We start from the raw sequence: 56,383 nt of genomic DNA, 5'->3' as shown, positions 1-56,383 counted from the left end.
GAACTCAGCAGTGAAACGATGCATCGCCGATGGTAGTGTGGGGTTTCCCCATGTGAGAGTAGGTCATCGTCAAGATTAAATTCCGAAACCCCTGTTTGCTTACGCAAACAGGGGTTTTGTTTGTGTGCGAGGAAAATAGGGCTCAAGAGTTGCTTACGGCGACCATCGAAAAGCTTCAGTCCGCTCGCATCGAGAGCCTGCACTTGCATGCGGTACAAAATCGATAGCCATAAAAAAACCACCTATCTGGTGGTTTTTTTATGGCTGAATTCAGCTCAGTCGCCGCGGTATTCACAACCGCTTGTACAGGTCTCATGAATACGAATGGCTGAGAGTTCTGGTAGCAAAGGCTTCAGCTGATCCCAAATCCATTTTGCCAAGACTTCGCTGGTTGGATTTTCAAGGCCCGGAATGTCGTTCAAATAGTTGTGATCGAGACGCTCATAGAGAGGCTTGAAGATCGCTTTGATTTCGGAAAAGTCACGAATCCAACCGGTATGAGGGTCGACTTTTCCCGCCAAATAGATGGCCACGCGAAATGAATGCCCATGCAGACGTCCGCACTTATGGCCCTCAGGAACGTGGGGCAGGCGGTGTGCGGATTCGAAGGTGAACTCTTTGAAAATTTCCACAGTGTATTCGACTCTAGAAAGTGGCTATCGCCAGGGCGATAAAAGCAGGCGAGCAGTTTAGCAGCAATGGTTTGTCCTATGCGCTAAAACAAACCGCAGGCCAGTACGCTGTAAGCTGCTTGCTTGAACGCCTGATGGATGATGGCACCTGGCCAGATAAATTCAGCTTCAATTAAGTTGAGCTGTTTATCTTTGTAGTCGTGCAAAGCATTTATTTCTAAGGAGGCCTGATATGAAAGCCGTCACAGCACTGCTCACTGTCGCAGCTCTTACGTTTACCGCAGGTATCGCCCTGGCTCGGGATTTAGGCCCGGGTGAGGCGTTGAAGTTAAGAGATGCGGGTACTATTCAGTCATTCGAAAAGCTTGATGCTGACGCGTTGGCTAAACACCCTGGCTCAGCGATTACCGATACCGGGCTTGAAGAGGAATACGGCAAGCATGTCTATCAGGTCGAACTGCGTGACCTGCAGGGCGTTGATTGGGATGTGGAAGTGGACGCCGCCAGCGGCCAGGTTCTCAAGGACCATCAGGACACGTAATGAAAGTAAGCGAGCATCCTTACAGGTTTTTCGCATTGCTCCTGGCTCTGTTCTGCTCTGAGCTGTGCGCGCGGGACCTGGATCAGGACGAAGCGCTGAAATTACGCCAGCAAGGAGTGATCCAGCCGCTCGATCAACTGATAGGGCTAGCTCTGGGGCGTTACCCAGGCTCAAAGCTGTTGGAGGCTGAGCTTGAGGAGAAACACGGCGTATACCTCTATGACATAGAGTTGCTGACTGTGGAAGGTGTGGTTCGGGAGTTGAAGTTCGACGCTCGCGACAGTCGATTATTAAAGGACAAGGAAGATGATTGATGCGGCTGTTACTGGTTGAAGACCATGTGCCGCTGGCAGATGAACTGGTCGCCGGGCTTAAACGCCAGGGCTATGCAGTAGACTGGCTTGCCGATGGACGTGACGCGGTGTATCAGGGGGGCAGTGAACCCTATGATTTGATTATCCTGGACCTGGGGCTTCCCGGTTTGCCGGGTCTCGACGTACTTCAGCAATGGCGTGCCAGTGGTTTGGCTACCCCGGTCTTGATTCTGACCGCCCGAGGCTCATGGGCTGAGCGCATTGAAGGGCTCAAGGCGGGTGCCGATGACTACCTGAGCAAACCTTTTCACCCTGAAGAGCTACAGCTGCGAATTCAAGCATTGCTGCGGCGGTCACATGGCCTGGCCAATAAGCCCAGGCTAGAGGCAGCGGGTTTGCATCTGGATGAGGGCCGTCAATGCGTGGCCCAGGGCAGCGTTGAAATTCAGCTGACCGCAGCTGAATTTCGTTTGCTGCGCTACTTCATGCTGCATCCCGAGCAGATATTGTCCAAAAGCCATTTGGCCGAGCATCTCTACGACGGTGAAAGCGAACGCGACTCAAATGTGATCGAAGTTCATGTCAATCACCTGCGGCGCAAACTTGGCCGCACGGTGATCGAGACGCGTCGTGGTCAAGGCTATCGCTTCGGTGAGGAAGTCGAGTGAGGTCCATACAGGCTCGTCTCAGTCTGGGATTGATCAGTGTGCTGCTTATCATAGGGCTGGTATTGGCTCAGACCAGCTTGTGGTTGTTTGAGCTGGGATTGCAGCGCTACCTGGAATCAGGGCTGCGCAATGAAAGCCAGAACCTGTTGGTAGCACTTGCGCGGGGTCCAGAAGGCCTTCAGCTGGATGAGCGTCACCTGACACCTGCCTACCAGCAGCCTTATTCGGGCCATTATTTCCAGGTCGACTTTCCGGGAGGGCATTGGCGCTCCCGCTCGCTGTGGGATATTGAGTTCCCCACCCCGGAAACGCCGGGTCTGCACACCAATTTCGAGCTGGGACAAAGCGGTCAGTCATTGCTGGTTCTGCGTGCGGACTACCGTCGATTCGGACAGGTGATTTCCATTACCGTGGCTCAAGACTACACGCCGGTGGAAGCCAGCTTTCAGCGTGTGCAGCAAATTGGCCTGGGTTTGGGGGGTGCGGCGTTGATTTTGATCCTCGTCCTGCAGCGCCTCACAGTATGTCGTGCGCTGAGGCCACTGGAGAATGCGCGAGAGCAGATCGCCCAGTTGCAGCAGGGGCTGCGCTCACAGCTTGATGATCAAGTGCCGGTCGAGCTTGAGCCGTTGGTTGCGCAGATCAACCACTTACTCGCTCATACCGAGGACAGCCTCAAGCGTTCACGCAATGCTCTCGGCAACATGGGGCATGCATTGAAAACGCCTCTCGCGGTGCTGGTGAGTCTGGCTGCCAGTGAAACGCTTGATGCTTACCCAGCCTTGCGCAGTACGTTGCGCGAACAACTGGAGCAGATTCAACAGCGCCTGACCCGTGAATTGAACCGTGCACGCCTGTCTGGAGACGCCTTGCCCGGTGCGCAGTTCGATTGTGACGCCGAGTTGCCGGGGCTGTTCGCAACACTGGGTATGATCCATGGCGATCACTTGGAAATGAGCTGGGTGGTTACGCCCGGCCTGCGTTTGCCATGGGACAGGGAGGATCTTCTTGAATTGATGGGCAATCTGCTGGACAACGCCTGCAAGTGGGCCGACAGCGTGGTGCGTCTGAGTATTACGCACCGGTCGAAGAGTTATTGTTTGCTGATCGATGATGACGGCCCTGGTATTCCTGAGACTCGTCGCGACGAGGTGCTCGGCCGTGGGTCACGGCTGGATGAACAGGTCAACGGCCACGGCTTGGGACTAGGTATCGTGCGTGACATTGTCGATGCATGGGGCGGTCAGCTGAAGTTGCTGTCCAGCCCTCTGGGCGGGCTTCAGGTACACATTGATCTTCCCGAGCGAACGATGCTCGATCACTCGGGTACCACCGTTAATTTCCATTGAATGGAACGCTGACTGAGCGACATGGAGATATCTTTCCAGCGGATAGAGCGGGAGATTTTATCGCTATCTGCGATTCACATTTTTTCTTCATCCCGACAATAAAAGACGCTTTTGGCTACAAAGCTGACGGACGCTTCTCAACTTTTTAGGGTTGGGGCCGCTAACCAATAAAACGTTGCGACCTAAACATTGGAATACCAATAAGAGTGGAAACTTATGCGTCTTAATTTGAAGACCAAAGTACTGTCATTGGCAGTCCTGCCGGTGTTGATTTTTGCTCTGGTAATCAGCGCTACCACGGTGTTGATGTTGCAGGGACAGGCAAAAAAGGAGGTCGAGGACACCCGACAGCGTCTGCTCAACGAAACCAAAGCCACACTGCAAAGCTACGTCGCCGTCGCGCTGGGTACCATCAAGCCTTTGTATGACGCGGCGGCCCCTGGGGACGTGGCCGTGCGAGCGCAGGTGGTGAAAATGCTTTCCACTATTACCTATGGCAAGGACGGTTACTTCTTCGGCTACGACTCGGAAGCGGTACGTCTGTTTAAGGGAAGCAGCCCGGAAGACATTGGTAAAAGCTTCAAAGACGCCCGCGATCCCAATGGGGTCTATGTCAACCGCGAACTGGTCGCGGTCGGCAAGGCAGCCACCCATTACGTACAATACTCGTCGTCGTTGCCCGGCAACTCTCAAGTATTGATTCCCAAGCTCGCTTACACCGAATACCTGCCCAAGTGGGATATGGTCATTGGTACCGCCGTCAATCTGGATGGGATCGAAGCTCAGGTCATGGAGGTCAAGAAGAACGTTGATGCGCGCCTGGAGGAGATATTGCTGAGCATCATCGGCGTTGCTATGCTGCTGCTGGTGTTGATTGCCATTGTTGGGGCGGTCCTGGCGGGCACCATTGTGCGTCCATTGAGTTTGATGAAAGCCAATCTAGACGATATTGCCGCTGGCGAAGGCGATCTGACTCGTCGCCTGGTGGTCACTAGCGGGGATGAGTTAGGCGATCTGGCCAGCTCATTTAACCGCTTCGTCGACAAAATTCATGGGATGGTCCGTCAAATTACCGAAATGACCACGCAACTGACAGGATTGGTCAGCGAAGTATCCGACCAGGCCCATCGCTCTGAGCAAGCGATGGAGCGTCAGCGTAACGAAACCGATCAAGTAGCTACCGCGATCAACGAAATGTCCGCAGCGGCTCATGAGGTGGCTAAAAGTGCACAAGGCGCCGCAGTAGCTGCCCAACAGACCGACGTGGAAGGCCAGGCGGCCAAGCGTGTGGTGGATGGCAGTATCAAGCAGATCCATGCGTTGGTTGATGACATCCGTAGCAGCGGCACGTCCTTGGACAGCCTACAGAATGATGTGTCTTCGATTGTGAGTGTGCTCGGAGTGATTCGCTCGATTGCTGATCAGACCAATTTGCTGGCGCTAAACGCGGCGATTGAGGCCGCGAGGGCTGGGGAGGCCGGACGAGGCTTTGCCGTGGTAGCAGATGAGGTGCGTGCGTTGGCCAGCCGGACCCAGCAGAGTACCCAAGAGATTCAGGGCATGATCGATCGTCTGCAATTGGGCACGCAGGGCGCCGTAGACTCCATGCGTCGCTCCAGTGAGGCGGGCGATGGTACGTCGGCGCGAGCCAATGAAGCAGGTGTCTCGCTGGACACGATTGCGGCGCTGATCGGTACGATTAACTCAATGAACGCGCAGATTGCCAGCGCCGCCGAAGAGCAGACCGCAGTGGCTGAAGAGATCAACCGCAGCGTGCATCAGATAGCCCAATCGGTGGACAGTGTCGCCGACCAAACCCAGCAAAGCGCACAGACTTCGCGCAGTCTGGCAGACCTGGGTCAACGCTTGGGCAAACTGGTTGGGCAGTTCCGCATCTGACCTGCTCGGGATAAGGCCGCAACGGCCTTATCCCGCTTTCGCGATACCCCATGACCTGGTTGATCGAACGGCGGCTTACATCCTGCTCAGCGGCATGATTTGGCAAGGCGTTCGGGGTGTTCGGGTTTGTCATCGCGCCAGTGGTGGCCGCTGGGGTTTGTTTGTCGGGCCAAGTGGGCCATGCGTTTGCCTGGCTAGATTTCTCGCAAAAAAAAACCCTGCGTGAGCAGGGTTTTTTGTACTTCAACGTATCAGCTGACCAGTTGCAGGCCTGCGTGTTGCACCATGTCCAGCAATGGTTGTGGGTAGACACCCAGAACGAAGGCCAGGACTGCAATCACCAGCAGCATCACACCGCCGGCACGTTGTGCCCAGTTGAATGGAGCATCGTGACGGTGCAGCTTGGGCTCGACCAGGTACAGTGTGACCATCACTCGCAGGTAATAGAACACGCCAATGGCGCTGCCGATGACTAGCGAACCCAACAACCACCACAGGTGCGACTCGACGCCCGTGGTGATGATGTAGAACTTACCGATGAAGCCGGCCGTCAGCGGGATACCCGCCAGCGATAGCATCATCAAGGTCATCACTGCAGTCAGGTACGGACGACGCCAGAACAGGCCACGGTATTCGAACAGAGCGTCTGCGTCACGACCGCTGTAAGGCGAGGACATCAGGGTGACGACACCGAAAGCGCCGAGTGTGGTGATCACGTAGGTCACCAGGTACACGCCGATCGCCTCGACTGCGATGCCATTGCTGGCAACCAGTGCGATCATCAGGTAGCCGAAGTGGGCGATAGACGAATAACCGAGCAGACGCTTGAGGTTGGTCTGAGTCAGCGCCAGCAGGTTGCCGATCAGAATCGAAGCGACTGCAATGACCGCCAGCACATCGTGGAGCACGCCACTGCTGGCCGCCGGGGATATCTGGAACAGTCGCACCAGGACAGCGAACACTGCAACTTTACTCGCGGTGGCCAGGAAAGCCGCCACCGGTGCAGGGGCACCCTCGTAAACGTCCGGGGTCCACAGGTGGAATGGCACCAGTGACAGCTTGAATGCCAGGCCCACCAACATCATGCCCAGGCCCAATGTCGCAATCGGACTAGGCAGGCCGGTCGCCGCAAGGGCCAAACCGATACCGCTGAAGCTCAAGCTGCCAGCTTCGGCATACAGAAGCGCCATACCGAACAACAGGAATGCAGACCCTGCGGCCGACAGCACCATGTACTTGATGCCGCCTTCGAGTGAGCGCTTGTTGAAAAAGGCGTAAGCCACCAGACCGTAGACCGGCACCGACAGCAGTTCCAGACCGATGAACAGGCCTGCCAGGTGTTGCGCGCTGACCAATACCAGACCACCGGCAGACGCCAGCAGAATCAGCAGGTAAAGCTCTTCGCGGTTACCGGGGTAGCCCGAAGCCTTCTCGCCGAGATAGGCGTGCGCCAAGGTCACGCACGCCAAGGTCGAGGCCAGAATCAGCGCCATGTACAAGCAGGCGAAATTATCGATTTTCAGCAGAGGTGTCACCACCAGTGGCGCAACTTTAAGCGCCGGGTAGATCGACAGGAGTGCCAGGTTGAGTCCGGCCACGGTGAGCAGGAATGTTTGCGAATGATTGCGACGCCAAGCGATACCCAGCATCACCACGACAATCGTGGCGCTGGTAATCAGCAGCGGCGCAAGCGCAATAAAGTGTTGAATCGTCAGGTCCATAATGCTCTACCGGGCCGAAGCAAGTTGAGTGAAGGCGGTGCCGAGCCATTGCTGCACGCCATGCATCGTAGCGGCAGAGGTATCGAGGAACGGTTGCGGGTAAATGCCGATCCAGACCAGCAGTGCCGCCAGCCCCAGCACCATGATCAATTCACGTGCATCCATCCCGGCCAGAACTGCATCCGACTTGGAAGGGCCGAAGTAGGCGCGGTGGATCATGATCAACGAGTAGACCGAGCCGAGTACCAGGCCAGACGTTGCAATCGCGGTGATCCAGGGCGCGCTGACAAAAGTGCCCATCAGAATCAGGAACTCGCCAACGAAGTTACCGGTGCCAGGCAAGCCGAGGGACGCGGCCGCGAAGAACAGGCTGATCGCTGGCAGGTAAGCGATGCGTGACCACAACCCTCCCATTTCGCGCATATCACGGGTGTGCATGCGTTCGTACAATTGGCCGCTGAGGATGAACAGTGCGGCTGCCGAGATGCCGTGAGCGAGCATCTGAATCACGGCACCCTGCAGGGCTTGCTGGCTACCGGAGTAGATACCGATCAACACGAACCCCATGTGCGAGACGCTGGAGAACGCGACCAGGCGCTTGATATCGGTCTGGGCGAACGCGAGGAACGCACCGTAGAAGATACCGATCAGGCCCAGGGTCATGGCAATGGGCGCGAACTCTGCCGATGCGTTGGGGAACAGCGGCAGGGCGAAGCGTAGCAAGCCATAAGCAGCTGTTTTCAGCAGGATACCGGCCAAATCGACGGAGCCTGCGGTCGGTGCTTGAGCGTGAGCGTCCGGCAGCCAGGAGTGGAACGGCACGACTGGCAGCTTCACCGCGAAGGCGATGAAAAAGCCCAGCATCAGAATGTATTCAGTGCCGGGTGCCAGCTTCGTCTTGAGCAGCTCGGTGTAGTCGAAGGTGATCACACCGGTGGTGTTGAAGTTGACCAGCACCAGACCCAGGATCGCCACCAACATGATCAGGCCGCTGGCTTGAGTGAAGATGAAGAACTTGGTCGCCGCGTAGATCCGGGTCTTCTTGCCGTCCGATGAACTATGACCCCAGAGCGCGATGAGGAAGTACATCGGCACCAGCATCACTTCCCAGAAGAAGAAGAACATGAACAGGTCGATGGCGAGGAACACGCCAACCACGCCGCCCAGGATCCACATCAGGTTGAGGTGGAAGAAGCCAACGTTACGCTGGATCTCTTTCCACGAACACAACACCGACAGCACGCCGAGCAGGCCGGTCAGCAACACCATCAGCAGCGACAGGCCGTCTAGGGCCAGGTGCACACTGATGCCGAAGCGTTCGATCCACTGATGCTTGAATTCGACAACCCATGTGGGGTCGACGCCAGGCGCCGGAGCAAAGTGGAAGTCTCCATGGGTCCACAGCCAGAGGCCGAGGGCAAGTTCCAGAGACATGGTCAACAGCGCAATCCAGCGTGGCAGGGTAGAGCTGAAGCGCTCACCCAGCCAGCACAGCAGGCCGCCGATAAAGGGGATCAGGATTAGCCAAGGCAGAATCATGACGGGCTCAATTCCTTTCGCAAATTCGCAAGGTTCATGTCAGACCGCAACCAGCACGATGGCGCCTAGCACCAATACAGCGCCTGCAGCCATTGAGGCAGCGTACCAACGCAGTTGGCCGGTCTCGGTGCGGCTCAGGGCGTTATGACTGCCCTTGACCAGACGCGGGATCAAACCAATGGTGTGGTCGAGTGGGTCTTTGCGCAGCACATGGCTGATCATCAGATAAGGTTTGACGAACAGCTTGTCGTACAGCCAGTCGAAGCCCCATGCCGCGAACCACCAGGTCGTAAGGAACCGCCCCGGAGCGCTGTTGGCGACAGCAGTAGCAAAGCGACGCTTGCCGAGAAACAGCATGGCCGCGAGCAGGATACCGGCCATGGCAATGGCCCCCGAGGCGATTTCCAGACTGTGCTTGGCTTCACCACCGGCATGGCCGACGCTCTGCGGCAAGACACCGGCCAAGGGTGGGGTGATCAGTGCGCCGATAAAGGTCGACAGAATGATCAGCACCGACAGCGGCAGCCAGTGAGCAATACCGTGACCGGCGTGCGCTTCGGTCTTCGCTTCACCGTGGAAGGTGATGAAGATCAGGCGGAAGGTATACAGGGACGTCATGAACGCGCCGACCAGGCCTGCATACAGCAGCGCATGGTTACCGCTGGCGAAGGCTTCCCAAAGAATCTCATCCTTGGAGTAGAAACCGGCGGTCAGCAGTGGCAGGGCAGACAACGCAGCGCCACCGACGATGAAGCTGGCGTAGGCCAGTGGCAGTTTTTTCCACAGACCGCCCATCTTGAAGATGTTCTGCTCGTGGTGGCAGGCAACGATCACCGCACCGGACGCGAGGAACAGCAGCGCCTTGAAGAAGGCGTGAGTCATCAAGTGGAAAATCGCGCCTTCCCAGGCACCCACACCCAGCGCCAGGAACATGTAGCCGATCTGGCTCATCGTCGAGTAGGCAAGGATACGTTTGATGTCGGTTTGCACCAATGCCGCGAAACCTGCCAACACCAGCGTTACGCCACCGACGATACCGACCAGATGCAGGACATCGGGTGCCAGTTCGAACAGACCGTGGGTCCGTGCGATCAGGTAGACACCGGCGGTCACCATGGTCGCGGCGTGGATCAATGCCGACACAGGCGTTGGGCCCGCCATTGCATCTGCCAGCCAGGTTTGCAGCGGCAGTTGCGCGGATTTACCGACCGCACCACCGAGCAGCATCAAGGTTGCCAGCACAATCCAGAAATCACCGGCACTGAAATGCTCCGGTGCACGCACCAGAAGCTCCTGGATATTTAGCGTACCCAGTTGCTGGAACAGGATGAACAGGCCAATGGCCATGAACACGTCGCCGATGCGGGTGACGACAAAGGCCTTGAGCGCGGCGTTACCGTTGTTGCGGTTGCTGTAGTAGAAACCGATCAACAGATAGCTGCACAGGCCCACGCCTTCCCAACCCAGGTACAGGAACAACAGGTTATCGCCGAGGATCAGGAACAGCATGCTGGCGATGAACAGGTTGGTGTAGGCGAAGAAGCGCGAGTAACCGGCCTCACCGCGCATGTACCAGGAAGCGAACAGGTGGATCAGGAAGCCTACACCCACCACCACACCCATCATGGTCACGGACAGACCATCAAGGTACAGGGCGAAGTTCGGTTCGAAGCCGTCCACTGACATCCAGCGCCACAGCAGTTGGGTGTAGTGACCACCCTCAGGCGGTGCGACGTTGAATTGCCAGATGATCCAGGCTGTCACGATGGCCGACAGTCCGATGGAGCCAACGCCGATCAGCGCGGCAAGGTTTTCCGAGATGCGTCCACGGGAGAACGCGAGCAACAGGAAACCGATCAGGGGGAATACGAAAGTCAGAAAGAGAAGGTTCATCCGCGCATCTCGCTGGCAGCGTCGATATCGAGAGTGTGGAAGCGGCGATACAGCTGCATCAGGATCGCCAGGCCGATACTGGCCTCGGCGGCTGCAAGGCTGATCACCAGGATGAACATGATTTGTCCATCCGGCTGCGCCCAACGGCTACCGGCAACGACGAACGCCAGAGCAGACGCGTTCATCATGATCTCCAGGCTCATCAGCACGAAGAGGATGTTGCGCCGTACCATCAGGCCGACCAGACCGAGGCAGAACAGGATGCCGGCGACCGCCAGACCGTGTTCAAGAGGGATTGCATTCATGGCTTTACTCCTTCGCCTCGTTGCGGCCGAGATGGAATGCCGTTACCGCTGCTGCGAGGAGCAGCATCGAGGCAAGTTCCACCACCAGCAGATAAGGACCAAACAGGCTGATACCTACCGCTTTGGCATCCACCGTGGTGTGACCGATGGCAGCGCCGCTCGGATTGGCGAACAGCACGTAGAGCAGCTCGGCGAGCAGCACTACGCCCAGCGCCATCGGGCCGATCCAGATACCGGGTTTGAGCCAGGTACGTTCTTGCTGCACCGAGGCAGGGCCCAGATTCAACATCATCACCACAAACACGAACAGGACCATGATGGCGCCTGCGTAAGCGATGACTTCCAGTACGCCGGCAAAGGGAGCACCGAGGCTGAAAAAGGTCATGGCGACGGCGATCAACGAAATGATCAGGTAGAGCAGGGCGTGCACCGGGTTCGTGTTGGTGATCACCCGAAGGGTGGACACAACAGCGATGCCGGATGCGAAATAGAAAGCGAATTCCATCTTTCTTCCTTAAGGCAGCAAGCTCTTCACATTGATCGGTTCGGCTTCATTCTGCGCGGAGCCTTTAGGCTTACCGGCGATGGCCATACCGGCAACGCGATAGAAGTTGTAATCAGGGTTTTTACCAGGGCCGGAGATCAGCAGATCTTCCTTCTCGTAAACCAGATCCTGACGTTTGAACTCGGCCATTTCGAAATCCGGTGTCAGCTGGATCGCGGTGGTCGGGCAGGCTTCCTCGCAGAGGCCACAGAAAATGCAGCGCGAGAAGTTGATGCGGAAAAACTCCGGGTACCAACGACCGTCGTCGGTTTCGGCTTTCTGCAACGAGATGCAGCCAACCGGGCAGGCCACGGCGCACAGGTTGCAGGCTACGCAACGCTCTTCACCGTCAGGGTCGCGGGTCAGGACAATACGGCCGCGGTAGCGCGGCGGCAGGTACACCGGCTCTTCCGGGTACTGCAGCGTGTCGCGCTTGCGAAATGCATGGGAGAACACCATCACCAGGCTGCGAAGCTGGGTGTAGGTGCCATGCACGATGTCAAACAGATACTTGAGCATGGGTCTTTATCCTCACTGAGCCGCGACAGCGGGCGTGTTCAACAACACGATCGCAGCGGTCACCAGCAAATTGATCAGGGTCAGCGGCAGGCAGAATTTCCAGCTGAAATCCATCACCTGGTCATACCGTGGACGCGGGATAGAGGCGCGCAACAGAATGAAGAGCATGATGAAGAACGCGGTCTTCAGGGCGAACCAGAAGAACGACAGCGAAGGCAGGATGTCGAACGGGCCATGCCAGCCGCCGAAGAACAAGGTCACCAGCAGCGCCGAGATCAGCACGATACCGATGTACTCGCCGACGAAGAACATGCCCCACTTCATGCCGGCATATTCGATGTGGTAACCATCGGCCAACTCTTGTTCTGCTTCCGGTTGGTCGAATGGGTGACGGTGAGTCACCGCAACGCCTGCGATAAAGAACGTACAAAAGCCGAAGAACTGCGGAATGATGAACCACAGATTCTGTGCCTGGTACTCGACGATATCGCGCATGTTGAACGAGCCAACCTGCACCACGATGCCCATCAGCGCCAGGCCCATGAACACTTCATAGGACACGGTCTGAGCTGAAGCCCGCAGACTGCCGAGCAGGGCGAACTTGTTGTTGCTCGACCAGCCGGCGAACAGCACCGCATAGACCGACAAGCCGGCCATGGCGAAGAAGAACAGCAAGCCGATGTTCAGATCCGCCACGCCCCAGGTCGGGGTGATCGGGATGATTGCGAACGCAATCAGCAAGGCGCTCATGGCCACGACCGGTGCCAGGGTGAAAATCACCTTGTCGGCGAACGGTGGTGTCCAGTCTTCCTTGAAGAACATCTTGATCATGTCGGCAGCGATCTGGAAAGCACCGAAAGGGCCAACCCGGTTCGGACCATAACGGTCCTGCCAAAGGGCGAGCAAACGACGCTCGACCCAGCTCAGCAGCGCGCCGCAGACCACGACGGCCAGCAGAATCACAATGGCTTTGACGACCGAGATGATCGAGTCGATCACTTCAGGGGTAAACCAGGTCATAGCGCTGCCTCCTGCAGACCATCAACGGTTTTGCCGAACACCGCAGGCGGGATTCCAGTCAGACCGGCAGGCAGGGCCACGAGACCGGCGCCCAACTCTTCATTGATCCGCAGCGGCAGACGCAGGGTATGACCGGCAACACTCAGATTGAGCATGGCGCCATCATTGACACCCAGACGATCCGCTTCGGATTTGGCCAGCGCCACGTAGGCTTCTGGAATGCGTTCCTGAACCGGTGCGGCTTTGGACGATGTTTCGTCGCTGCCGAACAGGTGATAGAACGGCACTACTTGCCATGTACCGCGAGCCGGGGAAAATGCGCCCGGTATGCTGGCGAACCAGGACAGACCATCACCCTTGCTTTCGATCAAGCGAGTTCCCGGATCACCTGCACGCAGGTGACCGCCGACTTCGTCTTGGAACTTGTTCCAGGCTTGTGGCGAGTTCCAGCCCGGCGACCAGGCGAAAGGCACCTGCTGACGAGGTTCTGCCGAACCCGAATAACCTTCCATGGAGAAGGAGAACGCGGTGTCGTTGTCTTGTGAAGTACGCGGTTCATGCACGCTGATGTTGGCGCGCATGGCCGTGCGGCCGCTGTAACGCAATGGTTCACGCGCCAGTTTCAAACCTTTGATCCGGAACGCCGCAGACGGTGCCGCGTTGACGATCCCGGCCAATTGCGCGGTGCTGGCTGCGCAGGCTTCGGTGACGTGATCGAGCAACGTCCAGTCCACTGCCTTGTTCAGCAGGGTGCTGCGCAGGGCGTGCAACCAGCGCCAGCCTTCGTGGACCAGAATGCTGGCGTCCAGATAAGTCGGGTCATACACCTGGAAGAAGCGCTGGGCGCGACCTTCCTGACTGACCAGGGTACCGTCGCCTTCAGCAAAGCTGGCGGCCGGCAGTACCAGATCAGCGCGATCGCTGGTCGGGGTTTTCTGATGGTCAGCGACGATCACGACTTTCGCAGCGTTGAACGCAGCATCGACCGTGGCAGCGTCGACGCGGTGGTACAGATCGTTTTCCAACACCACGATGGCGTCAGCTTTGCCGGAAATCACAGCCTGCAACGCGTCGTCGAGGGAATCACCGCCGAACATTGCCAGGCCCATGCTGTTGGCTTCCGGGACGATCAGGCTGATTGAGCCTTGCTTGTCGCGCAGCTTCAATGCCTTGGCGATGTTGGCTGCGGCCTCGATCAGTGCGGTCGAGCCCAGGGAGCTGCCAGAGATGATCAGCGGACGTTTGGCTGCGAGCAGGGCAGCGGCGATGCGCTGGGCCAGTTCGAGGGCTTGGGTGTCCAGGCCTTCGACTGCGGGCGCGCTGGCGTCCAGGGCGTGGGCGACGGCAAAGCCGATTCGCGCCAGGTCGTCGGGGGCTGCGTGAACGCACTCTTCGGCGATGTCATCGAGACGGGTCTCGGCGAGGCTCGCGATGAACAGCGGGTTCAATTCATGCTGACCGATGTTCTTCACTGCGGCATCGAGCCACGGCTGGACTTTCATCGCCGCAGCCATGTCTTCGGCCTTGCCCTTGACGGCTTGACGCAGGCCCAGGGCCATACGTGCTGCAGTTTGGGTCAGGTCTTCGCCGAGGACGAAAATCGCATCGTGATCTTCAATGTCACGCATTGTCGGGGTCGGCAGCGGGCTCTCATTGAGCACCTTGACGATCAGACGCAGGCGTTCCAGCTCACCGGCTTCGATACCCGAGTAGAAGTGCTCGGCACCGACTAGTTCGCGCAGGGCGAAGTTGCTTTCCAGGCTGGCGCGGGGTGAGCCGATACCGACGATGTTACGGCCGCGGAGCAAATCTGCAGCCTTGTCCAACGCAGCGTCGAGGCTCAGTTTGACGTGGCCATCAGCCAACAGTGGCTGGCGTGGACGGTCTTCACGGTTGACGTAGCCATAACCGAAACGACCACGGTCACACAGGAAGTACTGGTTGACCGAACCGTTGTAGCGGTTTTCGATACGACGGATCTCACCGTAGCGCTCGCCAGGGCTGATGTTGCAGCCGCTGGAGCAACCATGGCAGATGCTTGGCGAAAACTGCATGTCCCACTTGCGGTTGTAGCGCTCGGAGTGAGTCTTGTCGGTGAACACACCGGTCGGGCAGACTTCGGTGAGGTTACCGGAGAACTCGCTTTCCAGTGCGCCATCTTCGACCCGGCCGAAGTACACGTTGTCGTGGGCGCCGAATACACCCAGGTCAGTGCCGCCAGCGTAGTCTTTATAGAAGCGCACGCAACGGTAGCAGGCGATGCAGCGGTTCATCTCGTGAGCGATGAACGGGCCGAGTTCCTGGTTCTGGTGAGTCCGTTTGGTGAAGCGATAACGACGCTCGTTGTGACCGGTCATTACGGTCATGTCTTGCAGGTGGCAATGACCGCCTTCTTCGCAGACCGGGCAGTCGTGCGGGTGGTTGGTCATCAGCCATTCGACGACGCTGGCGCGGAAGACCTTGGCCTCCTCGTCGTCGATGGAAATCCAGCTGCCGTCAGTGGCGGGGGTCATGCAGGACATGACGATACGACCACGTTTGTCGTTCTCGTCACTGTACTGCTTGACTGCGCATTGGCGACAAGCGCCAACACTGCCAAGGGCGGGGTGCCAGCAGAAATAAGGAATATCGAGGCCCAGCGACAGACATGCCTGTAACAGGTTGTCTGCGCCATCGACCTCGAGCGCTTTGCCGTCTACGTGGATAGTGGCCATGGTTCAAAGTTCTTCGTTGGCCCGTTGTCAGCGGGCGTGGCTAATGGAATCTCGGTGCTACCCGTATCAAACAGCCTGTAAGGCGTCATCGGGTATGAGGTCGGCGGCTTTATGGGCTACCGACCTTTTCTGTCTTGTTATGCGCCAACCACAATCGGGCGTTGGGCCAGGGTCGCGTTGGCATCACGCTGTGGCGCGATACCCGCCTCGAATTCCGGCCGGAAGTATTTGATTGCGCTGCCCAGAGGTTCCACTGCGCCCGGTGCGTGGGCACAGAAGGTCTTGCCAGGGCCGAGGAAGTTGACCAACCCCAACAGCGTTTCGATATCGCCCGGTTGGCCTTCGCCGTGTTCGATAGCGCGCAGGATCTTCACGCTCCACGGCAGGCCGTCGCGGCAGGGGGTGCAGAATCCACAGGACTCCTGGGCGAAGAATTCTTCCATGTTGCGCAGCAGGGAAACCATGTTGACGCTGTCGTCGACGGCCATGGCCAGACCCGTACCCATCCGCGTGCCGACCTTGGCAATGCCACCGGCGTACATTTGGGCGTCGAGGTGCTCAGGGAGCAGGAAGCCAGTACCGGCGCCACCTGGCTGCCAGCACTTGAGCTTGAAGCCATCGCGCATGCCGCCTGCGTAGTCTTCGAACAACTCGCGTGCGGGCAGGCCGAAAGGCAGTTCCCACAGGCCAGGGTTCTTAACCTTGCCGGAGAAGCCCATCAGCTTGGTGCCTTGGTCTTCGCTGCCCGCACGGGCCAGGGATTTGTACCAGTCGTTGCCGTTGCCGACGATGGCTGGCACGTTGCACAAAGTCTCGACGTTATTGACACACGTCGGCTTGCCCCAGACGCCGACAGCGGCCGGGAAGGGCGGTTTGGAGCGTGGGTTGGCGCGGCGGCCTTCCAGGGAATTGATCAGTGCGGTTTCTTCGCCGCAGATATAACGCCCGGCGCCGGTGTGGACGATCAGTTCGAAATCAAAACCGGTGCCCAGAATGTTCTTGCCCAACAAACCGGCCGCTTCTGCTTCTTTCACGGCGCGTCTGAGGTTCTTGGCCGCAGTGGTGTACTCGCCGCGCAGGAAGATGTAGCCACGATAGGCTTTCAACGCCCGGGCGCTGATCAGCATGCCCTCGACCAGCAAATGGGGCAGTTGCTCCATCAGCATCCGGTCTTTCCAGGTGTTGGGCTCCATTTCATCCGCGTTGCACAGCAGGTAGCGGATGTTCATGGACTCATCTTTGGGCATCAGGCCCCACTTCACCCCCGTGGGAAAGCCTGCGCCGCCCCGACCCTTGAGGCCGGAGTCCTTGACTGCCTGAACGATTTCGTCAGGCGACTGCTCGGCGAAAGCCTTGCGTGCGGCGGCGTAACCGTTTTTGGTTTGATATTCATCAAGCCAGACCGGTTCGCCGTCATCGCGCAAGCGCCAGGTCAGCGGGTGAGTTTCTGCCGTACGCGCGATGCGGTTGGCGGGGCCGAAAGACGTGATGGTCATAGGTAACCCTCCAGCATTTTGGCTACGCCAGCAGGCTGCACGTCGCCGAAAGTATCGTCATCGATCATCACGGCCGGAGCCTTGTCACAGTTGCCCAAACAGCAGACGGGCAGCAAGGTGAAGCGGTTGTCAGCGGTGGTCTGACCCAAGCCGATACCCAGTGAAGTCTGGATTTCGCTGAGCACTGACTCGTGGCCACCGATGAAGCAAACCATGCTGTTGCAGACGCGAATGATGTGACGGCCGACAGGCTGACGGAAGATCTGGCTATAGAACGTCGCCACCCCTTCAACGTCGCTGGCCGGAATGCCAAGGATTTCGCCAATAGCATAAACAGCGCCATCAGGCACCCAGCCGCGTTCCTTCTGGACGATCTTCAGTGCTTCGATAGACGCCGCGCGCGGGTCTTCGTAGTGATGCATCTCGTGCTCGATGGCCGAGCGCTCTGTTTCGCTCAATGCGAAACGGTCTGTCTGGATAAGCGTGCTGTTCATGCTTAGCGGTCCACGTCGGCCATAACGAAATCGATACTACCCAGGTACGCAATCAAGTCCGCGACCATGCTGCCTTTGATCACCGAAGGGATCTGTTGCAGATGCGGGAAGCTTGGGGTGCGAATCCGGGTACGGTAGCTCATGGTGCCGCCGTCGCTCGTCAGGTAATAGCTGTTGATACCCTTGGTCGCTTCGATCATCTGGAAGGATTCGTTGGCCGGCATGACCGGGCCCCACGAAACTTGCAGGAAGTGCGTGATCAGGGTTTCGATGTGCTGCAAGGTGCGTTCTTTCGGCGGCGGCGTGGTCAGCGGGTGATCCGCCTTGTACGGCCCTTCCGGCATGTTGCGCATGCACTGGTCGATGATCCGGATACTCTGGCGCATCTCTTCGACACGCACGATGCAGCGGTCATAGGCATCGCCATTGACGGCCAGCGGTATTTCGAACTCGAAGTTTTCGTAGCCCGAGTAAGGGCGTGCCTTGCGCAGGTCGAAGTCCAGACCGGTGGAACGCAAGCCGGCGCCAGTGACGCCCCATTCCAGCGCTTCCTTGGTGTTGTATGCCGCAACGCCGATGGTCCGGCCGCGCAGGATGCTGTTGTCCAAAGCGGCTTTCTGGTATTCGTCCAGGCGCTTGGGCAGCCATTCAACGAAGTCTTTGACCAGTTTTTCCCAGCCGCGTGGCAGGTCGTGAGCGACACCACCAATGCGGTACCAGGCCGGGTGCAGACGGAAGCCGGTGATGGCTTCGATCACGGTATAAGCGCGCTGGCGGTCGGTGAAGGTGAAGAACACCGGGGTCATTGCGCCCACATCCTGAATGTATGTCCCCAGGAATAGCAGGTGGCTGGTGATACGGAAGAACTCGGCCATCATGATGCGGATGGTGTCGACTTTTTCCGGCACCTTGATACCGGCCAGCTTCTCGACCGCAAGGACATACGGCAGGTTGTTCATCACGCCGCCGAGGTAGTCGATACGGTCGGTGTACGGAATGAAACTGTGCCATGACTGACGCTCGGCCATCTTCTCGGCGCCACGGTGGTGGTAACCGACGTCCGGAACGCAGTCGACGATCTCTTCACCGTCGAGTTGCAGGATGATGCGGAATGCGCCGTGAGCCGAAGGGTGGTTCGGGCCGAGGTTGAGGAACATATAGTCCTCATTCGCGCCCGAACGCTTCATGCCCCAGTCTTCAGGGCGGAAACGTGCGGCTTCCTCTTCGAGCTGTTGTTTGGCCAGAGTCAGGCTGAACGGATCGAATTCGGTAGCGCGAGCCGGGAAGTCCTTGCGCAGCGGATGACCTTCCCAAGTCGGCGGCATCATGATCCGGGTCAGGTGCGGGTGGCCGGCAAAGTCGATGCCGAACATGTCCCACACTTCACGCTCGTACCAGTTGGCGTTAGGCCAGATGCCGGTGATGGTCGGCAAGCTGAGGTCGCCCTCAGACAAGGCCACCTTGATCATTACGTCACTATTACGCTCGATCGACAGCAGGTGGTAGAACACGCTGAAGTCGGCACCCGGCAAGCCGTGGCGATGAGTGCGCAGGCGTTCGTCGACACCGTGCAGGTCATACAGCATGACGTAGGGTTTTGGCAGCTGGCGCAGAAAGGTCAGCACTTCGACCAGTTTGGCACGCGCAACCCATAGCACCGGCATGCCGGTACGGGTTGACTGGACGGTGAACGTCTCAGGGCCAAAACGGGTATTCAATTCAACGACGACGTCTTGGTCGTCAGCCTTGTAAGGCGGGATGTACAGAGCGGTGCCTGCAGTCATGGTCTCGATCGCTTTCGGTCAACGTAAAGAATGAACCCAGAGTCTTGTCTCTTTTGTAAAAAGAAAGAGTGGGATCAGACTTCGTCGGGGCTGCGCAGGTTAGTAACCTGGATACGCTGTTCGCGGCGCTGTTCCTTTTGCGACGGCATCTCGGCGCGATAGACGCCTTGATCACCGACGACCCAGGAAAGGGGGCGACGCTCCTGGCCGATAGACTCCTGCAACAGCATCAATCCTTGCAGGAAAGCCTCGGGGCGTGGCGGGCAGCCAGGCACGTAGACATCCACGGGAAGGAACTTGTCGACCCCCTGGACCACTGAGTAGATGTCGTACATGCCACCGGAGTTAGCACACGAACCCATGGAGATGACCCACTTGGGCTCGAGCATTTGCTCGTAGAGGCGCTGGATGATCGGCGCCATCTTGATGAAGCAGGTCCCGGCAATAACCATGAAATCCGCCTGGCGCGGTGATGCCCGGATAACCTCGGCACCGAAGCGGGCGATGTCATGGGGCGCCGTGAAGGCGGTGGTCATTTCCACATAGCAGCACGACAAGCCGAAGTTGTACGGCCACAGGGAGTTTTTACGCCCCCAGTTGACCGCACCGTTCAGCACGTCTTCAAGCTTGCCCATGTAGATGTTTTTGTGGACTTGATCTTCTAACGGATCGGAAACGGTTTCCCGTTCACCGATTGGATACTCCTCATTAGGCGCATCCGGGTCGATCCTGGTGAGAGTGTATTGCATCGACAAAGCCTCATTGTTTTAGCTTCGCTTGCCGCTTACGACGACCTTCAGGAGCCCAATCGAGCGCCCCAACCCGCCATAGGTAGACAAGACCTGCCAACAGAATTGCTATGAAAACGAGTGCTTCGACGAATCCGGTCCAGCCGCTTTCGCGGACGGACACAGACCAGGCAAAGAGAAAGAGGGCTTCAATGTCGAAGATCACGAAAAGCATCGCGACCAGATAGAATTTTGCCGAAAGCCGCAGACGGGCGCCGCCCGTGGGCAGCATGCCGGATTCAAACGGTTCGTTTTTGCTGCGCCCCCAGGCTTTGCTGCCCAGGAGGCTGGATACGCCGAGCATGAAGGCGCAGAGGCCGACAACACCCAAAAGGAAAATGGCGAAGCCCCAGTTATGGGCGATCAGACCTGTCGATTCGGGCATTCTGGTAATCCTTGGCAGAGAGCAAAGGTCTCTGAGCTTGATAAAGAAATAAAGCAGTGACGATATGTCGCATCGAAATCTATCGCGATGATTTTATGGGTAAACAGGTAGCAAGTAAATTTTCTATAGCGAAATTATTCTAATACTTTAGGACATTGAGACCTTAAAAACAGGCGCAGGCCATACGCTGCGGGCATTAGCCGGAGTTTTGTTGAATGTGTTTTGTCAGGGGTGTAATGAAGGTCGACACGCACAAATGATAATTGATGTCATCTGTGGGGGTTTTTAAACTGTTGCTCATGGTTAAAGCGGAGAAGTTGTCTTTATATGCCGTGTATCGCAGTTGCGAGATTCGCTGTTTTACTCTTTTTTAGGCGTTAAATACCGCTCTGGATCAATGTTTAAGGACTCACGTGATGCCTCGTGCGAGTGCTGCACCTCCTGGGGAGGTCAGGACCTGCTTCAACGATTGGGCCGGTATCACGCTCGGCTGAGGCTGCCACAAAAGCTTCAGCAAAAAAAAACGCCCCGAACCAGTCGGGGCGTTAGTCATGTGGCATTCCAGTTGCTCTTTAAACGGTCTGGAATGGCCGCTTGCTTAGGTGGCTAAGCGGTATCAGTGGAACTGTTCTTCTTCAGTCGAGCCGGTCAGCGCGGTCACGGAGGACGCGCCACCCTGAATCACGGTGGTGACGTCGTCAAAGTAGCCAGTGCCGACTTCTTGCTGGTGAGCCACGAAGGTGTAACCCTTGGCGGCGTCAGCGAACTCTTGCTCTTGCAGTTTCACGTAGGCAGTCATGTCGTTGCGGGCGTAGTCGTGCGCCAGGTTGAACATGCTGTGCCACATGTTGTGGATGCCAGCCAGAGTAATGAACTGGTGCTTGTAGCCCATGGCCGACAGTTCGCGCTGGAACTTGGCGATGGTCGCGTCGTCCAGGTTTTTCTTCCAGTTGAAGGAAGGCGAGCAGTTGTAGGACAGCAGTTGGTCCGGGTATTCCTTTTTGATCGCTTCGGCAAAGCGACGTGCTTCGGCCAAATCCGGCTTGGCGGTTTCGCACCAGATCAAGTCGGCGTACGGTGCGTAAGCCAGGCCGCGGGAGATAGCCTGGTCCAGACCGGCGCGAACCTTGTAGAAGCCTTCTGGAGTACGTTCGCCAAGCACGAATTCCTTATCGTAAGGGTCGCAATCGGAGGTCAGCAGGTCAGCAGCGTTAGCGTCGGTACGGGCCAGGATGATGGTCGGTACGCCAGCAACGTCCGCAGCCAGACGAGCAGCGGTCAGCTTCTGTACGGCTTCCTGGGTTGGCACAAGAACCTTGCCGCCCATGTGGCCGCATTTCTTCACGGATGCCAGTTGGTCTTCGAAGTGAACGCCAGCAGCGCCAGCTTCGATCATGCTTTTCATCAGCTCGTAAGCGTTCAGTACGCCGCCGAAACCGGCTTCAGCGTCTGCAACGATTGGTGCGAAGTAGTCGATGTAGCCTTCGTCACCTGGGTTCTTGCCGGCTTTCCACTGGATCTGGTCAGCACGACGGAACGAATTGTTGATGCGCTTGACCACGGTTGGAACCGAATCCACTGGGTACAGCGATTGGTCAGGGTACATCGATTCGGCGGAGTTGTTGTCCGCAGCTACTTGCCAGCCAGACAGGTAGATCGCCTGGATGCCAGCCTTGACTTGTTGCACTGCTTGGCCGCCAGTCAGGGCGCCCATGCAGTTGACGAAATCTTTGTCGGGACGGAAGGAAGGCTTGGCACCTTGGGTGACCAGATTCCATAGCTTTTCAGCGCCCAGCTTGGCGAGCGTGTGTTCAGGCTGAACCGAGCCACGCAGGCGGACAACGTCAGCGGCCGAGTAATTGCGGGTCACGTGTTTCCAGCGTGGATTTTCAGCCCAGTCTTTTTCAAGAGCTGCAATTTGCTGTTCGCGTGTCAGTGCCATGGAGATAAACCTCGTCGCATAGGTTTTGGGTGGAAAATTCTTGCTCCGCCAAAACGCCCTGGTTTTCAGAGGGCGCGTTGCTGGCTGCTCGCTTGTCAGAAACTTAAGCGGTCGAGCTGGGGTTTGGCAGGGCGCGACAGAAGGTCGAGAAGCTCGAGAGGGGAAGAGTGTGAGGCTGAGGGCATGTCTGATGTTCGCAGTTTGGCTCGTGGATGCCTTGATGCGATCATGCAGAGGTATTGCCGATCTACCGTATTACGCTTCCGTCCCTCGGGACAACTTCGATCCAGTCGCAACCTCGTCAAACTGCCTTGTGGGCGGTCCAGACACGAATCGGCTCAGGTGTGTAAGTTAGAGCGGCGATTCGAAAGCTCTTTGCAGAGCCTCTGATAAGCGGGAGCGGGGCAATCATGCCTCGTGAATTTTGACCCGTCAAATGTTTTGTAGTGCTTTTTGTAGAGCACTACATCTTTGGTCTAATACGACCAGGCAGTCAGTTTGGGGTGCTTTGGTCTCGGTGTTCAGTCTAGAGTATCAGTCCAGTGTCTCGACTTTCACGCGCAACGTCATATCGCTCCGGCCTTGTGTGATATAGCGCTGCACCTGTCCCTGTTGATCTGCCCGGGATTGCTCGCTGACGCTGGCAAGGGTAATCCACTCGCCCAACCGACCGCTGACCTGGGTGTCGGTGCTTTGCACGTTAACGACATCAGGCTGTTCCTGGTTCATGCGATCGTGGTTGGTGCTAATGCTCAGGTGCACAGTCTCGCCCGTCAGACTGGCAGTGACGTAGAAGCCTTGGGTGACATTGCGGTATTGGGTTTGGCTTTGCGTGTACCCATAGGCGTCGGTCTGGGTCGTCGTCAGGGGGACGGACTGGCCTACCTGAATAAGCGCAGGCGTGCCTTCGCTGGCTTGAACCTGTTGCACGCCGCCGTCACGGCTGTCAGTGCCGCTATGGATGATACGGGTCTGGCTGCGGACGCTGACATCGCCGTTTTGCGTCTGCACGGTGCCATTGGTGGCGTAGCCCTGGTCGTTTTGGGCGTTGCTGTCGCTGGTGTCGACGCTGATCAGCAGCCGTCTGGGCGCCTTGTCCAATTGCGAGAGCAGGCTGCGCAACGCCTGAATTTTTTCTGGCTCGGCATTAACGATCAGTTGGTTGTTGTAAGCGTTGACCGTGCCTTCATTGCCCAGAAAAGACCTGACCACCGGCAGCAGGTCGTCACTGGTGCGATAGTTCAGGGGGACGACTTCCGTCGCGGCAATGGCGTTAAAGCTGCAGGCCAGCAGCAGTGACGTGAACAGGGTGCGTAGGAACATGTCCGTTATCTCCGCAATTGAGCGCGTAAAGGCGTGAGTTTGACAGTTATCGGCCCGGGTTGGGCCAGGTTGAATCGCAGGCAAAAAAACGCCCCGACATCTTCGACCTCAGCATAGTTAGCCTAGGGTGAAGCGGGCGGGGCGTCAGGGATGCATCTTCGCTAAGTCTAGCGATTACGCTGCGCCGCGCACCATGTCGACGTGAGGGATCCCGGCTTCGAGAAACTCTCCGCTGACAATGACAAAGCCCAGGCGCTCATAGAAGCGTGTGGCCTGGACCTGTGCGCTGAGCATCTGTTGCTTCAGGCCGCGGCGCTCGGCTTCGCCAATCACTGCTTCCATCAGTGCATCACCGACTTTCAGGCCGCGCCAGTCTTTGAGCACCGATAGGCGCCCGATTTCACCGTCAGGCAGCAAGCGGGCAGTGCCAATGGGAAAGTCACCCTCAAATGCCAGAAAGTGCACTGCACTGGCGTCTTCGGCATCCCATTCCAGTTCAGGTGGTACGCATTGTTCTGCGATAAAAACGGCTTCCCGGATACGCCGAATGTCGGCGTTATCTTTCTGCCAATCGGCGACACGTACGGAGATCTTATTCATCGGCAAACCCCAGACTTCCTTGTTTGACCAGCTCGCAGAGCAGGTTGCGTCCATATTCATCGGCCAGCCATGGGTCGAGGTTTTCGCTGTGCAATGCGTCGGCAGCGCAGATCAGTTTGAGCAGTTCGCGCAGATTACCCGGCAACAGCCGACTCTGACCGCTGGCAAATAACAGAAGGTCGTCATCGACTTCAGACCAGGCGAGGCGCGCGCTCGGGTTACGGATCAGTATCGCCCCTTGCTCCAGGCTGAGGAACAGGTCTTCTTCTTCCAGTTCGGGGCCGACGACCAGCTCGGGATAGCGTGGCTCGGTCATGAATTGGCCAAACCAGGTCAACAGCAACCGCTCGTCGCTCATGTGCTCGGCCAACAAGCTTTTCAGACGGTCGAGGGCGTCACGCTGGATCTGGTGCGGATCGCTGACCGGCTGTACGTCAGCGTCGGTGTAGCGTTCTTCGTCCGGCAGGAACTGGCTGAGGAAGTCGGTGAAGTGCGTTAGCACCTCAGCTGCGCTTGGCGCGCGGAAACCGACCGAATAGGTCATGCAGTCATCCACGGCGACGCCACAATGGGCCAAGCGCGGCGGCAAATACAGCATGTCGCCCGGTTCCAGGGTCCACTCATCAGTGACTTCGAAGCCCGAGAGGATGCGCAGGTCTGCGTGTTTCAGCAGTGGGGTCTCGGAATCGCACATTTGGCCTATCTGCCAGTGGCGTTTGCCCTGGCCCTGCAGCAGAAACACATCGTAGTTATCAAAGTGCGGGCCAACGCTTCCGCCTGGCACGGCGAAGCTGATCATGACGTCGTCGATGCGCCAGCTGGGCAGGAATCGGAAGTTCTCCAGCAGCTCACTGACTTCGGGTACGAACTGATCAACCGCTTGCACCAGCAGGGTCCAGTCGCGTTCTGGCAGCTTGCTGAACTCGTCTTCGGTAAACGGACCGCGACGCAGTTCCCAAGGGCGCTCGCCATTCTCGAGAACTATACGGGACTCAACCTCTTCTTCCAGGGCGAGGCCGGCCAGTTCGTCGGCGTCGATCGGGCTCTGGAAGTCCGGCAGCGCCTGACGGATCAGGAGCGGTTTTTTCTGCCAGTAGTCACGCAGGAATTCACGCGCGCTGATGCCGCCCAGAAGTTGAAGAGGAATATCAGGATTCATTTGTAAGCCCTTGAAATGAAAACGCCCGGCACAGCCGGGCGTGTGCAAAAGTTGTTGCGGGTCAAATGCGCTTGGCTTGAGCCACGGCATTGCCGATGTAATTGGCCGGGGTGAGCTTTTTCAGCTCAGCCTTGGCTTGCGCAGGCATTTCCAGGTCGTCGATGAAAGTTTGCAGTGCTTCAGCGCTGATGCCCTTGCCCCGCGTCAGCTCTTTCAGCTTTTCGTACGGGTTCTCGATGTTGTAGCGACGCATGACCGTTTGAATCGGTTCGGCCAGCACTTCCCAGCACGCATCCAGTTCGGCGGCGATTTTTTGCGCGTTGAGTTCCAGTTTGCTGATGCCTTTAAGGCTGGCTTCATACGCGATGATGCTATGGGCGAAGCCCACGCCCAGGTTACGCAAAACGGTGGAGTCGGTCAGGTCGCGCTGCCAGCGGGAAATCGGCAACTTGCTGGCCAGGTGCTGAAACAGAGCGTTGGCGATACCCAGATTGCCTTCGGAGTTTTCGAAGTCGATAGGGTTGACCTTGTGCGGCATGGTCGATGAGCCGATTTCGCCAGCGATGGTGCGCTGCTTGAAATACCCCAGGGAGATATAGCCCCATATGTCGCGGTCGAAGTCGATCAGGATGGTATTGAAACGAGCGATCGCGTCAAACAGCTCGGCGATGTAGTCGTGCGGTTCGATCTGCGTGGTGTAGGGGTTGAAGCCCAAACCCAGCTCGTCTTCGATGAACGCGCGTGCGTTCTCTTCCCAGTCGATGTCCGGGTAAGCCGAGATGTGCGCGTTGTAGTTGCCGACTGCGCCGTTGATCTTGCCCAGCAGCGGAACAGCAGCCACCTGAGCGATCTGGCGCTCCAGGCGATAGACCACGTTTGCCAGCTCTTTGCCCAGAGTGGTCGGAGATGCTGGTTGGCCGTGGGTGCGCGACAACATCGGTACGTCAGCGAAGCGTACGGCCAGCTCGCGAATGGATTCGGCGATCTGGCGCATCAGTGGCAGCAACACACCGTCGCGACCTTCGCGCAGCATCAGCGCGTGGGACAGGTTGTTGATGTCTTCACTGGTACAGGCAAAGTGGATGAACTCACTGACATTGGCCAGCTCAGGCAGCTTGGCGGCCTGTTCCTTGAGCAGGTACTCAATGGCCTTGACGTCGTGATTGGTGGTGCGCTCGATCTCTTTGACGCGTTCGGCGTGGACGGTGGAGAAGTCCTCGGCCAGCGTATTGAGGATCGCGTTGGCTTCAGCCGAAAAGGCCGGAACTTCAGTGATTTGCGGATGAGCAGCCAGGCGCTGAAGCCAGCGTACTTCAACCATGACGCGAAAACGGATCAAGCCGTATTCACTGAAAATCGGGCGCAGGGCCTGGGTTCTGCCGGCGTAGCGGCCGTCAACAGGGGAAACCGCAGTGAGCGAAGAAAGCTGCATGGGGTGCTCTCGGACAGTCGGGCAACGAAAAGGGGCGCATATCATACATGAAATGCTGGTCAGTTCTGTTCGGACTGACCAGCGTAGAGCGCGCAATAGTTAATAGTGTCGGTGTTCAAGGGGTAGCCGTACAGCGTTGCGAATCAGCCGCGCAACATCGGGTAAAGCTCTTTGAGTAGCTTGCGACGGCTGATGACCAATTGCCAGCGATGACCGCCCAGCTGTCGCCATAATCGCGCGGAGCGAATACCGGCCAGCAGCAGGGCGCGAATTTTCGACGCATTGTTGGGTTGTTGCAGATTACGCATGTCGCCATGAACCTGAATTCGTTGGCGCAATGTGCTCAGTGTGTCCTGATAAAGCGCGCCGCTCGCGGCAATTACGTTGTCGTGAACCAGGCCGAAATGCTCAACCTGGGACTTGATCTGCGGCAAGCGTTTGCCGATTACTTCTAGCAGGTCGTCACGCTTGGCCAATTGCCGCTCCAGGCCCAGCATCGACAGGGCATAACGCAGTGGTTCGCGTTGCAGGCTGGTCGGGTCCCTTTCCAGTGCGCTGACCAACGAACGATAACCCTCGCGCAGGTTCAGGTCGTCACCGCCGTAGACTTCCAGTGTGTCTTTGGGGTCCATGACCAGCAGGCTACCCAGCATGCAGCCGAGCGCCGCTTCACTGACCTGGCCAGTTTTGGCAATCTTGTCGACCAGCACGGCCGCCTGGAATACACCGCCCAAGGCGACCAGTTGCTCTTGCATCGGAGTCATCAGCGCTTGTCCTTGCTGTGCCAAGGCTCGGCCACTTCGATGACGCCGCCTCCCAGGCAGATTTCGCCCTCGTAAAACACCACGGACTGGCCTGGTGTGACTGCGCGCTGGGGTTCTTCGAACGTGACGCGGTAGCCGGTGGCTGTCTGTTCAAGCGTGCATTTCTGGTCGCTTTGGCGATAACGCACTTTAGCGGTCAGTTGACGTGGGGTGCTCAGATCGATCGGGTTGACCCAATAAATTTCCGACGCCGTCAGTGCCTGGGAGAACAGCCACGGATGATCATTGCCCTGACCGACGATCAGCTCGTTGTTTTCCAGGTCCTTGGCCAGTACGTACCACGGGTCGTCGCTCGCGTCTTTCAAACCGCCGATGCCGAGCCCTTGGCGCTGGCCGATGGTGTGATACATCAGTCCATGATGGTGGCCGATGACTTCGCCTTCGGTCGTCTTGATCTCGCCGGGCTGGGCGGGCAGGTACTGCTTGAGAAAGTCGCTGAAACGACGCTCACCGATGAAGCAGATGCCGGTGGAGTCTTTTTTCTTTGCTGTGGCCAGTTCGTGTTTTTCCGCGATGGCGCGCACGGCAGGTTTTTCCAGCTCGCCGACCGGGAACAGGGTCTTGGCGATCTGCTCGCCGCCCACAGCATGCAGGAAGTAACTCTGGTCCTTGTTCGGGTCCAGGCCTTTGAGCAGTTCGGTGCGGCCGTCGATGTCGCGACGACGGACGTAATGGCCTGTAGCGATCAGGTCTGCGCCGAGCATCATGGCGTAATCGAGAAATGCCTTGAACTTGATCTCGCGGTTGCAAAGGATGTCCGGGTTGGGCGTACGTCCGGCTTTGTATTCAGCCAGGAAATGCTCGAACACGTTGTCCCAGTACTCGGCGGCAAAGTTGGCGGTGTGCAGTTTGATGCCGATTTTGTCGCACACGGCCTGCGCATCGGCCAGGTCTTCGCGGGCGGTGCAATAGTCGGTTCCGTCGTCTTCCTCCCAGTTCTTCATGAACAGGCCTTCCACCTGATAGCCCTGCTCAATCAGCAGGAGGGCAGAGACGGAAGAGTCCACGCCGCCGGACATACCGACAATGACGCGGGTCCTTTCTGGATCATGAGGAGCTGGATCGTGGGGGGCTGGATCACGCATAGGAATTCAATGGGTGGCTTCAAAAAGGACGCAATTCTAACAGGCCGTGATCAAGCAGTCTCACGCAGTAAGCCTAAACCGAAGCGTTCGCCGGTCAAATAATCGTCGATGCAGCGCATCACCAGTTCGCTGCGCCAGCGGTCGCGCTGCTCCATAAGCGCTTCTCGAGTGAGCCAGCGTGGTCCAATGATGCCCTCGTCGAGCGTGTAATCGGGTCGTTGGTGCAATGGCTTGCCGGCGAAGCAGACGCGTTGGTAAGTCACGCCGTTGCTGGGGGCGGTGTACAGGTAGATGCCGATCACGCCGGTCAGCTCCACATCCCAGCCGGTTTCTTCCAGTGTTTCGCGTAGAGCGGCCTGGATCAGACTTTCGTCGGCTTCCAAATGCCCGGCAGGCTGATTAAATACGGCTCGGCCCTCAGCGACTTCCTCGACCATCAGGAAACGGCCCTCGTCTTCGATGACGGTTGCCACGGTCACGTGCGGAATAAAACGCATGAAAGGTGGATCTCCTTTAATTAAGCGGCGTCGCTTGGCCGCGAGAGGAGCCATAATAGCTGTTCGCCCTGTTTTTCAGCGAACCGACGTTTGGTTCTGGAGTGATGTCAGCTCATCCAAAGCAGCGATGTAGTCGCTTTGTAGTGTGGCTACATGCCCTGCATTCAGGGGGTTGTAGCAGGTGAGGGTGACATCGGACGATGGAAAAGTGCGTGACTTTCTGTAGAAAAGCTACAAGAATGATGCGCCTTTTCGCGACCCAAATATCCATCCGTTGCGCTATCCGCGCAGCAGATGTCAGACCACGAAAGAAACGGAGTCCAGCATGGGATACCAGAAGATTCAGGTTCCAGCAGTCGGCGACAAAATCACCGTCAACGCAGACCATTCTCTTAATGTGCCGAACAACCCGATCATCCCTTTCATTGAAGGTGATGGTATCGGCGTCGACATCAGCCCGGTCATGATGAAAGTTGTTGATGCTGCAGTTAAAAAGGCTTACGGCGGCGAGCGCAAAATCTCCTGGATGGAAGTCTACGCTGGCGAGAAGGCCACTCAAGTCTACGATCAGGATACCTGGCTGCCTCAGGAAACCCTGGACGCTGTTAAAGACTACGTCGTTTCTATCAAGGGCCCGCTGACCACTCCAGTCGGCGGCGGCATTCGTTCCCTGAACGTTGCCATGCGTCAGCAGTTGGACCTGTACGTCTGCCTGCGCCCAGTGCGTTGGTTCGAAGGCGTGCCTAGCCCGGTCAAGAAGCCAGGCGACGTCGACATGACTATCTTCCGTGAAAACTCCGAAGATATTTATGCTGGCATCGAGTGGAAAGCCGGTTCGCCGGAAGCGATCAAGATCATCAAGTTCCTCAAAGAGGAAATGGGTGTTACCAAGATCCGCTTTGATCAAAACTGCGGTATCGGCATCAAGCCGGTTTCTCTGGAAGGCACCAAGCGTCTGGTACGCAAGGCTCTGCAGTACATCGTCGACAACGACCGTGACTCGCTGACCATTGTGCACAAAGGCAACATCATGAAGTTCACCGAAGGTGCCTTCAAAGAATGGGCCTACGAAGTGGCTGCTGAAGAATTCGGCGCTACCTTGCTTGACGGCGGTCCTTGGATGCAGTTCAAGAACCCTAAAACCGGCAAGAACGTTATCGTTAAAGACGCCATCGCCGACGCCATGCTTCAGCAGATCCTGCTGCGCCCGGCCGAATACGACGTGATCGCGACCCTGAACCTCAACGGTGACTACCTGTCCGACGCACTGGCTGCTGAAGTTGGCGGTATCGGCATCGCTCCGGGCGCTAACCTGTCCGACACCATTGCGATGTTCGAAGCGACCCACGGTACTGCACCGAAGTACGCTGGCAAAGATCAGGTGAACCCAGGTTCGTTGATCCTGTCTGCTGAAATGATGCTGCGCCACATGGGTTGGGTCGAAGCTGCTGACCTGATCATCAAAGGCACCAACGGCGCAATCTCGGCCAAGACAGTGACCTATGACTTCGAACGTCTGATGGATGGCGCTAAACTGCTGTCTTCTTCTGCGTTCGGCGATGCCCTGATCTCTCACATGTGAGCTGATCGGCGCTAAGCAAAACCGGCCAGTTCAATTAACTTGAACTGGCCGGTTTTTTTTCGGCTGGTTTTTGGTTTAGCGGCCTGATTGCTGACGAATCAGGCAGTTACATCCAGCGGTTGATGGGTCAGATTTGGAACGTCGACAGGGGAGGAGGTTTGGGTCTCGCTCGCAGCTGCAATCTCTACAGCGTGCAAACCTTTGGGCCCCTGAATGATGTCAAAATTAACGGCCTGACCTGCTTTCAAGGTCTTGTAGCCGTCCATCTTTATCGCCGAGTAATGGGCGAACAAATCCTCGCTCTGGCCGTCTTCAATAATGAATCCGTAGCCTTTTGCGTTGTTGAACCACTTAACCTTGCCGCGCTTGGGGTTACTGCTTGCCATGCTCACATCCCTCTGCAAAGGACTCCGTCTGGAGTATGATCCACCTCATCCGCCGGACCGAAAAAAATTTGGTTGACTGCACGGACCCTTTTTACCCAATGTGGGTTCTATTCTTTGTAACACCGTTTTGCCGATAGTCAAGGTCATGCGGCGGTCCACTTGAAAACCGGTCAGACTGCGACTAATTACTGAACCCGCCCACCTACGAACCTTTCTTTCCATGCATGCATTCAGCCAGATTCGACTAACATTCAATCAGGACCGTCCGACACACGAGGATGGTGCTGCTGGAGTGGTGCTACAGGAGGCCAAGCCAGCACTGCAGGCGCCACCGATGTACAAGGTGGTTATATTTAATGATGATTACACACCGATGGATTTCGTCGTCGAAGTGCTCGAGGTGTTTTTTAACCTGAATCGCGAGCTGGCGACCAAGGTCATGCTGGCCGTCCATACAGAGGGACGGGCAGTATGTGGATTGTTTACCCGCGATATCGCCGAGACCAAGGCAATGCAGGTCAACCAATACGCCAGGGAAAGCCAGCATCCGCTACTCTGTGAGATCGAGAAGGACGGTTAACGCCGACCACTTGGGTATGAGGTGAAGCTATGTTGAACCGTGAGCTCGAAGTCACCCTCAATCTTGCCTTCAAGGAGGCACGTTCCAAGCGTCATGAATTCATGACGGTTGAACATCTCTTGCTGGCTCTTTTGGATAATGAGGCTGCCGCGACCGTCTTGCGCGCTTGTGGCGCAAACCTCGACAAACTCAAGCATGATCTGCAGGAGTTCATCGACTCCACGACACCGTTGATTCCTGTCCATGACGAGGATCGCGAAACCCAGCCGACCCTGGGCTTTCAGCGGGTACTGCAACGTGCTGTCTTTCACGTCCAAAGCTCGGGCAAGCGTGAAGTCACTGGCGCTAACGTTCTGGTTGCCATTTTCAGCGAGCAGGAAAGCCAGGCAGTGTTTCTGCTCAAACAGCAGAGCGTTGCACGGATTGATGTCGTCAATTACATCGCTCATGGTATTTCCAAAGTGCCAGGGCATGGCGATCACTCGGAAGGTGAGCAAGATATGCAGGATGACGAGGGCGGCGAGTCTTCTTCTTCAGGCAATCCTCTGGATGCCTACGCCAGCAACCTGAATGAATTGGCGCGTCAGGGCCGGATTGATCCATTGGTCGGACGTGAGATGGAAGTCGAGCGTGTGGCGCAGATTCTGGCGCGTCGTCGCAAAAACAACCCGCTGCTTGTCGGTGAGGCCGGGGTGGGTAAAACCGCCATCGCCGAAGGTCTGGCTAAGCGTATCGTCGACAATCAAGTGCCTGACCTGCTCGCCAATAGCGTGGTGTATTCCCTCGACCTGGGTGCGCTCTTGGCCGGGACCAAATACCGTGGCGACTTCGAGAAGCGCTTCAAAGCGTTGCTCAATGAGCTGAAAAAGCGTCCGCAGGCGATTTTGTTCATTGACGAAATTCATACCATCATCGGCGCAGGTGCTGCTTCTGGTGGTGTGATGGATGCATCGAATCTGCTCAAGCCGCTGCTGTCTTCGGGGGATATCCGCTGCATCGGCTCGACAACGTTCCAGGAATTTCGCGGGATCTTCGAAAAAGATCGGGCTTTGGCGCGGCGTTTCCAGAAGGTTGATGTGTCCGAACCGTCCGTGGAAGACACCATTGGCATCCTGAGAGGGCTCAAGGGGCGTTTCGAGCAGCATCATGGTATCGAGTATAGCGACGAGGCATTGCGCGCCGCTGCCGAGCTAGCATCGCGCTACATCAATGATCGGCACATGCCGGACAAGGCCATTGATGTTATCGACGAAGCCGGGGCTTATCAGCGCTTGCAGCCCATCGAGAAGCGCGTGAAGCGTATCGAAGTGGCTCAGGTTGAAGATATCGTTGCCAAGATTGCGCGTATTCCGCCTAAGCATGTCAACAGCTCCGACAAGGAACTGCTGCGTAATCTTGAGCGCGACCTCAAAATGACCGTGTTTGGTCAGGATGCAGCGATTGATTCGCTGTCGACCGCGATCAAGTTGTCGCGCGCCGGTCTGAAATCGCCGGATAAACCGGTCGGTTCGTTCCTGTTTGCAGGTCCTACGGGGGTCGGCAAGACCGAAGCGGCTAGGCAGTTGGCCAAAGCCTTGGGCATTGAACTTGTGCGTTTCGATATGTCCGAGTACATGGAGCGTCATACCGTTTCGCGCTTGATCGGTGCACCGCCGGGTTATGTTGGCTTCGATCAGGGTGGTTTGCTGACCGAGGCGATTACCAAGCAGCCGCATTGCGTACTGCTGCTCGATGAAATCGAGAAGGCGCATCCGGAAGTCTTCAACCTGCTGCTGCAGGTCATGGACCACGGTACGCTGACTGATAACAACGGGCGCAAGGCGGACTTCCGCAACGTGATCGTGATCATGACCACCAACGCTGGCGCAGAAACTGCTGCGCGTGCCTCGATTGGCTTCACGCATCAGGATCACTCTTCCGATGCAATGGAAGTGATCAAGAAAAGTTTCACGCCGGAATTCCGTAACCGTCTGGACACCATTATCCAGTTTGGTCGCCTCAATCATGAGGTCATCAAAAGTGTGGTGGACAAGTTCCTTACCGAACTGCAGGCGCAGCTGGAAGACAAGCGTGTGCTGCTTGAAGTGACTGACGCCGCCAGAACCTGGTTGGCTGAAAGTGGCTACGATGCGCAGATGGGTGCAAGACCCATGGCTCGTTTGATCCAAGACAAGATCAAGCGTCCGCTGGCTGAAGAGATTCTCTTCGGTGAGTTGGCCGAGCACGGTGGCGTGGTGCATATCGACGTCAAGGACGGAGAAATGACCTTCGACTTCGAAACAACGGCAGAAATGGCTTAAGCCAAAACCAAAAAGCCCTGTATCTCACCTTTGATCGGGTGGTACGGGGCTTTTCATGGGCGAAATCTGTGTTGCGCGACAGTGCGGGAAGCCAAATCCCGCTCACACAAAAACGCCCGGCACAGGCCGGGCGTTTTTGTTAAGACCTGTTAGCGGGCGCGGTAAGTGATACGCCCTTTGCTCAAGTCGTAGGGCGTCAACTCGACGCGGACCTTGTCGCCGGTAAGAATACGGATGTAATTCTTACGCATTTTGCCGGAAATATGCGCGGTGACAATGTGCCCATTTTCCAACTCCACACGGAACATGGTGTTGGGCAGGGTGTCGACGACCGTGCCTTCCAGTTCAAAAGCTTCTTCTTTCGCCATGTAGTAAAAGGCCTCGGTATCCGATGAGTGGCCTGGTGCAACTGCTCCAGGCAAAAGCGGCGTGCATTGTGCCCGAAAAATAGGGGTTAAGCCAAGCGCTTCAATAAAGAGTGACCCATCTCTGGTTCGTAAGCAGCTCAATGGGCCGATATTGGGTTTTGTAATTCATCTTTTTACAGTTCTTTATCCAGTAGCCCAGGTAGACCGCATGGAGCTGCAATCTGGCCGCCTCGGCGATCTGCCAGAGAATCGCGTAGCGGCCCAGACTGCGGCGCTCTTCGCCTGGTTCATAGAATGTATAAACCGCCGAAAGGCCGGTGGGTAAAAGGTCAGTAACGGCGACTGCCAAGAGGCGTTCGTCGAGGCGAAATTCGTAGAATGTCGAGAAAGGCAGGTCGCGTACCAGAAATGTTGAAAACTGGTCACGACTAGGGGGGTACATGTCGCCATCAGCATGCCGCTGCTCGATATAGCGCTGATACAGGTCGAAGTACTCTTCGCTGAATCGTGGCTGAGTCGGGGTCACCTGCAGATCGGCATTGCGCTTGAAAATGCGCTTTTGCTGACGATCTGGAACAAACAGTCCCACAGGAATGCGAGCAGGAACGCACGCGCTGCAATTCTGGCAGTGAGGCCGGTAAAGATGGTCTCCGCTGCGGCGAAAACCCATGTCGGAAAGATCGGCGTACACCTGAACATCCATCGGCTGGCTAGGGTCCAGAAACAGCGTCGTCGCTTGTTCCTCAGGCAAATAGCTGCAGGAATGGGGTTGAGTGGCATAAAACTTAAGCCGCGCCAGCTCTGTCATGATCAACCCTCGGATAAAATCTCTAGTTAAGAGTGTATGTCAGGCTATGAAACTCGCCTAGGCAGCCAGTCGGCGATATTAGGTTGATCCAGGTGCTGGCGAAGGTAGTCGGCAAATGTGGTGCGGGTAATCGCTCTGGCGCCGAAGCTGTGCAGATGTTCGGTTGGCATCTGGCAGTCGATCAGTACGAAACCCCACGCCTTCAGGCGCTCGACCAGCGTGGCAAAGCCGACTTTCGAGGCGTTGTCCGCCCGACTGAACATGGACTCGCCAAAAAACAACTGGCCTATTGCCAGGCCATAAAGGCCTCCGACCAAGGCATCCTGCTCCCAAACCTCCACGCTGTGGGCATAGCCGCGTCGATGCAGTTCAAGGTAGGCCGATTGCATCGAGTCGGTGATCCAGGTGCCATCGGCGTAATCGCGCGGCGCGGCGCACGCTTGAATGACGGCTGTGAAATCCTGATCAAAGGTCACCTGGTAGCGCCCCTGGCGCAACACTTTGCCCAAACTGCGAGAAATGTGCAGTTCCTCGGGAAATAATACCGTGCGCGGATCTGGTGACCACCACAGGATCGGCTGTCCCTCCTGAAACCAGGGAAAGCAGCCATGACGATAAGCCTGAATCAAGCGGTCGGCGGATAGATCACCGCCTGCGGCCAGCAAGCCGTTCGGCTCACGCATGGCTTTTTCCAGTGGAGGAAAGGTCAGGTCGTTACGTTGTAACCAGGTCAGCATGGTATCAAGACTTATCGAAGGGGGAGGGCGGTACACTCGACGGCTGCAACTCTATGGCGTCGGTGTGGTCGTAGACGGTCCCGTTGACGAAACCTGAGGCCGATGTGTGTAGCCAAACGATGCAATCAATGGCTTGGGTGTGCGACACGGCAGGATCCGGATGTTTGATGTCGTTCATAACAACACTCCATAAGCCTTTGTCACGAAAGACAATGCATGCTCAAATTGAGTCGTTCGTCCGGCGCTTGAAGATATGCTACACGCAAGCCAGACTAGCGTGGCAACGGCGGTGCAAACCCGTACAATGCCGCCCTTATTGGTGTTTTTTCAAGTGATTAGCCGGGTTGTAGATAAGCGTATCCATTTGTTTCATTTTTACCGAACGCTAGACAGCAGTATTTCGTAGTCAATCATCAGATGTTCGCGCTAAGGCGCAGGAAAAGAAGCGTTTTGAAGAAATCCACCGTAGCATCCAGTTCCATTCCGCTCTGGCGTCAACAGTTGCACTACCGGCTCAAGGAAGGTGCGCTGATCGCTATCGGCGCCCTGTGCCTGTATCTGATGATGGCGTTATTGACCTACGATCAGGCCGACCCCGGTTGGAGCCATACCAGTAGTGCCCGGCAGGTGCAGAATGCTGCGGGGCGCGCTGGCGCATTCTCGGCTGACATATTGTTCATGGTGTTGGGTTATTTTGCGTACATCTTCCCGCTGTTGTTGGCGGTCAAGACGTATCAAATCTTTCGTCAGCGTCATGAGCCGTGGCAGTGGAGCGGTTGGTTGTTCTCCTGGCGCCTGATCGGCCTGGTCTTCCTGGTATTGTCTGGTGCGGCCTTGGCCCATATTCACTTTCACTTCACTGCGGGCCTGCCAGCATCGGCCGGTGGTGCGCTGGGCGAAAGTCTGGGCGATCTGGCAAAAAACGCGTTGAATATCCAGGGCAGCACCCTGATGTTCATTGCGCTGTTTCTGTTTGGCCTGACGGTTTTTACCGATCTTTCGTGGTTCAAGGTGATGGATGTCACCGGCAAGATCACGCTTGACCTGTTCGAGTTGTTTCAGGGCGCGGCCAATCGCTGGTGGACGGCCCGTGGCGAGCGCAAGCAGATGGTTGCGCAACTGCGTGAGGTTGATACCCGTGTCAGTGAAGTGGTGGCGCCTGTCGCCCCTGATCGCCGGGAGCAGGCCAAGGCCAAAGAGCGTTTGATCGAGCGCGAACAAGCCCTCAGCAAACACATGACCGAGCGCGCAAATCACGTACCCGCGGTGATTGCTCCGGCGCCGGCCAAAGTGGTGGAGCCGAGCAAGCGCGTGCAGAAAGAGAAACAGGCGCCATTGTTCATCGACAGCGCGGTGGAAGGTACCTTGCCGCCGATTTCGATCCTTGATCCGGCAGAGAAGAAAAAGCTCAACTACTCCCCCGAATCGCTGGCTGCCGTCGGTCATCTTCTGGAAATCAAACTCAAAGAGTTTGGTGTGGAAGTCACCGTTGACTCCATTCATCCGGGACCGGTGATCACGCGCTACGAAATTCAGCCCGCCGCCGGGGTCAAGGTCAGTCGAATCTCCAACCTGGCCAAGGATCTGGCGCGTTCGCTGGCCGTGACCAGTGTGCGTGTGGTTGAAGTCATCCCGGGCAAGACCACCGTCGGCATCGAGATTCCTAACGAAGACCGGCAGATCGTGCGCTTCTCCGAGGTGTTGTCCACTCCGGAATTCGATGACGCCAAGTCCCCGGTCACTCTGGCCCTGGGGCATGACATTGGCGGCAGGCCGGTGATTACCGACTTGGCGAAGATGCCGCACCTGCTGGTGGCCGGTACTACCGGTTCCGGTAAGTCGGTGGGGGTCAACGCGATGATCCTGTCGATCCTGTTCAAGTCGGGGCCGGAAGACGCCAAACTGATCATGATCGACCCGAAAATGCTTGAGCTGTCGATCTACGAAGGCATTCCGCATCTGCTGTGCCCTGTCGTCACCGACATGAAGGACGCGGCCAACGCCCTGCGCTGGAGCGTCGCCGAGATGGAGCGGCGTTACAAACTGATGGCGAAGATGGGGGTGCGTAACCTGTCGGGTTTCAATCACAAGGTCAAAGAAGCTCAAGACGCCGGCACGCCGCTCGAAGATCCGTTGTACAAACGCGAAAGCATGCACGACATAGCGCCGCTGCTGACCAAATTGCCGACCATCGTGGTAGTGGTCGACGAATTCGCCGACATGATGATGATCGTCGGCAAAAAGGTCGAAGAGCTGATCGCCCGAATCGCCCAGAAAGCCCGGGCAGCTGGTATTCACTTGATTCTCGCGACCCAGCGGCCATCGGTGGACGTGATCACTGGTTTGATCAAGGCCAACATTCCTACTCGCATGGCGTTTCAGGTATCGAGCAAGATCGATTCGCGGACCATCATCGATCAGGGCGGCGCCGAACAACTGCTCGGTCACGGTGACATGCTGTACATGCCGCCGGGTACCAGTCTGCCCATTCGTGTCCATGGTGCTTTTGTGTCTGACGAAGAGGTCCACCGCGTCGTGGAGGCCTGGAAGTTGCGTGGCTCACCTGACTACAACGAAGACATCCTTGCGGGCGTTGAAGAGCCCGGTAGTGGCTTTGATGGCGGCAGCGAAGGCTCGGATGACAGCGAAAGCGATGCTCTGTATGACGAAGCGGTACGTTTCGTCCTGGAAAGCCGCCGCGCTTCCATTTCCGCGGTGCAGCGCAAGCTGAAGATCGGTTACAACCGCGCCGCCCGAATGATCGAAGCAATGGAAATGGCGGGCGTTGTGACGTCCATGAACACCAACGGCTCGCGTGAGGTCATCGCACCGAGCCCAATGCGCGACTAACCCAGACAGCGCGACAGTGCGCTGTCTGGGCTCCACTGAATTCAATGAGGACTCCCATGCGTCTTATCCGCATGCTGTTGGTATCTGCACTGGCTTTTTCCGCTATCCCGGCCTATGCCGATAGCAAAGATGTCGCGCGACTCACTCAGTTGCTTGAAAAATCACAAACCCTGACCGCCCGGTTTTCTCAATTGACACTGGACGGCGGCGGTACCCAATTGCAGGAAACAGCCGGTGACATGGCGTTGCAGCGTCCAGGCCTGTTCTATTGGCATACAGACGCGCCTCAGGAACAGTTGATGGTATCCGACGGGAAAAAAGTCTCGTTGTGGGACCCGGATCTGGAACAGGTGACAATCAAGACCCTCGACCAGCGGCTGACCCAGACCCCTGCATTGCTGTTGTCCGGTGATGTGTCCAAGATCAGCGAAAGCTTTGACATCAGCGCGAAGGAAGCCGGCGGCGTGATCGACTTTGTGCTCAAACCCAAGACCAAGGACACACTGTTCGACAGCCTGCGGCTGTCTTTTCGCAATGGCGTCATCAATGACATGCAGTTGATTGACAGCGTCGGCCAGCGCACCAATATCCTGTTCACGGGCGTGAAAGCCAACGAGCCGATTGTTGCCGGCAAATTCAAATTCAATATCCCGAAAGGCGCTGATGTCATTCAGGAATAAGAGGTTTTAACCGCGGCCCATGGACTTGTTTCGTAGCGATCCGATAGCTCAGCCCTTGGCCGCGCGCTTGCGTGCGGCCAATCTGGATGAATACGTCGGTCAGGAACACCTGCTCGCTCATGGCAAGCCTCTGCGTGAGGCGCTTGAGCAGGGCGCTTTGCATTCGATGATCTTCTGGGGGCCGCCGGGCGTGGGTAAAACCACGCTGGCACGGCTGTTGGCGAAAGTCTCGGATGCGCATTTCGAAACGGTCTCGGCAGTGTTGGCCGGGGTCAAGGAAATCCGTCAAGCCGTCGAGATTGCCAAGCAGCAGGCGGGGCAATACGGTCGCCGAACCATTCTGTTCGTCGACGAAGTGCATCGTTTCAACAAGTCGCAGCAGGACGCCTTCCTGCCTTACGTAGAAGACGGCACTCTGATTTTTATCGGCGCGACCACTGAGAATCCGTCTTTTGAACTGAACAACGCCTTGCTTTCCCGTGCGCGGGTTTATGTCCTGAAAAGCCTCGACGAAGCGGCGTTGTACAAACTGGTGCAGCGTGCACTGACGGAAGAGCGTGGTCTGGGCAAACATCAACTGAGCCTGAGCGACGAAGGCTTCAAGATGCTCCTGGCTGCGGCTGATGGTGACGGCCGGCGTTTGCTCAACCTGCTGGAGAACGCTTCCGACCTCGCCGAAGATGGCACCGAGATCAGTGTCGAGCTGCTGCAAAGCCTGCTTGGCGACAGTCGTCGTCGGTTCGATAAGGGCGGCGAAGCGTTTTACGATCAGATTTCAGCGCTGCATAAGTCGATTCGCGGTTCCAACCCTGACGCGGCGTTGTACTGGTTCGCGCGGATGATCGATGGCGGTTGCGATCCGTTGTACCTGGCGCGCCGTGTTGTGCGCATGGCCAGTGAAGACATCGGCAATGCTGACCCTCGGGCGCTTACGTTATGCCTGTCGGCGTGGGATGTGCAGGAGCGTCTGGGCAGCCCCGAGGGTGAGCTGGCGGTGGCACAGGCCATCGTTTATCTGGCCTGCGCGCCAAAAAGTAACGCCGTGTACATGGGCTTCAAGGCAGCGATGCGCGAAGCGACCGAACATGGTTCGCTGGAGGTTCCGCTGCACCTGCGTAATGCGCCGACCAAGCTGATGAAGCAGCTGGGCTATGGCGAAGAATACCGTTACGCCCACGATGAGCCCGACGCTTATGCCGCTGGCGAAGACTACTTTCCGGACGATCTTGAGCCGCGCCAGTACTACCAGCCGGTACCGCGTGGCCTTGAGCTGAAGATCGGAGAAAAGCTTAATCACCTGGCGGCACTGGACAAAGCAAGCCCACGTAAGCGGAGAAAGTAGTGATTCGATTGATTCTTGCAGTATCCGCCGGGGGTATCGCTGGTACATTATTGCGCTTCGCCACCGCCAGCTGGATCTCGGCGAACTGGCCGCGACACTTCTACACCGCAACATTGGCCGTTAACATCGTCGGCTGCTTGCTGATTGGTTATCTGTACGGACTGTTCCTGTTGCGTCCCGAAGTACCGATCGAGCTTCGTGCAGGCCTGATGGTAGGTTTTTTGGGTGGCCTGACGACATTTTCATCTTTTTCACTGGATACGCTGCGCTTGCTGGAAAGCGGGCAGGTGCCGCTGGCACTGGGCTACGCGGCAATCACCGTATTCGGCGGGCTGCTCGCGACGTGGGCTGGCCTGTCCTTGACCAAACTTTGATAGACGAGAGAACGATATGCTCGATTCCAAACTGTTACGTACCCAACTTCAGGACGTAGCGGATCGCCTGGCGTCCCGTGGTTTTACCCTGGACGTGGCCCGCATCGAAGCGCTGGAAAACCAGCGCAAGACCGTCCAGACCCGCACAGAACAGTTGCAGGCCGAGCGTAATGCCCGCTCCAAATCCATCGGTCAGGCCAAGCAGCGCGGCGAAGACATCGCGCCGTTGATGGCCGACGTCGAGCGTATGGCTGACGAACTGAGCACCGGTAAAGTCGAACTGGATAATATTCAGGCCGAGCTGGACGGGATGCTGCTGAGCATGCCGAACCTGCCACACGAATCGGTTCCAGTCGGCGCGGATGAAGACGACAACGTTGAAGTTCGTCGTTGGGGCACACCTACCGTGTTTGACTTCGAGGTCAAGGACCACGTCGAGCTTGGCGAAAAGTACGGCTGGCTGGATTTCGAAACCGCCGCCAAGTTGTCTGGCGCCCGCTTCGCGTTGTTGCGGGGCCCTATTGCTCGCATGCATCGTGCATTGGCGCAGTTCATGATCAACCTGCACGTCACCGATCACGGCTACGAAGAGGCTTACACCCCGTACCTGGTACAGGCACCCGCGTTGCAGGGCACAGGCCAGTTGCCGAAGTTCGAGGAAGACCTGTTCAAGATCACTCGCGAAGGCGAGGCGGATCTGTACTTGATCCCGACTGCGGAAGTGTCGCTGACCAATATCGTTGCTGGCGAAATTCTCGATCCAAAGCAATTACCGCTGAAGTTTGTTGCGCATACCCCATGCTTTCGCAGCGAGGCCGGTGCATCGGGTCGCGATACACGCGGGATGATTCGTCAGCACCAGTTCGATAAAGTCGAAATGGTTCAGATCGTAGAGCCTGGCCAGTCGCAAGCGGCACTGGAAACACTCACCGGCAACGCTGAGCGCGTTCTGCAACTGCTGGAACTGCCTTACCGCGTACTGGCCTTGTGCACCGGTGATATGGGCTTCAGTGCGGTGAAGACGTACGACCTTGAAGTCTGGATCCCAAGCCAGGACAAATACCGCGAAATTTCCTCGTGCTCCAACTGTGGCGATTTCCAGGCGCGACGTATGCAAGCGCGCTGGCGTAATCCGGAAACCGGTAAGCCAGAATTGGTTCACACCCTGAACGGTTCCGGTCTGGCTGTAGGTCGGGCGCTGGTCGCCGTATTGGAAAACTATCAGCAGGCCGACGGTTCTATCCGTGTTCCTGAAGTACTCAAACCCTACATGGGTGGGCTTGAGGTTATAGGCTAAATGGAATTCCTGCCGCTGTTCCATAACCTGCGTGGCAGTCGCGTGCTGGTGGTCGGCGGGGGTGAAATTGCCTTGCGCAAATCACGCTTGCTCGCTGATGCCGGTGCGTTATTGCGGGTGGTTGCGCCCGAGATAGAAGCGCAATTGTGCGAGTTGGTGGAGCGCAGCGGCGGCGAACTAATTTTACGTGGCTATGCCCAAGGCGACCTTGTGGGGTGCGTGCTGATCATCGCCGCCACCGATGACGAGCCGCTTAACGCTCAGGTGTCGCAAGATGCCAGGCAGCGTTGTGTGCCGGTCAACGTGGTGGATTCGCCTGCGTTGTGCAGCGTTATATTCCCTGCAATCGTTGACCGTTCACCGTTGGTGATTGCGGTGTCCAGTGGCGGTGATGCGCCGGTGCTGGCGCGGTTGATTCGCGCCAAGCTTGAAACCTGGATTCCCTCGACGTATGGCCAATTGGCCGGCTTGGCGGCGCGATTCCGCAGTCAGGTGAAAAACCTGTTCCCCGATGTTCAGCAGCGCCGGGCATTTTGGGAAGAGGTGTTTCAGGGACCTGTCGCTGATCGCCAGTTGGCCGGGCAGGGCGCTGAAGCCGAGCGTCTGCTGATTGCTAAAATCAATGGTGAGGCGCCCAGCGCACCCGGCGAGGTGTATCTGGTGGGCGCAGGGCCGGGCGATCCGGATTTGCTGACCTTCCGCGCTTTACGTCTGATGCAGCAAGCCGATGTGGTGCTTTACGACCGCCTGGTGGCGCCGGCGATTCTGGAACTTTGCCGGCGCGATGCCGAGCGAGTCTATGTCGGTAAACAGCGTGCCGATCACGCTTTGCCGCAGGATCAGATCAATCAGCAGTTGGTTGTTCTGGCCAAGCAAGGCAAGCGTGTACTGCGTCTCAAAGGCGGCGATCCGTTCATCTTCGGGCGTGGTGGCGAAGAGATCGAAGAGCTGGCGGCCCACGGTATTCCGTTTCAGGTGGTGCCAGGCATTACTGCTGCCAGCGGTTGCGCAGCCTATGCCGGTATTCCGCTGACCCACCGTGATTACGCGCAATCAGTGCGCTTTGTTACCGGGCATTTGAAAGACGGCACCACGGACCTTCCCTGGAGCGATCTGGTCTCACCGGCGCAGACATTGGTGTTTTACATGGGCCTGGTCGGCTTGCCGATTATTTGTGAACAGTTGATCCAGCATGGCCGTTCCCCGGACACGCCTGCAGCGCTGATTCAGCAGGGCACCACCTCGAATCAACGGGTATTCACTGGCACATTGGCCAACTTGTCACAACTGGTCGCTGAGCATGAAGTGCATGCGCCAACGCTGGTGATCGTCGGCGAAGTGGTCCAGTTGCGAGAAAAACTGGCGTGGTTCGAAGGCGCTCAAGGACAGCTCTAGCGCATCTGCTTTAAGTGCATGCCTTGATGATCCGGGTTTACGGGTGATCAAGGCAGCACCTCATGCCTTATCCTCAAACTCCAGTTTTGTGCCAGATTCCACGGCCTGTAAGCCGTTCGCGGTCATGGCTGGCGTGGAGGTGCAGCGCTGGTCCTTTAGGTACGATCCCGGTCGGGTTGATGGTCCGGTGGCTCGCATAGTAGTGACCCTTGATGTGCTCAAAGTCCACCGTCTCAGCGATGCCCGGCCACTGATACAACTCGCGTAACCAGTTACTCAGGTTCGGATAATCGGCAATGCGGCGCAGGTTGCATTTGAAGTGGCTGTAATACACCGCGTCGAAGCGAGCGAGGGTGGTGAACAGGCGTACATCGGCCTCGGTCAGGTACTCACCGGCCAGGTAACGTTTCTCGCCAAGCAGCACCTCCAGCCAATCCAGTTCTGCAAACAATCCATCGAATGCTTGCTCGTAAGCGCCTTGCGAAGTGGCGAAGCCTGCGCGGTAAACGCCATTATTGACTGCTGGGTAGATCCGATCATTCAATCGATCAATCTGCTGTTGCAGCGGTTCAGGGTAGAAATCCAGGCGATCACCGGTCAGGCCATCGAACGCCGAGTTGAACATGCGGATGATCTCGGACGACTCATTGCTGACGATACGTTGTTGCTGTTTATCCCACAGCAATGGCACGGTCACGCGGCCAGTGTAGGCGGCGTCATCGGCGGTGTAGCGCTGATAAAGAAAGTCCAGGCCATCAAGCTTGTCACCGCTGGAGCCCTTTTGTTTATCGAAGGTCCAGCCATTTTCCAGCATCAGCCAACTGACCACGGACACGTCGATCAAGCTTTCCAGACCTTTGAGTTTGCGCAGAATCAGTGTGCGATGGGCCCATGGGCAGGCGAGGGAAACGTAGAGGTGATAGCGGCCAGCGTGTGCTGCAAAGCCACCTTCACCGCTGGGGCCGGGTTGGCCGTCAGCGGTGATCCAGTGACGGCGTTGCGCGTTTTCACGCTGGAAGGCGCCGTCTTTGCTGCTTTCGTACCACTGATCATGCCAGCGTCCGTCGACCAGAAGGCCCATGTCTGACTCCTAAGCTCTTTTGCATTGGAGGCCAGTCTAATTGCATTGGTTCGAACGAATAGTGCAAAGCATGGGCGACTATGATCGATTAAATAGATCTGTCGCGATTATCCCAGTACTGCTGAGCCAATTCGAAGGCGGCATCGCGTGGGGTTCCAAGGCCGCGCAAGGCCAGAGCAATGGTCGAAATCAAGGCCAGCTGCGGGTAGCTGTCTTCGACTTCACCTCTCCAGAGTGCCGTTAACTGTGTCGGGTCGAGCGTGGCCGGTTTGACATGGCGTCTTGGTGACAGCGCAGGCCACTCCTCATCCCAGCTTTGCCCGGCTGTAGTGCCGTAAAGGTGACTGATGGTGTCCGGGTTTATTTCGACTTCACCGCCATCGCCCTTGATCACGATGGCGTTGTCACCCAGCAAACCACTGGCTTCGCGGTGCATGCCCTGATAACCGGGATGGAAGATACTTTGCAGGCCGCAACGAGCGCCCAGAGGATTGAGGGCTCGTGCCAGTGAGTGGATAGGGGAGCGCAGGCCGAGGATGTTGCGTAGGTCGATCATTCGCTGCAACTGCGGCGCCCAATCCCCTAGCGGGATGAACGCCAGGTTGTGTTGCTCGAGCGCCGTACCGACCTCCTGCCAGTTGCGGCACAGCGGGATGCCCAGCAGGTCTAGCAGTTGTTCGCTGTACAGGCGCCCTGCGGTATGCGCGCCGCCACCATGCATCAACACGCGCACACCGTTTTGCGCCAGGCACTTGGCCGCAAGCAAGTACCACGGCAGATGGCGCTTCTTGCCGGCGTAAGTCGGCCAGTCGATATCGACGTGCAATGCCGGGGTCTGCAAGCGTTCACGTACCGCCTCGGTGAAGCCTGCCAGTTCCTCCGCGCTTTCTTCCTTGTGCCGCAACAGCATCAGAAAGGCGCCAAGCTGGGTGTCTTCGACTTTCTCATCGAGCAGCATGCCCATGGCTTCACGCGCTTCTACGCGAGTAAGGTCGCGGGCGCCCCGTTTGCCCTTGCCCAGGATGCGCACGAACTGGGCGAACGGATGTTCGGCAGGTGTTTCTGTGATCAGCGGGGCAAATTCGGTCATATGCAATTCGTCGGTTTGGGCAGGCCCGCCAGCTTAGCGGCGAGTTTGGCGGGGGTGCCATTGAACAGGCGATTGAGGTGCATGCTGTTGCCCTTTTCAGGGCCTAGCTTCAACGCCGTGTATTTGATCAGCGGGCGAGTCGCGGGCGACAGCTGGAACTCGGTATAAAAAGCCCGCAGCAGTTGCAGAATCTCCCAGTGTTCCGGGCTGAGGGTGATTTCTTCCCGCAAGGCCAAGGCTGTTGCAACCTCTTCTGACCAGTCGTTCAGGTCTATCAGGAAACCATCCTTGTCCAGTGCAATGCTGTGTTCGGCAATCGTCAGCTGTTTCATAGCCAAGTGTTGACCTTGTCGAAGCAGATCGATAATGCGACGAACCCTGGGTAATCGACGCTTTCGACCCCGTGCGGAATCTCAAGGTTACGCGCCAGGATGTCCTCTTCAAGCACGAACAGCTTTAGCGACTCTATTTGTTTCTCCAATGCGCGGCGCGGCGCGGAATCAGGGCGCAAGGCATACGTCGCGTCACCGCAGAGCAGGATGGCGTCGTCCGGGCCGAGCACGCGCAGACAGCTGGTCAGGCGGCTGTCTGCAAAAGGGGAGTGAGACAAAACATGCAAGGTCGACATCAGAGCGTTATCACCTGGTCGTAACGGTCAATAATCGCGGAAATTTCTGACGCCTGAAGTAGCTGCAGCGTATCCAAATTTAACTCCTTAGGGGGAATTCCGCGTTCTACCAGGCTGTCGTTGCAGGCAAAAATGTCCTCTACACCGAACAGTGACAATGCCTTCAAATTGGCCGTCAAGTCCTTCTGTTGCACTTGAGCAGCCTGTTGCTCGGGCAAAAGCTGCAGCACGCCATCATCGAGAAACAGTAATCCGATGGGCAAATCGAACGCGCCGCCCGCTAATACGATATCCAGCGCTTCCCGCGCGCCCGGGCCGGACCAAGGCGCCTGACGGCTGATAATTAATAGTGATGCTGGCATCTCAAGGTCCTCCGAAGCAGATCAGTCGGTCGGCTGCCTGCACCGCATCATGCAGTTGGCCTAGCCCCGACAACTCCCACGGCGCTGAGACATTGGCTGCTGGTCGCTGATAGCGTTGAGCTTCTTCTTTATTAAGCACGCCACGTCGCAAGGCGGCGGCGATGCACACGACACCGTCGAGCTGATGGTGGGTGACGAACTCGCGCCATTGGCGTGGCAGATCTTGCTCATCCTGAGGCGTGACGATATTGCCCGACGCGATGTGCACGCCTTCCTGATAGAAAAACAGCCGGACAATCTCATGGCCGCCAGCCAGCACCGCCTGCGCAAACAGGAGGGCGCGGCGGGAGGAGGGCTCATGGGCCGCAGAAAAAAGGGCAATGGAGAACTTCATGGTCGGCTCAGTCAACGAATCTTGGGCAATGATAATAGAGTCAGACAGCAAAAAGCCCGCTAAGCGGGCTTTTTGTTGAAGCTCAACAGAGAATCAGTTTCTGCTGCCACCCATCAGGCCAAACAGCTGCAACAGGCTGACGAACAGGTTGTAGATCGATACATACAGGCTGATGGTCGCCATGATGTAGTTACGTTCGCCGCCCTGGATGATGGCGCTGGTCTGGAACAGGATGCAAACGGAGGAGAACAGCACGAAACCTGCGCTGATCGCCAATTGCAGCCCGCTGATCTGGAAGAACATGCTGGCCAGCACCGCGCCCAGCAGGACGAAGAAGCCAGCAGTGATGAAACCACCGAGGAAGCTCATGTCCTTGCGGGTGATCAGCACGTAGGCGGACAAACCACCGAATACCAGCGCGGTCATCGCAAACGCGGAACTGACAACCTCAGCACCGCCCTGCATTCCCAGGTAACGGTTGAGAATCGGGCCCAGCAGGTAACCCATGAAACCGGTCAGAGCGAAGGTCGATACCAAGCCCCACGCCGAGTCGCGTAATTTATTGGTAAGAAAGAAAAGGCCATAAAAACCGATCAGCACAACGAATACGTTCGGGTAACGAACGTGATTCTGCTGAGCGATAAAAGCCATCAAACCGCTGAAAGCAAGGGTGATAGCCAGAAGACCATATGTATTGCGCAGGACGCGGCTAACCTCTAGCTGCTCGGCCTGCACGCCGTTGTTCACTGCGTAATCCTGTTCGCGCATGGCGCAACTCCTGGTGATTGAAATGTTAAGACGCAAAGATCATAACAGACGCTTTGCCGCTAGTTATGAAGAGAGTTTGACAGTGTGTTTCATTCGGGTATTATGGCGCCCGCAACACAACGGAGGTGTGGCCGAGTGGTTTAAGGCAGCAGTCTTGAAAACTGCCGACTGTAACAGGTCCATGAGTTCTTATCTCAGGTACTTCTCAGCTGCACGCTTGCGACGCACGACATGAAAACCGGGAAATTGGCAGAGTGGTTGAATGCACCGGTCTTGAAAACCGGCGAACGTTAATAGCGTTCCCAGGGTTCGAATCCCTGGTTTCCCGCCACGCATCAGTAAAATCAAGGGCTCAGAGATAATCTGGGCCCTTTTTTTATGCCTGAAATATGTCTGGCAGGTGTGCTGGATTGGGGTGAACAGTCCTCAACAACCTCGTCATCATAAGATGCAATCGTCTGGATGCGTGCTACTGCATTCTGTTGCGTGCTTGCGAGGGGCTTGTGTTCAACTGCATGCTTACGGATGGGCTCCGCCAGTGGTGACCCTAGTGGACTTTACGCCGAATTCGATGTCCGATTTAGCCATCTATTGAAGCAGGCTTGGCTGCCGTTTCACTCGTACCCTGAACTGGTGCGGGGCTTCCTGTGTCTTTCCGGAACGTCGGAAGAGCGTACCGAAGTCCCCCGTCAGTTACATCTCAAAAGGAGCATTGGATGGGGAGTCCGGACAAGGTATTGGAACAGCGAATCCTGCATGCCCAAATCGCCTTACAGGAATGGGCGATTGCGGCCGACCTGTGGCACGACAGCGGCTTTCAGTCTTATGCGGAGCGCGTCGAGGGGGAGCCAGGTAAAAGACGCCGTTGTCTTCATCCTGCATAGCAGCTGCGACCTTGCACGACTTTTAGACGAAGACTACGAGCCCAGGTTGCGAGAGCAATTCGCTGAGATTGCCGACACGCATGTTTTCTTCTACGACGATAACGATGGGTACTCCTTCAGTTTTTTTGCCAACAATGAGCCACTGCAGCGGGCCTACGACGAGTATTTCACTGGAAGTGGGTGTGCAGCTTGATCGTCGAGGATTTCGGCGACCTGTATGCCGAGCTGTATCAGTATTTCCATGCTCACCCCGACCGGTTGTATAACCTTCATCACCGCGAATTCGAAATCCTGCTCTATCGAATTTTCCAAAGTCTGGGCTTTGAGGCGGAGGTAGGCCCGGGTTCGGGAGATGGAGGTGTCGATGTCAAATTGCTTCAACGCGGCCCGCAGGGCGACACCCTCGCCTATGTACAAGCCAAGCGGTATTCGCCATCCCGCCCTATAGGCCTCGAAGCTGTCGCAGCGTTGAGGGGCGTTGTTGCCAACGATGGCGTTGATCGCGGAATATTTGTCACGACTTCTCGTTACCTTCCCAGCGCAGTGACCTTTGCGCATCGGTCATCCGGGGTGCTGGAGCTCAAGACGTCTACCGACGTTGCCCAGTGGTGTCATCAAGCCCAAGGAGGGGGCGTCCGGGACAAATCAATGTTGGTGTCCGACGCTAACCTGCTGTCGGTGCTGCGTGACGTCAATGCGGGCCATGGAAATCATGTTGTGCATGCGCATGGTAGATACAACACCATTTCGAACGTCTTTGCCCTCGTCCTCAGGGAGACCCTGCATGCGGCATTACTCATGCGCCTTCCGAAGCAGATCACTGGGCAGGATGACCATGGTCTTGAAGGTCACGAAGTACCTGTCCTGAATGACCAGATACTCACGGTGAAAAACTTCGGAACCGTCTTTCGCGCGAAGCGAACGGTAGATGATCGGGGCCGTGTTGCTTATTGGGACGGCAGGCATCATTTCGAAACCTGGGATCGCAGACCAACCTTCTTCAGCCACCTTGATTGATGCATGCTTCAGAGCACTCGCTGGGACTGTCAGACACCCGACGGCCAACGTTACCCACTTGTTCGATAAGCTCGTAGGAAGAGAAACCCCCATGTCGGAAAAACGACTCATCTCAGAACTCGATTCAAACAAGCTTCGTGAGAATGCGCTGACGTCTATTCGCTTAGGCGCCGAGGACTTCGAGCGCAGCCGCAGGGCGCCTGCTGATGGAGGAGACCCCGCCCGGGCACTTTCTGCTGTGCGCAACTTGTTCGCTGGGGTACTGCTTCTCTTCAAATACAAGATTGCCACGTGCGTGGACAACCCTGCCGACGCAGCCGCGCTCATTTTTATGCCTCCTGAGGTATGGCCTCATGGCGATGGCGAGGGTGGGATCGAATGGCTACCGGTAGGCAAGTTCAAATCCACCACTATCGACGTCGGGACGATCCAGAAGCGCTTCCAAGCGTTTGGGATTGAGGTTGATTGGAAAGTGATTGCCAAGCTCCAAGAGTGCCGCAACCACCTGGAACACCTGCACCCTGCGACCACGTTAGGGGAAGTCGCAGATTTCGTGGCCGAGCTATTTCCCGTGCTTAGGGATTTCATTCAGACCCAACTAGGGGAAGTGCCTGCGCAAATTCTGGCGCATACATGGCAGATCATGCTGCTTCACCACAACTTCTTCGTCGACACAACGCAGCAATGTAAGGACGCTTGGACGGGGGTGGGAGTTCCTGAGGGGATGATTCCCTGGCTGGACGAAAGTCGTTGTGAGGCGTGCTCGTCATCGCTGCTGTCCCCGGCTCAGCTGTCCATAGACGCGAACTACTTGGTTGATCGCGATGAGGGGAAATTCGAGTACACGTGCGTCGCTTGCGGACACACGGGATTGATTGCGCCGCTGATGATCGACGCGCTGAATGAGGCCCATGATTACGATCCTCGGGACGGCGAAGAGCCGAGCGTTGAGGTTTGTATGCAGTGCGACCGTGCAACCTACGTGATCTATGAGCAAATTTGCCTATGGTGCGCAGCGCAGTTGGACTACACGGAGTGCGCCATCTGTGAAGAGAGACTGAGACAGGACGATCAGGACAATGGCGGTTTGTGCTCCTACCACGCTCACACTTACGAAAAGGCGATGCGTGACTGATCGAGAGGAGCGCTAGGTCACAGGGCGACTCTACCGTGACGTGTGATTAGTTGCACGTGAGCCCTCATCCATTGGTGGATACTGAACAGAGCCTCCACGATTGAGGTCAGGCGAAGCGCTGCTGCCGGGGGCTTTTGTCACGATTGGTTTCCAGCGTTTGCTAAAGTCCTCTTTGGGCATCAGTCATTGAGCGAGGTCGTGAAGATTTCTGCACCGAACATGAATATAGGCTGTCAGCACCGCGTTGATCAGTTGCACAAGGAGCGCCAGGGAAAAGCGCCTGTTGGAGCCTAGGCGACCTGGCCTGAGCGAAAAGCGTGTTCAGTTTAGATCTTAATAGCTATTGATTGGGCTGACCCCACAGGGGAGGTCGACTCCGCAATCCAGCAATTAACCCTTACTGAAGACATTGGCTTGTAAAGTCGTCGCCAATGGTTTTTGTGGTCATCAGGCAGTCGTAGAGCGGCGGGGTACGATGCGAAAGGCGATCCGGCGTGTTGGCGAGTGGCATAGCAAAGCGAACACCTAGGGCCATAACCCAACACATGTGTCAGATATTCTGCATGGTCATTTGGTAGCATCGTACGAGTGCTTTGCAATCGACTTTCTAGCTGGGAAATGGCGCGCTCGCTTTGAGGGCCATCGATTGACGGGTCAAAGTCTAGGAGTCGGATGGATTCATGGATCTAAAAATCGCTTGGTGGAATTGCCATTTGTCTGCACCGTCAACCAAGGCAAAGCTCAACGAAATGACGACGGAGTTTGTTTCAGTAGTTTTGAGTATGCTGGATTCTGGCGTCGATCTTCTCTGTCTTTGCGAGGTGAATGAGGAAAATAGCCTTAAGCTGCAGCGCCAGATTCTTGTCGCCGCACAAACTGAAGTAAGGTATGCAGCCTATACGGTGCGTTCGTTATATTCAAAAAGTGGCAACAAAATAGATGACTATGGAATTGTGTACCGACACGACAAGCTTCAACCAACAACGGAGGCGGTGGATCTTAACGCCAAAGCTGATGTCACTGACAAGTACCTTAAGGTCGGTAAAAAACTAGGTTTTAGGTTGTGCAATGCTATCGATCTTTGGGTGATCCTCTGTCATTGGCAAAGCTTGCAGACCTATTCCGAAGATGCGCATATTAGAACAGAAATCGGCCAGCAACTTGGTGGGTACGTCGGAGATATATATGAAGGTGATCCGGATGCGCTCATTGTCATTTGCGGCGACTTCAACGACGAGCCATTTAGTAGATCAATCCAGATGGGATTAAAAGCGAGCAGGGATATTAGCTATGTAATGGCACGCCCCAACGCTTTATTCAATCCCTTCTGGCGGTTAATCGGGATGACAGATCTAGTGTCGGGAAGCCACCTGCCAGCTGGAACCTGCTCGACCGGCGACTCCCAGCACATGACTAATTGGAGGACGTTTGATCAAATCATCCTTTCATCGGGGTTTCTGAGAAACGGTTGGCGATTTGTGGGGAATGGCGTTGAAATTTTGAGCACGTTCAACGTTGCAGGCAATGCGTTGACATGGGCCGATCTCTCTGACCATTATCCAATTATGTGTAATTTAGAGAAGGTGGTTTGATGGACTTTCTAAAGTTCGTAAATAAGGGCGTCGAAAAATCCCGCAAGTCGCAGGAGGCCATCTCAGAGGTGAACGAGGTGTTCAAACAAGTTAATACCGATTTAAAAAAATATCCTGGGGGCGAGCTTCATTTAGAACGCTCAATATCCGGGTATGCACGCGTAGCGTCAATTACTGGCACGTTAGCAGGCGTGGAATCCGAATATTTGATGCACGATAGGCTTGTCCTATCGCTCAAAGTGAAAAACAGCGTATTTGTTGAAGACATCGCAGGATGGAAGCAGCGGATTGACGGATATCCCTGCATCCTGAAATTTGATGGCCAGGAGTTAAGTTGCAGCAACCCTGTGCACCTCATAAGCGGGATGTCTGAGTTGCTCGCTTCAATCGGATTTGGGAATGCGGTTAATAGGCTAACGAAGAAGGCACTGGAGTCTGCCGACCTGAACAAGCGAGATGCATCCCAAGATGATCGTTCCGCCACGCGCGCGTCTACCAGTAGGTCGGCGGCGGCAACTCCTGCCCGAGCCCTGGCGAAAGCTACTTCTCGTGTAACAACCTCACCAGCTGAAGGCACTGCGGCTGCAAAAGCTGGCCCTGCGAAACCCGTCGCCGCTAAAGCTCCCCGCAAATCTCGGCGTCGTGAATCTGACGATAATGAAAGCACGCCGGGATGAGAATGAGTGTATTCATGGCTCAGTTTGTATCTGAACGGAGGCTTTCCTGTCGTTGCTAACTGCTTTGAATGCGCGGCTACCAAACTCACGTTTTCGTTCATCGGTGTCCAGCCAGGCATGCTCCGTTCCGCGATCGATGCTCATCTGAGTGACCTCATGGCGTTTTGCATAAGCTACGCAAGGCAAGGGGGGAAGGGGGGCATCAAAGGCCTCCTGGCTTGTGAATGAACCACTGACGAATCCACCAATCGTGGTGTGAGTAATCTTGCCTGCGATTACACAAAAAGGATGAGGCGCTGCCCCCGAAGGACGGTCAAATTATTGCTCGAAGATTATGTACGGGCAGGCCACGTAATTGTGCGTTGCCTCTGCAAGCCACATGACCCTTACAAGGCAGCGAACCGGGATGCTTATGTTCGCTTTCAGTGCAATCGAAGCCCCGAAAACCTGAGCGAACCCCGCTGATAAATACGATTCTTGTGATAAGAATGCCATCCTCTGGCCATTCACTTTAAGCTCGAAATATTCGAAACCAGATTCGTCGCTGCCGCGCTTTTTCCACTCCGCTATGCCGAGCATTCCTGCTACCCAATGAAGCCTTGTGCCCTGATAGTTCTCGAAGCTGGAAAATTCCGGGTACTGCTCTGAAAGCGTTCCCCACACGCTGCTCAGCATTTCACGGGACGTGATGGAGTAGGTGCGAGACTCCTGTGTCGTAACACCAGCGTTTGCAAAAAATGCCTTCACATCGGCATGCCCGCCTTGCTGGGGCACGAACTTGGTGGCCGGATCGACCTCCCGAATCTCTTCGTATTTTCTGGAAATGAACTCAATATCCAAGTAAACCAGCTTGTCCAGATTGATCTGTGATTGACCCACTTTGCACCCCGATGATGACGCTGCTAACGGCCACTATAGTCGTCAGATCTGTGTTTTTGTTCGCCGCGCCAAGTCATTGGTTGCGCATCACGGGCTTGATGGGCTGCTCGGCGTAGGCTTGTGAGAAAGATCGGCGGCACCAAGATTGACTAGTGTTAGTAAAAGCGCTGCAACATCAGAGGGTTAAGTCTCCAGCATCACTGACGATATATCTTGATCATCATTCCCTTGAGCATATCCATGTCTATTCGTTGGCAGTTCCAATTGCTACTGGAAGAGGTGCGCGACCGCGCCGTTCTTTTCGGGTGCGGTATTCGACGGCTCGTAGCGAAGCGTTGCTTTATGGCTGTGCTTTCGCTGATGGCTACAACCGGATCTACGGTTGCAGCTTTCTTCACTTGGGAGGCAGCGTTAACGGCAAACAAGGTTTCTGCAGCATCGCAAGCGTTTGCCCAAAAGATCTATGACGATCAGATTGCCTTGGGCCACCCTTCGGTTTCCGTTCTGTCCGGAGAAACCTCTGTAGCCGCAGTGAGGCAGGTTTCGTATGCACAGCCCGAGGCGAAAGACTATGCAGCAACGGTAGTTCTGAGAAACTCAGGACAGCGTGACTCACCACGCGCGTGGGTTGCCTTGTCTTCTGGCACGTACATGGTGGATCTCAGCAATGCTGTGCTGGTGACACTTCCGAAGGAAATTGACGTTTCGGTTCGATTCAATCTTCGAATGACACCGAGCACGGATTCAAGCGAAAGCTCGTGGCTCGTCGCGGTTATGTACGAAGATGAGGTTCCATCACTGATGAGTAATCCTGCCGGTGTACCGTTGCAGGCGCCGCTCCGGGTGATCTGCTCAAAACCCGCCGTATTCAGAATGACCTCATGGCCTAAGGATGTTGCTCAAGATCAGGCGGTCAGAGTGCTGTCCTCAGGGTCGCCAGTTGTAGCAGAACAGGCGCCTCTCGATAGATATGGCGAGCCCTCGTCAGCACCACGTATCCAAGCAGCCAAGGATCAGGTGATGCAGGCGGCACACATCGCGCATGGTTGCCTGGATACAGCCAGCACTTGGTGATGACTTCTTGTTGGCTTCGGACGTGGCGAGACGGGCAGGGAGGCCGTCGGTTAGCAATCATTTATCGCGGCGGCCTCGCCAGGCGCAAATACAAAGGTTGACCAGAATCGGGGCTGAATTGCCTTGGCACATCTTCACCGGTCAACAACTCAGGCGTCATGCGACCTTGTCTTTGCCTTTAGGACTCGCGGAGGAAATCGCGTCGGTGAACAGGTTGTCAAAGTGATTCAGGAACGTTTCGGTGAGATGACCATGGTAGTAGCCATACGTGACAGTACCGATGTCTTGGTTTTTGGGTTTGATGATGTAGAAAACCAGCTTGCTATCTTCCACTGACGGCTGAAACCAAGCGAGGCTATTCCATTCATCGGCTGTATGGGTGTAGTACGCCTTGTCGTCGCTGCGCACCCAGGTCTTGATTTTTCCTTCTTGATCGGTTTGCTCAATTCGTGCGTTGAATTGATTGAGTAGCTTCTTAGGCGTAGTCGTGTTGAAGGCAACTGCCATTATTGGTCTCCGTAATCGTTGGCGTTTGATTTGGATGGCTTCAACCTGGAAGCCACATGGCCTTGCGAGGGAGGGATGTGCCCATTGAAATGAGTCACTTGGTGCTGGTCCTGTCTCTTATACACATCT

Annotated in this window: 56 protein-coding genes and 1 tRNA gene; 20 read left to right on the top strand and 37 right to left on the bottom strand. The window is 56.5% G+C overall.

Annotated features, from left to right (window positions below; translation table 11 throughout):
• The coding region (locus QN399_RS23645; protein WP_330201774.1) for a hypothetical protein at nucleotides 1-209 on the bottom strand (209 nt) is incomplete at its 3' end.
• Between the two features lie 66 nt (nucleotides 210-275).
• Complete coding sequence (queD, locus tag QN399_RS23640) at nucleotides 276-632, bottom strand: 6-carboxytetrahydropterin synthase QueD (protein WP_322178394.1); 357 nt, start codon at nucleotides 630-632, stop codon at nucleotides 276-278.
• Nucleotides 633-864: 232 nt separating this feature from the next.
• On the opposite strand from queD, the gene QN399_RS23635 reads away from it, so the two are divergent.
• The 5 genes from QN399_RS23635 (at nucleotide 865) to QN399_RS23615 (ending at nucleotide 5,403) form a co-directional block, all read left to right on the top strand.
• Entirely contained in the window at nucleotides 865-1,173 is a 309-nt protein-coding gene (locus QN399_RS23635; protein ID WP_322217084.1) for a PepSY domain-containing protein, read from the top strand.
• Nucleotides 1,173-1,487 (top strand): peptidase, encoded by a 315-nt coding sequence (locus QN399_RS23630; protein WP_322178396.1) that lies wholly within the window; start codon nucleotides 1,173-1,175, stop codon nucleotides 1,485-1,487. Before QN399_RS23635 ends, QN399_RS23630 begins: the two co-directional genes overlap by 1 nt.
• Complete coding sequence (locus QN399_RS23625; protein ID WP_322178397.1) at nucleotides 1,487-2,155, top strand: response regulator transcription factor; 669 nt, start codon at nucleotides 1,487-1,489, stop codon at nucleotides 2,153-2,155. The genes QN399_RS23630 and QN399_RS23625 overlap by 1 nt, the downstream gene beginning before the upstream one ends.
• Complete coding sequence (locus tag QN399_RS23620) at nucleotides 2,152-3,504, top strand: ATP-binding protein (RefSeq protein ID WP_322178398.1); 1,353 nt, start codon at nucleotides 2,152-2,154, stop codon at nucleotides 3,502-3,504. Before QN399_RS23625 ends, QN399_RS23620 begins: the two co-directional genes overlap by 4 nt.
• A 216-nt stretch (nucleotides 3,505-3,720) precedes the next feature.
• Nucleotides 3,721-5,403, top strand: a complete 1,683-nt coding sequence (locus tag QN399_RS23615) for a methyl-accepting chemotaxis protein (RefSeq protein ID WP_330201773.1) — start codon at nucleotides 3,721-3,723, stop codon at nucleotides 5,401-5,403.
• A 251-nt stretch (nucleotides 5,404-5,654) separates the two neighbouring features.
• On the opposite strand, the gene nuoN is transcribed toward QN399_RS23615, so the two are convergent.
• From nuoN to QN399_RS23510, 21 genes are all read right to left on the bottom strand, one after another.
• A complete protein-coding gene (gene nuoN, locus QN399_RS23610; RefSeq protein ID WP_322217080.1) occupies nucleotides 5,655-7,124 on the bottom strand; it encodes an NADH-quinone oxidoreductase subunit NuoN in 1,470 nt (489 codons plus the stop codon).
• Between the two features lie 6 nt (nucleotides 7,125-7,130).
• The gene (gene nuoM / locus QN399_RS23605; RefSeq protein ID WP_330201772.1) at nucleotides 7,131-8,663 is read right to left on the bottom strand and encodes an NADH-quinone oxidoreductase subunit M; all 1,533 of its coding nucleotides are present in this window, start codon (nucleotides 8,661-8,663) and stop codon (nucleotides 7,131-7,133) included.
• Nucleotides 8,664-8,702: 39 nt separating this feature from the next.
• On the bottom strand, nucleotides 8,703-10,556 hold the full coding sequence (nuoL, locus tag QN399_RS23600; protein ID WP_322178402.1) for an NADH-quinone oxidoreductase subunit L: 1,854 nt from the start codon (nucleotides 10,554-10,556) through the stop codon (nucleotides 8,703-8,705).
• Nucleotides 10,553-10,861, bottom strand: a complete 309-nt coding sequence (nuoK, locus tag QN399_RS23595) for an NADH-quinone oxidoreductase subunit NuoK (RefSeq protein WP_219064405.1) — start codon at nucleotides 10,859-10,861, stop codon at nucleotides 10,553-10,555. Before nuoK ends, nuoL begins: the two co-directional genes overlap by 4 nt.
• 4 nt (nucleotides 10,862-10,865) lie before the next feature.
• The gene (gene nuoJ / locus QN399_RS23590; RefSeq protein ID WP_322178403.1) at nucleotides 10,866-11,366 is read right to left on the bottom strand and encodes an NADH-quinone oxidoreductase subunit J; all 501 of its coding nucleotides are present in this window, start codon (nucleotides 11,364-11,366) and stop codon (nucleotides 10,866-10,868) included.
• A 9-nt stretch (nucleotides 11,367-11,375) separates the two neighbouring features.
• On the bottom strand, nucleotides 11,376-11,924 hold the full coding sequence (nuoI, locus tag QN399_RS23585; RefSeq protein WP_219064407.1) for an NADH-quinone oxidoreductase subunit NuoI: 549 nt from the start codon (nucleotides 11,922-11,924) through the stop codon (nucleotides 11,376-11,378).
• Between the two features lie 12 nt (nucleotides 11,925-11,936).
• Nucleotides 11,937-12,944 (bottom strand): NADH-quinone oxidoreductase subunit NuoH, encoded by a 1,008-nt coding sequence (nuoH, locus tag QN399_RS23580; protein WP_219064408.1) that lies wholly within the window; start codon nucleotides 12,942-12,944, stop codon nucleotides 11,937-11,939.
• A complete protein-coding gene (gene nuoG / locus QN399_RS23575) occupies nucleotides 12,941-15,658 on the bottom strand; it encodes an NADH-quinone oxidoreductase subunit NuoG (protein WP_330201771.1) in 2,718 nt (905 codons plus the stop codon). The genes nuoH and nuoG overlap by 4 nt, the downstream gene beginning before the upstream one ends.
• Nucleotides 15,659-15,795: 137 nt before the next feature.
• Nucleotides 15,796-17,154, bottom strand: coding sequence for an NADH-quinone oxidoreductase subunit NuoF (gene nuoF, locus QN399_RS23570; protein ID WP_322178405.1), 1,359 nt, complete (start codon nucleotides 17,152-17,154; stop codon nucleotides 15,796-15,798).
• A complete protein-coding gene (nuoE, locus tag QN399_RS23565; protein ID WP_322178406.1) occupies nucleotides 17,151-17,648 on the bottom strand; it encodes an NADH-quinone oxidoreductase subunit NuoE in 498 nt (165 codons plus the stop codon). The genes nuoF and nuoE overlap by 4 nt, the downstream gene beginning before the upstream one ends.
• A 2-nt stretch (nucleotides 17,649-17,650) precedes the next feature.
• Nucleotides 17,651-19,432 (bottom strand): NADH-quinone oxidoreductase subunit C/D, encoded by a 1,782-nt coding sequence (gene nuoC, locus QN399_RS23560; protein WP_322178407.1) that lies wholly within the window; start codon nucleotides 19,430-19,432, stop codon nucleotides 17,651-17,653.
• Nucleotides 19,433-19,506: 74 nt separating this feature from the next.
• On the bottom strand, nucleotides 19,507-20,181 hold the full coding sequence (locus QN399_RS23555) for an NADH-quinone oxidoreductase subunit B family protein (protein WP_219064413.1): 675 nt from the start codon (nucleotides 20,179-20,181) through the stop codon (nucleotides 19,507-19,509).
• Between the two features lie 10 nt (nucleotides 20,182-20,191).
• Complete coding sequence (locus QN399_RS23550) at nucleotides 20,192-20,605, bottom strand: NADH-quinone oxidoreductase subunit A (RefSeq protein WP_219064414.1); 414 nt, start codon at nucleotides 20,603-20,605, stop codon at nucleotides 20,192-20,194.
• A gap of 616 nt (nucleotides 20,606-21,221) precedes the next feature.
• Nucleotides 21,222-22,547 (bottom strand): isocitrate lyase, encoded by a 1,326-nt coding sequence (gene aceA / locus QN399_RS23545; protein ID WP_219064415.1) that lies wholly within the window; start codon nucleotides 22,545-22,547, stop codon nucleotides 21,222-21,224.
• Nucleotides 22,548-23,081: 534 nt separating this feature from the next.
• Entirely contained in the window at nucleotides 23,082-23,870 is a 789-nt protein-coding gene (locus QN399_RS23540) for a secretin N-terminal domain-containing protein (RefSeq protein WP_322178409.1), read from the bottom strand.
• 174 nt (nucleotides 23,871-24,044) lie between these two features.
• On the bottom strand, nucleotides 24,045-24,470 hold the full coding sequence (locus tag QN399_RS23535; protein ID WP_322178410.1) for a GNAT family N-acetyltransferase: 426 nt from the start codon (nucleotides 24,468-24,470) through the stop codon (nucleotides 24,045-24,047).
• Nucleotides 24,463-25,629, bottom strand: coding sequence for a cupin domain-containing protein (locus tag QN399_RS23530; protein ID WP_322178411.1), 1,167 nt, complete (start codon nucleotides 25,627-25,629; stop codon nucleotides 24,463-24,465). Before QN399_RS23530 ends, QN399_RS23535 begins: the two co-directional genes overlap by 8 nt.
• 61 nt (nucleotides 25,630-25,690) lie before the next feature.
• A complete protein-coding gene (gene purB, locus QN399_RS23525) occupies nucleotides 25,691-27,061 on the bottom strand; it encodes an adenylosuccinate lyase (RefSeq protein ID WP_322178412.1) in 1,371 nt (456 codons plus the stop codon).
• Nucleotides 27,062-27,204: 143 nt separating this feature from the next.
• A complete protein-coding gene (hflD, locus tag QN399_RS23520) occupies nucleotides 27,205-27,825 on the bottom strand; it encodes a high frequency lysogenization protein HflD (RefSeq protein ID WP_322178413.1) in 621 nt (206 codons plus the stop codon).
• Entirely contained in the window at nucleotides 27,825-28,970 is a 1,146-nt protein-coding gene (gene mnmA / locus QN399_RS23515) for a tRNA 2-thiouridine(34) synthase MnmA (RefSeq protein ID WP_322178414.1), read from the bottom strand. The genes hflD and mnmA overlap by 1 nt, the downstream gene beginning before the upstream one ends.
• 50 nt (nucleotides 28,971-29,020) lie before the next feature.
• A complete protein-coding gene (locus QN399_RS23510; RefSeq protein WP_322178415.1) occupies nucleotides 29,021-29,467 on the bottom strand; it encodes an NUDIX hydrolase in 447 nt (148 codons plus the stop codon).
• A 325-nt stretch (nucleotides 29,468-29,792) separates the two neighbouring features.
• On the opposite strand from QN399_RS23510, the gene icd reads away from it, so the two are divergent.
• Complete coding sequence (gene icd, locus QN399_RS23505) at nucleotides 29,793-31,049, top strand: NADP-dependent isocitrate dehydrogenase (protein ID WP_322178416.1); 1,257 nt, start codon at nucleotides 29,793-29,795, stop codon at nucleotides 31,047-31,049.
• Nucleotides 31,050-31,147: 98 nt separating this feature from the next.
• On the opposite strand, the gene cspD is transcribed toward icd, so the two are convergent.
• Nucleotides 31,148-31,435, bottom strand: coding sequence for a cold shock domain-containing protein CspD (cspD, locus tag QN399_RS23500; protein ID WP_322178417.1), 288 nt, complete (start codon nucleotides 31,433-31,435; stop codon nucleotides 31,148-31,150).
• 220 nt (nucleotides 31,436-31,655) lie between these two features.
• On the opposite strand from cspD, the gene clpS reads away from it, so the two are divergent.
• Nucleotides 31,656-32,015: an ATP-dependent Clp protease adapter ClpS gene (clpS, locus tag QN399_RS23495; RefSeq protein WP_219064425.1), complete on the top strand. Its 360-nt coding sequence runs from the start codon at nucleotides 31,656-31,658 to the stop codon at nucleotides 32,013-32,015.
• A 29-nt stretch (nucleotides 32,016-32,044) separates the two neighbouring features.
• Entirely contained in the window at nucleotides 32,045-34,315 is a 2,271-nt protein-coding gene (clpA, locus tag QN399_RS23490; RefSeq protein ID WP_219064426.1) for an ATP-dependent Clp protease ATP-binding subunit ClpA, read from the top strand.
• 149 nt (nucleotides 34,316-34,464) lie between these two features.
• On the opposite strand, the gene infA is transcribed toward clpA, so the two are convergent.
• From infA to QN399_RS23470, 4 genes are all read right to left on the bottom strand, one after another.
• Nucleotides 34,465-34,683: a translation initiation factor IF-1 gene (gene infA, locus QN399_RS23485; RefSeq protein ID WP_322178418.1), complete on the bottom strand. Its 219-nt coding sequence runs from the start codon at nucleotides 34,681-34,683 to the stop codon at nucleotides 34,465-34,467.
• A 100-nt stretch (nucleotides 34,684-34,783) separates the two neighbouring features.
• Nucleotides 34,784-35,491 (bottom strand): arginyltransferase, encoded by a 708-nt coding sequence (locus QN399_RS23480; RefSeq protein ID WP_322178419.1) that lies wholly within the window; start codon nucleotides 35,489-35,491, stop codon nucleotides 34,784-34,786.
• A gap of 44 nt (nucleotides 35,492-35,535) precedes the next feature.
• Nucleotides 35,536-36,228: a leucyl/phenylalanyl-tRNA--protein transferase gene (aat, locus tag QN399_RS23475; protein WP_322178420.1), complete on the bottom strand. Its 693-nt coding sequence runs from the start codon at nucleotides 36,226-36,228 to the stop codon at nucleotides 35,536-35,538.
• Between the two features lie 4 nt (nucleotides 36,229-36,232).
• The gene (locus QN399_RS23470; protein WP_330201770.1) at nucleotides 36,233-36,406 is read right to left on the bottom strand and encodes a hypothetical protein; all 174 of its coding nucleotides are present in this window, start codon (nucleotides 36,404-36,406) and stop codon (nucleotides 36,233-36,235) included.
• A 239-nt stretch (nucleotides 36,407-36,645) separates the two neighbouring features.
• Here QN399_RS23470 and ftsK point away from each other — a divergent pair, with 239 nt between their 5' ends.
• From ftsK to cysG, 6 genes are read left to right on the top strand one after another with little or no spacing between them, the layout of a single operon-like run.
• Complete coding sequence (gene ftsK / locus QN399_RS23465) at nucleotides 36,646-39,078, top strand: DNA translocase FtsK (RefSeq protein WP_322178422.1); 2,433 nt, start codon at nucleotides 36,646-36,648, stop codon at nucleotides 39,076-39,078.
• 56 nt (nucleotides 39,079-39,134) lie between these two features.
• On the top strand, nucleotides 39,135-39,758 hold the full coding sequence (gene lolA / locus QN399_RS23460) for an outer membrane lipoprotein chaperone LolA (RefSeq protein ID WP_322178423.1): 624 nt from the start codon (nucleotides 39,135-39,137) through the stop codon (nucleotides 39,756-39,758).
• Nucleotides 39,759-39,777: 19 nt separating this feature from the next.
• A complete protein-coding gene (locus QN399_RS23455; RefSeq protein WP_322178424.1) occupies nucleotides 39,778-41,100 on the top strand; it encodes a replication-associated recombination protein A in 1,323 nt (440 codons plus the stop codon).
• Nucleotides 41,100-41,474: a fluoride efflux transporter CrcB gene (gene crcB / locus QN399_RS23450; RefSeq protein WP_219064433.1), complete on the top strand. Its 375-nt coding sequence runs from the start codon at nucleotides 41,100-41,102 to the stop codon at nucleotides 41,472-41,474. Before QN399_RS23455 ends, crcB begins: the two co-directional genes overlap by 1 nt.
• A gap of 16 nt (nucleotides 41,475-41,490) precedes the next feature.
• Nucleotides 41,491-42,771, top strand: coding sequence for a serine--tRNA ligase (serS, locus tag QN399_RS23445; protein WP_322178425.1), 1,281 nt, complete (start codon nucleotides 41,491-41,493; stop codon nucleotides 42,769-42,771).
• Nucleotides 42,772-44,166, top strand: coding sequence for a siroheme synthase CysG (gene cysG, locus QN399_RS23440; RefSeq protein ID WP_322178426.1), 1,395 nt, complete (start codon nucleotides 42,772-42,774; stop codon nucleotides 44,164-44,166).
• Nucleotides 44,167-44,239: 73 nt separating this feature from the next.
• Here the strand turns inward: cysG and QN399_RS23435 are convergent, their stop codons facing one another.
• From QN399_RS23435 to QN399_RS23405, 7 genes are all read right to left on the bottom strand, one after another.
• Nucleotides 44,240-45,247, bottom strand: a complete 1,008-nt coding sequence (locus QN399_RS23435; protein WP_322178427.1) for a glutathione S-transferase family protein — start codon at nucleotides 45,245-45,247, stop codon at nucleotides 44,240-44,242.
• A gap of 88 nt (nucleotides 45,248-45,335) precedes the next feature.
• A complete protein-coding gene (locus QN399_RS23430) occupies nucleotides 45,336-46,337 on the bottom strand; it encodes a glycosyl transferase family protein (protein ID WP_322178428.1) in 1,002 nt (333 codons plus the stop codon).
• Nucleotides 46,334-46,669 carry a TusE/DsrC/DsvC family sulfur relay protein gene (locus tag QN399_RS23425; RefSeq protein WP_330201769.1) on the bottom strand — a complete coding sequence of 112 codons (336 nt, stop codon included), beginning with the start codon at nucleotides 46,667-46,669 and terminating at the stop codon, nucleotides 46,334-46,336. The genes QN399_RS23430 and QN399_RS23425 overlap by 4 nt, the downstream gene beginning before the upstream one ends.
• The gene (tusB, locus tag QN399_RS23420) at nucleotides 46,666-46,965 is read right to left on the bottom strand and encodes a sulfurtransferase complex subunit TusB (RefSeq protein WP_322178430.1); all 300 of its coding nucleotides are present in this window, start codon (nucleotides 46,963-46,965) and stop codon (nucleotides 46,666-46,668) included. Before tusB ends, QN399_RS23425 begins: the two co-directional genes overlap by 4 nt.
• Nucleotides 46,965-47,327: a sulfurtransferase complex subunit TusC gene (gene tusC / locus QN399_RS23415; RefSeq protein WP_322178431.1), complete on the bottom strand. Its 363-nt coding sequence runs from the start codon at nucleotides 47,325-47,327 to the stop codon at nucleotides 46,965-46,967. The genes tusB and tusC overlap by 1 nt, the downstream gene beginning before the upstream one ends.
• 1 nt (nucleotide 47,328) lies before the next feature.
• Nucleotides 47,329-47,721: a sulfurtransferase complex subunit TusD gene (gene tusD, locus QN399_RS23410; RefSeq protein WP_322178432.1), complete on the bottom strand. Its 393-nt coding sequence runs from the start codon at nucleotides 47,719-47,721 to the stop codon at nucleotides 47,329-47,331.
• Between the two features lie 93 nt (nucleotides 47,722-47,814).
• A complete protein-coding gene (locus QN399_RS23405) occupies nucleotides 47,815-48,489 on the bottom strand; it encodes a Bax inhibitor-1/YccA family protein (protein WP_322178433.1) in 675 nt (224 codons plus the stop codon).
• 240 nt (nucleotides 48,490-48,729) lie between these two features.
• Between QN399_RS23405 and QN399_RS23400 the strand changes: the two genes are divergently transcribed.
• The 5 genes from QN399_RS23400 to QN399_RS23380 all read left to right on the top strand — a co-directional run bounded on the left by QN399_RS23400 (nucleotide 48,730) and on the right by QN399_RS23380 (nucleotide 53,794).
• A tRNA-Ser gene (locus QN399_RS23400) sits at nucleotides 48,730-48,820 on the top strand.
• A 742-nt stretch (nucleotides 48,821-49,562) separates the two neighbouring features.
• Nucleotides 49,563-50,390, top strand: a complete 828-nt coding sequence (locus QN399_RS23395; protein WP_330201768.1) for a restriction endonuclease — start codon at nucleotides 49,563-49,565, stop codon at nucleotides 50,388-50,390.
• A 91-nt stretch (nucleotides 50,391-50,481) separates the two neighbouring features.
• Complete coding sequence (locus tag QN399_RS23390) at nucleotides 50,482-51,525, top strand: hypothetical protein (protein WP_330201767.1); 1,044 nt, start codon at nucleotides 50,482-50,484, stop codon at nucleotides 51,523-51,525.
• A 680-nt stretch (nucleotides 51,526-52,205) separates the two neighbouring features.
• A complete protein-coding gene (locus tag QN399_RS23385) occupies nucleotides 52,206-53,117 on the top strand; it encodes an endonuclease/exonuclease/phosphatase family protein (protein WP_330201766.1) in 912 nt (303 codons plus the stop codon).
• The gene (locus QN399_RS23380) at nucleotides 53,117-53,794 is read left to right on the top strand and encodes a hypothetical protein (protein ID WP_330201765.1); all 678 of its coding nucleotides are present in this window, start codon (nucleotides 53,117-53,119) and stop codon (nucleotides 53,792-53,794) included. Before QN399_RS23385 ends, QN399_RS23380 begins: the two co-directional genes overlap by 1 nt.
• A gap of 318 nt (nucleotides 53,795-54,112) precedes the next feature.
• Here the strand turns inward: QN399_RS23380 and QN399_RS23375 are convergent, their stop codons facing one another.
• Nucleotides 54,113-54,673 (bottom strand): hypothetical protein, encoded by a 561-nt coding sequence (locus QN399_RS23375; protein WP_330201764.1) that lies wholly within the window; start codon nucleotides 54,671-54,673, stop codon nucleotides 54,113-54,115.
• Nucleotides 54,674-54,913: 240 nt separating this feature from the next.
• Here QN399_RS23375 and QN399_RS23370 point away from each other — a divergent pair, with 240 nt between their 5' ends.
• A complete protein-coding gene (locus QN399_RS23370) occupies nucleotides 54,914-55,747 on the top strand; it encodes a hypothetical protein (protein ID WP_330201763.1) in 834 nt (277 codons plus the stop codon).
• Nucleotides 55,748-55,903: 156 nt separating this feature from the next.
• Here the strand turns inward: QN399_RS23370 and QN399_RS23365 are convergent, their stop codons facing one another.
• Nucleotides 55,904-56,254 (bottom strand): hypothetical protein, encoded by a 351-nt coding sequence (locus QN399_RS23365; RefSeq protein WP_330201762.1) that lies wholly within the window; start codon nucleotides 56,252-56,254, stop codon nucleotides 55,904-55,906.
• Between the last annotated feature and the right edge of the window lie 129 nt (nucleotides 56,255-56,383).

The sequence above is a fragment of the Pseudomonas sp. 10C3 genome (genome assembly GCF_036346185.1).
Taxonomy (GTDB): domain Bacteria; phylum Pseudomonadota; class Gammaproteobacteria; order Pseudomonadales; family Pseudomonadaceae; genus Aquipseudomonas.
This window is presented reverse-complemented; position numbering and strand designations above follow the sequence as displayed.

Bases quoted from the DNA above. Each gene is read 5' to 3' on its own strand.
- nuoJ (WP_322178403.1), bottom strand. From the start codon at position 11,366: ATGGAATTCGCTTTCTATTTCGCATCCGGCATCGCTGTTGTGTCCACC.
- infA (WP_322178418.1), bottom strand. From the start codon at position 34,683: ATGGCGAAAGAAGAAGCTTTTGAACTGGAAGGCACGGTCGTCGACACC.
- nuoC (WP_322178407.1), bottom strand. From the start codon at position 19,432: ATGACTGCAGGCACCGCTCTGTACATCCCGCCTTACAAGGCTGACGAC.
- QN399_RS23370 (WP_330201763.1), top strand. From the start codon at position 54,914: ATGTCTATTCGTTGGCAGTTCCAATTGCTACTGGAAGAGGTGCGCGAC.
- nuoH (WP_219064408.1), bottom strand. From the start codon at position 12,944: ATGACCTGGTTTACCCCTGAAGTGATCGACTCGATCATCTCGGTCGTC.
- nuoN (WP_322217080.1), bottom strand. From the start codon at position 7,124: ATGGACCTGACGATTCAACACTTTATTGCGCTTGCGCCGCTGCTGATT.
- nuoE (WP_322178406.1), bottom strand. From the start codon at position 17,648: ATGAACAGCACGCTTATCCAGACAGACCGTTTCGCATTGAGCGAAACA.
- QN399_RS23430 (WP_322178428.1), bottom strand. From the start codon at position 46,337: ATGACCGAATTTGCCCCGCTGATCACAGAAACACCTGCCGAACATCCG.
- QN399_RS23625 (WP_322178397.1), top strand. From the start codon at position 1,487: ATGCGGCTGTTACTGGTTGAAGACCATGTGCCGCTGGCAGATGAACTG.
- QN399_RS23425 (WP_330201769.1), bottom strand. From the start codon at position 46,669: ATGAAACAGCTGACGATTGCCGAACACAGCATTGCACTGGACAAGGAT.
- tusB (WP_322178430.1), bottom strand. From the start codon at position 46,965: ATGTCGACCTTGCATGTTTTGTCTCACTCCCCTTTTGCAGACAGCCGC.
- serS (WP_322178425.1), top strand. From the start codon at position 41,491: ATGCTCGATTCCAAACTGTTACGTACCCAACTTCAGGACGTAGCGGAT.
- aceA (WP_219064415.1), bottom strand. From the start codon at position 22,547: ATGGCACTGACACGCGAACAGCAAATTGCAGCTCTTGAAAAAGACTGG.
- QN399_RS23435 (WP_322178427.1), bottom strand. From the start codon at position 45,247: ATGGGCCTTCTGGTCGACGGACGCTGGCATGATCAGTGGTACGAAAGC.
- nuoM (WP_330201772.1), bottom strand. From the start codon at position 8,663: ATGATTCTGCCTTGGCTAATCCTGATCCCCTTTATCGGCGGCCTGCTG.
- cspD (WP_322178417.1), bottom strand. From the start codon at position 31,435: ATGGCAAGCAGTAACCCCAAGCGCGGCAAGGTTAAGTGGTTCAACAAC.
- mnmA (WP_322178414.1), bottom strand. From the start codon at position 28,970: ATGCGTGATCCAGCCCCCCACGATCCAGCTCCTCATGATCCAGAAAGG.
- QN399_RS23550 (WP_219064414.1), bottom strand. From the start codon at position 20,605: ATGCCCGAATCGACAGGTCTGATCGCCCATAACTGGGGCTTCGCCATT.
- QN399_RS23480 (WP_322178419.1), bottom strand. From the start codon at position 35,491: ATGACAGAGCTGGCGCGGCTTAAGTTTTATGCCACTCAACCCCATTCC.
- clpA (WP_219064426.1), top strand. From the start codon at position 32,045: ATGTTGAACCGTGAGCTCGAAGTCACCCTCAATCTTGCCTTCAAGGAG.
- QN399_RS23540 (WP_322178409.1), bottom strand. From the start codon at position 23,870: ATGTTCCTACGCACCCTGTTCACGTCACTGCTGCTGGCCTGCAGCTTT.
- QN399_RS23530 (WP_322178411.1), bottom strand. From the start codon at position 25,629: ATGAATCCTGATATTCCTCTTCAACTTCTGGGCGGCATCAGCGCGCGT.
- QN399_RS23455 (WP_322178424.1), top strand. From the start codon at position 39,778: ATGGACTTGTTTCGTAGCGATCCGATAGCTCAGCCCTTGGCCGCGCGC.
- QN399_RS23535 (WP_322178410.1), bottom strand. From the start codon at position 24,470: ATGAATAAGATCTCCGTACGTGTCGCCGATTGGCAGAAAGATAACGCC.
- hflD (WP_322178413.1), bottom strand. From the start codon at position 27,825: ATGACTCCGATGCAAGAGCAACTGGTCGCCTTGGGCGGTGTATTCCAG.
- cysG (WP_322178426.1), top strand. From the start codon at position 42,772: ATGGAATTCCTGCCGCTGTTCCATAACCTGCGTGGCAGTCGCGTGCTG.
- ftsK (WP_322178422.1), top strand. From the start codon at position 36,646: ATGTTCGCGCTAAGGCGCAGGAAAAGAAGCGTTTTGAAGAAATCCACC.
- QN399_RS23470 (WP_330201770.1), bottom strand. From the start codon at position 36,406: ATGAACGACATCAAACATCCGGATCCTGCCGTGTCGCACACCCAAGCC.
- QN399_RS23635 (WP_322217084.1), top strand. From the start codon at position 865: ATGAAAGCCGTCACAGCACTGCTCACTGTCGCAGCTCTTACGTTTACC.
- clpS (WP_219064425.1), top strand. From the start codon at position 31,656: ATGCATGCATTCAGCCAGATTCGACTAACATTCAATCAGGACCGTCCG.
- nuoL (WP_322178402.1), bottom strand. From the start codon at position 10,556: ATGAACCTTCTCTTTCTGACTTTCGTATTCCCCCTGATCGGTTTCCTG.
- aat (WP_322178420.1), bottom strand. From the start codon at position 36,228: ATGCTGACCTGGTTACAACGTAACGACCTGACCTTTCCTCCACTGGAA.
- QN399_RS23405 (WP_322178433.1), bottom strand. From the start codon at position 48,489: ATGCGCGAACAGGATTACGCAGTGAACAACGGCGTGCAGGCCGAGCAG.
- QN399_RS23390 (WP_330201767.1), top strand. From the start codon at position 50,482: ATGTCGGAAAAACGACTCATCTCAGAACTCGATTCAAACAAGCTTCGT.
- nuoF (WP_322178405.1), bottom strand. From the start codon at position 17,154: ATGACCATCACGTCTTTCGGCCCCGCCAACCGCATCGCGCGTACGGCA.
- QN399_RS23385 (WP_330201766.1), top strand. From the start codon at position 52,206: ATGGATCTAAAAATCGCTTGGTGGAATTGCCATTTGTCTGCACCGTCA.
- QN399_RS23630 (WP_322178396.1), top strand. From the start codon at position 1,173: ATGAAAGTAAGCGAGCATCCTTACAGGTTTTTCGCATTGCTCCTGGCT.
- QN399_RS23555 (WP_219064413.1), bottom strand. From the start codon at position 20,181: ATGCAATACACTCTCACCAGGATCGACCCGGATGCGCCTAATGAGGAG.
- icd (WP_322178416.1), top strand. From the start codon at position 29,793: ATGGGATACCAGAAGATTCAGGTTCCAGCAGTCGGCGACAAAATCACC.
- tusC (WP_322178431.1), bottom strand. From the start codon at position 47,327: ATGCCAGCATCACTATTAATTATCAGCCGTCAGGCGCCTTGGTCCGGC.
- nuoK (WP_219064405.1), bottom strand. From the start codon at position 10,861: ATGAATGCAATCCCTCTTGAACACGGTCTGGCGGTCGCCGGCATCCTG.
- QN399_RS23615 (WP_330201773.1), top strand. From the start codon at position 3,721: ATGCGTCTTAATTTGAAGACCAAAGTACTGTCATTGGCAGTCCTGCCG.
- lolA (WP_322178423.1), top strand. From the start codon at position 39,135: ATGCGTCTTATCCGCATGCTGTTGGTATCTGCACTGGCTTTTTCCGCT.
- purB (WP_322178412.1), bottom strand. From the start codon at position 27,061: ATGCAGCTTTCTTCGCTCACTGCGGTTTCCCCTGTTGACGGCCGCTAC.
- nuoG (WP_330201771.1), bottom strand. From the start codon at position 15,658: ATGGCCACTATCCACGTAGACGGCAAAGCGCTCGAGGTCGATGGCGCA.
- nuoI (WP_219064407.1), bottom strand. From the start codon at position 11,924: ATGCTCAAGTATCTGTTTGACATCGTGCATGGCACCTACACCCAGCTT.
- QN399_RS23510 (WP_322178415.1), bottom strand. From the start codon at position 29,467: ATGCGTTTTATTCCGCACGTGACCGTGGCAACCGTCATCGAAGACGAG.
- QN399_RS23380 (WP_330201765.1), top strand. From the start codon at position 53,117: ATGGACTTTCTAAAGTTCGTAAATAAGGGCGTCGAAAAATCCCGCAAG.
- tusD (WP_322178432.1), bottom strand. From the start codon at position 47,721: ATGAAGTTCTCCATTGCCCTTTTTTCTGCGGCCCATGAGCCCTCCTCC.
- QN399_RS23365 (WP_330201762.1), bottom strand. From the start codon at position 56,254: ATGGCAGTTGCCTTCAACACGACTACGCCTAAGAAGCTACTCAATCAA.